The sequence below is a fragment of the Sporomusa sp. genome, from assembly GCF_035561255.1.
Classification (GTDB): domain Bacteria; phylum Bacillota; class Negativicutes; order Sporomusales; family Sporomusaceae; genus Sporomusa.
Window position 1 is genome coordinate 1 of record NZ_DATMXX010000342.1, and the last position, 42,602, is coordinate 42,602.

Here is a 42,602-nt window from a genome sequence, read left to right on the forward strand (position 1 = left end):
ATATAAAAACAGGAGGTGAAAATCCTATGATTCATCGCTTATTTGTCCGGTTGCTACTATGCGTAATGGGGAGTCTGATCTATCTTTCTTTAACAATGCCCGGGGCATTGGCTGAATCCAGAACGCTGCCCAAAGATACCAAACTTCATCCGCAGGGCTGGAGTGTTGGTGACTTCATCAAATTCAGGAAAAATACTACAGTCAGCTTAAATGAACTCGGAGAAGTTGTTTCCGGGACATTGGACAAGGATACATTGCTGCCGCCCCGCGGCGGGGACCGGGTGATTAATGATTATTACTCTACAACTGTCCACGCGGATATTAGCCCGTATTTTCACCGTTTTTACTACCGGCCGTTTATTGGCAGGGACTATAATGTGGTTATTCCCGGTTATGGGCACCTGTTATATAAAGGCGGCACTATTGTCACCTTTAGTGAACAGGGCGACATTATCTCCGGAACAATCGCCGACAAGGCGACTATTCGCTTAGTTGCCGGCAGATATGGGTTTGTGACATTTAAAAGCGATACCGTTCTGGTTTTTTATCCTTCTGGTGCGATTGTATCCGGTGTCTTGGATGAGGATACCTACCTGCGGCCGGTTGGCTGGCAAAAGCTGCTTACTGGAGATGATACAGCCGGGTTTATTAAATTTAGCAAAGACAAAACGGTTACCTTTAATGAAACCGGAGAAGTGGTTGCCGGAACAGTAAAAGATGCTACGACGCTGCTTAACGGACAGGAAGCCCGTCTGGTATTTCCCGCAGGCTCGCTGGTGGAGTTTAATGAACTAGGCGCAAATACAAGTCATGATAAATTTGAGCAAAGTATGCCATAGTTTTATTGTAACAAAGAATAATAGACAGCTCCAGGGGGCGAAACCCTGGAACTGTCTAATTATACAAGGAGGAGGATATGCTAAGTTATTCAACAGATTGAACTTTAAAGCCGTGAGTTTCAATGGCTCTGGCAAGTTCACGTTCGGTATATTTGTGGTGGTTAAAGGATAGGGATAAAACATTATCGCTAATATTGACATCGTTCACTGTTTCCATTGCTTCTAATGATTGTTTTACCTGACTGATGTCACCCATTTGGGCAAGTGTAAATTTCGCGTTGATTTGGCACATGGTATGCACCTCCTTTTTAAATTTTTGAGTAAAAAATAAAAACCACGAAAAAGCTGGTCATTCTTGACCAATCCCCTTCATGGTTGTGCTACCGACTGTCTAATTGTCTTAATAATCGATAATTCATAGCATTCATGCTATTTGAGATTAGTATAGACCATATTTGCTAAAATGACAATACTAAATTAAAAAGAAAGATAAATTTTTCACTATTTACAAAAAGCTGGCACCATTGTACAATAAGTGAGAGGAATAAGAGTTTGAAAACTCTATCAATACAATTATAGTAGGACCTTAAAATAATAATTAGGCATGAAGCCATTGTGGACGTGAAGTCTGCTGGTTTTCATGCCTTTTTTTATGGGGATTTTTATGGGAATTTAGGAAGGGTAGATGTCTGGCAGGGGTTATGTTTGAAATAACAAATTACAAGGGAGAGGTAAACATGTCGGAAACAACAAAACCGTTTCAAAAGTTTAAAAGGTATGCTGCATTACTCATTTCTTTAATACTTCTGGTGAGTTTGCTTGTTGGCTGTGGGGCGCAGACAAGCCAGGCTCCGGCCAAAGAAAAGGTATTGAATTTTTCCTGGGCGAAAGATATTGGCGCTTTAAACCCGCATATGTATAATCCTAATCAGATGTTTGCGCAAGCCTTAGTGTATGAGTCCTTAGTCCAATACAGTGATTCGGGGAAAATTGTTCCCTGGTTGGCTGAAAGCTGGACAATCTCTCCAGATGGTAAAGAGTATGTATTTAAACTGCGAAAAGACGTAAAGTTCTCTGATGGCACTGTCTTTAATGCGGCGGCTGTCAAGAAGAATTTTGATGCAGTACTGGCTAACAATAAACGTCATGACTGGCTGGCATTTATTCGACAAATCAAAGAAACACAGGTTATTAATGACAATACCTTCAAGCTTGTGCTTAAAGATGCGTATTATCCTGTGTTGCAGGAGTTAGCACTAATCCGCCCTATTCGCTTTCTGGCACCTTCGGCCTTTCCTGATAACGGCAATACGGGCGAGGGCATCAAAAAGCCGGTTGGTACAGGCCCCTGGGTGCTAAGTGAATATAAACAAGGCGAAGTGGCGGTATTTGTTCGCAATGAGCATTACTGGGGAACAAAGCCCAAGGTCGATAAATTAGTAGTAAAAATAATTCCTGACAGTGAATCTCGCGTTGTTGCGTTTGAAAAGAAGGAGCTTAATCTGCTCTATGGCAATGGCAGTATTAGTCTGGATGCTTTCAAACAACTGCAGGCTTCCGGCAAATATGAAACCAAGCTGTCTGAGCCGCTGGCAACCCGGGTCCTAGCCATCAATTCTAACAAAGGCGTGACTAAAGAGCTCAAAGTCCGGCAAGCCCTGCAGCATGCTTTTAACAAAGATGCCTTTGTTAAGGGTGTCCTCTTTGGCACTGAGCATAAGGCCGATACCCTGCTTGCCACAAACTTCCCCTACTGTAATCTAGGTTTAAAACCTTATGAATATAGTGAAGATAAAGCAAAAGCGCTGCTGGACGAAGCTGGCTGGAGAGTAGTCCAAGGCAAGGAATTCCGCGAAAAAGACGGACAACCACTTGAACTGGAATTCTGTTTTGAAAGCACGAATGCCATCCAAAAGTCTGTCGCCGAAGTGCTTCAGGGCGACCTTAAGAAGATTGGGGTAAAGGTTAAACTTACTGGCGAGGAACAGGGGGCGCTTGATCAACGGCAAAAAGACGGAAACTTTAATATTATTTATGGCGATACCTGGGGCGCGCCCTATGACCCGCATTCCCTGGTGGGATCGATGCGCGAGCCGGCTCATGCTGATTATCAGGCCCAACTAGGCCTTCCTATGAAGGCTGAGATTGATAAGCTGGCTACAGAAGTACTGGTTAGCACCGATGAAACCAAGCGGCAGGAGTTGTACAAACATATCTTCACAACGCTTCATGAACAGGCCGTATATTTACCGCTGTCTTACCTGGCCAATCTTGCTGTCTATCCTAAAAATGTGACTGGCGTTACCTTTATGGGAAGTCAGTATGAGATTCCTTTCGGAAACATCGATATCCAGTAAATTATTTAGAATTGAGGTAGGCAGCATGTTTGATTATATTGTCAAACGCCTGCTTAGCCTAATCCCGGTACTGGTGGGTATCTCAATTATTACGTTTCTCATATTACGCCTCACGCCGGGTGATCCGGCGGAGGCGTATTTGAGACTCTCCCAGATCCCGCCGACAGAGGCTGCAGTAGCAGCAGTCAGGGAGGAATTTGGCCTTGACCGCCCGCTTGTTGTCCAGTATGGGGAGTGGCTGGTAAAGGCACTCACGCTTGACTTTGGTAAATCATATGCCACACATAGACCTGTGTGGGACGAAATGATGTTCTTGCTGCCGGCGACCGCTCAATTAGCCGGTGTATCATTACTTTTTACACTTATCATTAGTATTCCGATGGGCATTTTTTCAGCACTGTACAAAGACGGCTGGTTTGATAATTTCTGCCGGTTAATTGCCTTTACCAGTGCGGCTATGCCCAATTTTTGGCTTGGTTTTATGTTGATGTATTTCTTTGCACTTAAACTTGACCTTGTGCCGACTTTGGGGCGGGGCTCGTGGGAGCATTTCATTCTTCCAGCGATAACGCTCTCATTTAGCTATATTGCCACCTATATCAGGCTCCTGAGAACAAGCATGCTGGAGAACCTGGATCAGCCGTTTGTTCTGTATGCCAGGGCCAGGGGGCTAAAAGAAAGCTGGATTATTGGCCGGCATGTACTAAAAAACGCCATGCTGCCTGTTGTGACCGCACTTGGGATGAGTATCGGGCATTTACTGTCCGGCTCAGTAATTGTGGAGAGTGTGTTTGCCTGGCCAGGGATTGGCCGGTTTTGCGTGTCCGCTATTTTGAACCGGGATTATCCGGTTGTACAGTGCTTTGTACTAATGATGGCTGTAGTTTTTGTAATAGCGAACCTGCTTGTTGATATTGCCTATGCCTGGCTTGACCCGCGGATTCGCCTGAAAGGGGAGTCATCATGAACACAATGGCAGCAGCGTTTTTTCAGAAACTTGAGATAAAACGCAGTCTAGTGGTGTTTGGCCTGCTGATTATAGTGTTTAATATCTTTTTGGCTATTTTTGCACCGTCTATAGCACCACATGATCCAAACGATGTGTCTTTAGAACGAAAATTGATGCTGCCTGATGCGGAGTATCCTCTAGGGACTGACCACCTTGGTCGCTGTATGTTATCCCGCCTTATTTACGGCGCCAGAGTTTCACTGGGGGCAGCCTTTGCTGTTATGTCAGTAACTCTTGCAATTAGCACTGTGGTAGGGGCCGTGTCAGGTTACGCCGGCGGCAGGGTTGATGCTATTATTATGCGGCTATGTGATATATTCTTGGCATTTCCCAGTCTTATCCTGGCATTAGCTTTAGTTGGGGTAATGGGGCCCGGTTTACCCAACGTAGTCCTGGCTATGGCTCTTTCCCAATGGGCCTGGTATGCCAGAATGATTCGGGGTATGGTACTCAGTCTGAAGGAAAGAAATTATGTTCTGGCTGCTAAAGTTGCCGGAACGTCACAATCCATGATTATTGCCAAGCATGTTTTACCGAATATTCTTCCCCAGATTGCGGTGCTTGCTACCCTTGATGTTGGCTGGGTTATCTTACATATTGCCGGGATGTCCTTTTTAGGCTTAGGGATTCAACCGCCCACACCGGAGTGGGGAGCTATGATTAATGACGGTCGCCAATTTTTGCGGGGATATCCCTCGCTGATGGCCTATCCGGGTTTTATGATTTTGAGTGTAGTAATGGCTTTTAATCTCCTGGGTGACGCCTTGCGGGATATGATTGACCCTATGGAAAAACGATAAGAAAGGCGGAACAGTGTATGACGAAGCAACCACTGCTTGCGGTAGAAGGCCTGGAGGTTATTATTAAACGCAAAGAAACGGTTATGCCTGTACTGCAACAACTTAGCTTTCAGATAGAACAGGGTGAAGTTTTTGGGTTGGTAGGCGAAAGCGGCTGTGGTAAAACACTGACCTGCCTGTCAATTTTAAATCTCTTGCCTGCAGGCATATCACAGACAGGTGGCCATATACGGCTTGCCGGGACAAGTCTTGATGGCCTGGCAACTGCAAAATGGCGGGAACTTCGCGGTGATAGAATTGCGCTAATCATGCAGAATCCGATGAGTGCCTTTGATGCCATTCGTACAATTGGTGATCACTTTATCGAGACTCTGCTCGCCCACGGTAAAACTGACACCCGGGCTGCCCAGGTGGCTGCGATAGAATATCTGGAAAGAGTGGGGCTGCCGGAGGCTAGATTATTGCTAAGGCAATACCCTTTTGAATTAAGCGGTGGTATGCTGCAGCGCGTTATTATTGCCATTGCTTTGGCGCAGCAACCGGATCTTATTATTGCTGATGAACCAACCACTGCTTTGGATGCTACCGCGCAGGTTCAGATTCTTGACCTTTTGGCTGAAGTCAGGCGTGAGTTTGGTACAAGTATTCTGCTAATCTCACATGACCTGGGGGTCATTGCCCGTTTGGCAGATTCAGTAGCTGTTATGTTTGGTGGGCAAATTGTTGAACAAGCATCTGTTAGCGAACTATTTGCCCAGCCTCTTCATCCTTATACCCAGTCACTGATGAATGCACGGAACCGTATTGGCTTACCGCGCCGAAAACGCCTGTCCCTGCTACCGGCAGCGGCGATTGAGGCGAGTTCTTCAGCCTCCGGCTGCGGTTTCTCCGGACGCTGTCCCCGGGTTAGTCCGGTTTGCCGTATAACATTTCCGAAGCAAGTGACGGCTAATGCCAGCGGGCACTGGGTGCGCTGTCTGGACATAAACGGTGCTCAAATGGGGGTTGTTTAATGGCAGTAACCCAACCACTGCTTGAATTACGGGGAGTCAGTAAGCACTTTCATGGTGGTGGCATCTTCAAGCAGGGAAGGAAGGTTCAGGCGAATAAGCAAATAACCCTTTCCCTGGCGGCAAGGGAGTGTCTTGGTCTTGTCGGAGAAAGTGGCTCTGGTAAGAGCACTTTGGGCCGTATTATTCTGGGAATTGAGAAGCCTGATTGTGGGGAAGTGCTCTTTCAAGGGGTTAATTTATATGGTAAGGATAAAACGGCCATCAGGGAAGTGCGCCGCGATCTGCAGGTAGTATTCCAAGACTGCTTTAGTTCGGTAAATCCGCGCAGAACTGCCGGGGCGAGTATTGCTGAACCGCTAAACAATTTTGCCCGCTTAAACCTCCGCGACGAGCTTCGGGTAGTGGGGGAGTTATTAGAGCTTGTCGGGCTTAAGGCGGAGGATGCTTCTAAGTACCCGCATCAATTCAGCGGCGGGCAGCTGCAGCGGGTATGTATTGCCAGAGCAATTTCATTGCGGCCGAAGCTGATTGTCCTTGATGAGGCAGTCAGCAGCCTGGATGTATTAGTACAGGCTCAGATCCTTGATTTATTGTCTGATTTGCGGGATGAGCTCAACATGTCATATATTTTCATTTCACATGACCTTGCGGCAGTAGCCCATTTGGCCGACCGGCTGGCCGTTATGTGTTTAGGTGAGGTTGTGGAGAGGCTGGACAATATAGATGATATCAACTGTCTTACCCACCCGGTGTCTAAGGCGCTTTTAGCTGCTGTGCTGCCTGCTCAACCGGTAGGGAGCTCAAGCTGACAACTCACCCGGGTTTGTTTAGGTGACGCAAGCTGAGAATCTTAAAAATAGGGAGAAGGTTGATTATGGAGATTAAGTATAATGATTGGTGCATCCGTAGGATTACCCCGGCTGATATCGGGCCGACACTTGATTTTATTATTCCTATGTTGTATGAAGTATACCCCAGTATAACCGGTGTAGCTGATCGCTGGGATTTGGCACATATGGAAGAAGCTTATATTTTACCGGAGAATGCAGCCTTATTTGCTGCTTTTGATGTCAACGGTACAGTGGCCGGAACTGTGGCCATCAGGCCATATGATGACCGGATTGCCGCCGTAGAGGGGTGTTATGATATCCGGGTTACAGCGGAGCTATCGCGATGTTATGTGAAAAGCTCGCTGCGCCGTAAGGGGATTGCCTGCCAGCTGGTGGCTGCTATCAGAGAATATTGCCGGGTACAGGGGTATCAGACTATTTGTCTTCACACCCACAAATTTCTGCCTGGCGGCTATCCGTTTTGGCTCAGTCAAGGCTTTCTGATCCGACAGGAAAATACAGATGAGCTTGAAACTGTATATATGGATAAGGATATTCGCGCTACAGTGAAACTGTAGCGTTTTTCCATTTATGGAAATTATTCTGCTGAGGAGCAGGATTTTTTGAATTGATAACGAATAAATGTATTTAGAATAAATTGAATATTTAGTCACTCCGACCTGATTATCTAATCAAAAATATGATAATCAGATCGATGGTTTTAGCCGGGAAACTGGTAGGCCTCCCGATAAGAAAGGAGTATGTGCTACCTATTATGAGGACAGGGTGCTCGCTTCTTTGGGCGGACTCTGTTTTTTGTTGCTATGGGTTTACTCGCTCACGCTAGTCAAAAGTAACCTGGAATCAAAATATCAAGAACAGGCAGGTGAGTATATGAGTTTTTATGTCGAAACCAGTACTAATTACATTTCTGACGCTTGGCAACAATTTACCACGGCTATTCCTAATACCGACAAAGCCTATGATTATTCCATTAGAACCGAAATTCTCGACTCATGGATGCGATGTCGCCATGTCCGGGTTAATCCTAATGATCTCTGTATTCATTCGCAGCTTGACAGTATCAGTCTGCGGGTGATGCTAAGGGAAAACCGGGAGCTTATTAACATTGCTAAACCATTTATGACCAATCTGTATGAGGTAGTCGAAGGGTCCGGTTTTGTTGTGGTGTTAACAGACAGGCGTGGGTATATTATGGAATTGTTTGGTGATGAGGATGCATTAACTAATCCGATGACAGTAAGTTTTTTTCGCGGTGCCAGCTGGAGTGAATCGCAAGTAGGTACAAATGCAATTGGGACCGCATTGGTTATAAAAAAACCTATTCAGGTATCAGGTTCTGAACATTACTGTTTTGAACATCACTCGTTGACCTGCTCTGCGGCCCCGATTCTTGATGCACATGGCGAGGTTCTGGGAATCCTGGATGTTTCCGGGGCGGCAACGGCTGCCCACCTTCATACCTTGGGCATGGTTGTGGCAGCAGCGGAGGCAATCATGGCTCAAATTAGTATTCAGAAAAAGAACAATGAATTAAGCGTAATTAATAATCGTCTTACCAATATCTTCAATACGATGTCAGATGGTGTGATATTAGTTGATAAATTTGGTGTAATTAGTGAACTAAATCCGGTAGCAAAACAGATTTTGGGCTCTGGTCTAAATAAAACTGAGGTGAAACCAGGAATTCAAGTAGAGAGTATTTTAGGGACTAAAAACGCGCTTATTGAAAAAATGCTAAAACGTAAAGAAGCGTGTGCTGAAGTGGAAATTATGCTGGATACCAGTCAGGGGCTGATTCATTGCCTGGCCTCAGGCGAAACGGTTACCGATGCGCAAGGGACAGTAACCGGCGGGGTTATTATTTTGCGTCCCATCAAACAGATTCAAAGCCTGGTAAACCGGTTCAGCGGGCATTACGGGACTTTGCAGTTTAGTGACATAATTGGCGGGAGTAAATCCCTGCTGGAAGCCGTCAGGGTAGCATCTCTTGCTGCTACCACTATGTCGAATGTATTGCTGCAAGGGGAAAGCGGTACCGGAAAAGAGATATTCGCCCAGGCCATTCACAACCGGAGTAACCGTCAAGCCGGGCCATTTATTGCAGTAAACTGTGGGGCAATACCTCGTGAGTTGATTGGGAGTGAGCTGTTCGGCTATGCGGAAGGTGCTTTCACTGGGGCCAAACGTGGTGGAAAACCGGGAAAATTCGAGCTTGCCTGTGGTGGCACCTTGTTTTTGGATGAGATCGGTGATATGCCACTTGAACAGCAAGTGGCCCTATTACGGGTTTTGCAAGAGCGCAGGGTAATCAGGATTGGCTGTGACAAGGTAATTCCTGTCGATGTCAGGGTAATTTGTGCCACCAATAAATGCTTAATGAAGGAAGTGGAGAAAGGAACTTTCCGCAAAGATTTATATTACCGGCTTGATGTTATATCCATTACAATACCGCCACTACGGGAGCGGTCAGATGATATAGTGGCCCTGTTTAACTATTTTTTAGACAAACAGGATAAGCACTGCCGGAGATTTGTCGTTAGTCCGGAGGTCACCGAGCGAATTGTACGATATGGTTGGCCTGGTAATGTTCGTGAGCTGCAGAATGTGGTAGAACGGATCGTCAGCCTGACAGAAGGCCAAACAGTAACTTTAGCCAATCTGCCACAGGAGATATGCAACTGCAAGACTGCTAACATCAGCACCAGCCTAGGCCGTGAGAGACTGCATTTTCCTGCGGCTAATATTGTTGAATCCTTTTGCCGGCGTGAGCAGCGCCGGCGGGTACTGGATGAAAATGAGAAACAAGAAATCCTTGAGTTACTGTATAATCACGGCGGTAATGTCAGTATGACAGCGCGCGATATGGGGGTTTCGCGGAATACGCTATACCGTAAAATGAAACAACATGCGATATATAAGGAACTGAAGTGTAAGGTGGAACAAGTGTCACTCTGAGGTGACACTTGTTGCGGCAAATGTAGCATGGCGCAACACTAAACAGGGAGGAATCAACAGTCAGGAGACGGTTGATTCCTTTTTTTATAGGGTTTTTATAGTTGGCATAAATCTTGCAATTATATCTGGTATAACGCTAAAGAGAATAATAGGCGTACTTGTTATGTAGTTGAGAAGGGAGGGTGGTTGATGAGAGTAGTTCCCGTCTATCAGGCGGAAGGTATGGTCCTCTGCCACGATGTTACTGAAATTGTTCCTGGCAAGTGTAAAGAAAGAGCGTTTAAGAAAGGACATATAATCCGGAAAGAGGATATTTCCAAGTTGCTTACGATTGGCAAAGAACATATTTACGTCTGGGAAGTAAATGAGCAAAAGCTTCATGAGAATGATGCAGCGGCACGGTTGGCCAAGGCGGTGGCTGGTCCGGGGCTGGTTTTGGCAGAGGCCGCCGAGGGAAAGGTTGAGATTAAAGCAGGGATAAGCGGCTTATTAAAGGTAAATACCGAGGCATTGGAAAGACTCAATGATATTGATCAGATGGCTGTGGCGACATTGCACTCAAACCAGATGGTGGATGTTGACCGCAAGGTTGCAGGCTGCAAGATTATTCCCTTAGTAATTCCGACCAATAAGCTTCAAAAAATTGAGCAGATATGTGCTGCTTATTATCCGGTGGTAGAGGTCAAACAACTGCACGCATGTAAGGTGGGGGTTGTAACTACCGGCAGCGAGGTGTACCATGGCCGGATAAAAGATTGTTTTGGGCCTGTACTGACAGATAAGTTTCAACACTTAGGCAGTTCTATTCTTGAGCAAATCTTTGTACCTGATGATATTTCCATGATTGCTGAAGCAATTCACAGCTTGCTGCTGGCTGGCGCCGACATGATTGTAACTACCGGCGGTATGTCGGTTGATCCTGATGATGTAACCCCTTCAGGTATCCGGGCAGCTGGTGGCCGGATCATTACCTATGGGGCACCTACCTTGCCGGGGGCGATGTTTATGCTGGCGTATTTTGGAACAGTACCGGTTCTCGGTTTGCCAGGTTGCGTAATGTATCACAGAAGTACAATTTTTGATTTGGTTGTGCCACGCCTGCTTGCCGGCGAGGAGCTATCGCGCAAAGATATCACCAGGCTGGGGCATGGTGGCTTGTGTCTGTCCTGCGAAGAATGCCGCTACCCTGAATGCGGTTTTGGTAAAGGAAGATAAACTGTCAAACTGATCGTGCGTATTTCGGGGACATAACAGTCCTCAGAGATATAAGGTAATGAATAAAGGAGAGAAGAAAACAGATGCAAAAAAAGGTATTGAATATCAATGGTTTACCCAGAACATTAATTGTTGACATTGAAGCAAGTTTGGCAAGTGTGCTGAGGGAACAACTATTGCTGACCGGGTGTAAAGTTGGCTGTAATCAAGGTCAATGCGGTACTTGCTCGATTATTATGGATGGCAGAGTAGTAAGGTCTTGTGTTGTCAAAATGAAAAGAGTGCCTGATGAGGCCAATATTACTACAATTGAGGGTTTGGCCACACCCAATAACCTTCATCCGTTACAGGTTGCCTGGATGGCATATGGGTGCGCTCAATGCGGTTTTTGCAGCCCTGGCTTTATTTTATCGGCAAAGGTTTTGCTTGATGAGAACCCTAATCCCACCAGAGAAGATGTCCGTAACTGGTTCCAAAAGAATCGTAATGCCTGCCGGTGCACAGGGTATAAGCCATTAGTGGATGCGGTGATGGCAGCTGCAAAGGTTGTTCGCGGGGAAATGCGTAAAGAAGAACTGCTGTATCAGCCTGTTGGCAATAAAATCTACGGCACTACCTACCATCGCCCGTCTGCCCTGCAGAAGGTTACCGGTACCTGGGATTTTGGTGCCGATGTTGCCTTGCAGATGCCGCCGGGAACTCTCCGGATGGCTTTAGTGCAAGCAGAGGTTTCTCATGCAAATATCAAAGGCATTGATACCGCTGAGGCTGAAAAGATGCCTGGTGTTTATAAGGTTATTACCCATAAAGATGTCAAAGGTAAAAACCGTATTACCGGACTTATTACTTTCCCGACTAACAAAGGTGATGGCTGGGATCGTCCAATTCTGTGTGATGAAAAAGTATTCCAATTTGGTGATGCGATAGCCATTGTTTGTGCTGATACCGAGGAACATGCCAGAGAAGCTGCCAAGAAAGTTATCGTTGACTTAGAAGTGCTGCCTGCATATATGAGCGCTCCGGCTGCTATGGCTCCTGATGCGATTGAAATTCATCCAGGCGTACCTAATATTTACTTTGAACAGGGTGTTGTTAAAGGCGAAGAAACCAAACCCATTATGGAAGATTCCGATGTAGTAACAGTTGAAGTCGATACATACTGCAGCCGCCAGCCACATATGGCGCTTGAGCCTGATTGCGGGTGCGCTTACTATGACGAGGAAGGTCGTCTGACCATTCATTCCAAGAGTATTGCCTTACATTTACACCATGCCATGATTTGCCCGGGGATTGGTATTGAACCGGATAAACTGCGGCTTGTCGCCAATCCAACCGGTGCCACTTTCGGGTACAAGTTCAGCCCGACTAACGAAGCCTTATTGGGTGTGGCCTGCATGGCTACCGGCAAACCGGTTTCTCTTAACTTCAACATGTACCAGATGATCACTTACACCGGTAAACGTTCGCCTGTATACATGAAATGCAAGATGGCTGCCGATAAATCAGGTAAGCTGCTTGCTCTGGAAACCGACTGGGCAATGGATCATGGACCGTACAGCGAGTTTGGTGACTTGGCAACGCTGCGTCAGGCCCAGTTTACCGGCGCCGGCTATAATATACCCAATATCCGGGGGAAAGGCCGCACTGTTTGTACCAACCACGCCTGGGGTTCTGCTTTCCGGGCATACGGCTCACCGCAAGCCTTCCTGGCTTCAGAGATTGCCATGGATGAATTGGCAGAAAAACTGGGGATGGATCCGCTGGAATTCCGGTTTAAAAATATCTATCGTCCTGGCGCTACTACGCCTACCCAACAAGTACCGGAAGCATTCTGCTTTGAAAATATGTTCAATACTCTCCGCCCATTGTGGAAGGAAGCCCAACAACGCTGCAAAGAATTATCTACCCCTGAGAAAAAACGTGGTGTAGGCCTGTCATTGGGTATTTATGGCTGCGGCCTTGACGGTCCGGATGGTTCTCAGGCCTGGATTGAGCTGACTCCTAACGGTGTTTCAGTCGGATCATCCTGGCAAGACCATGGTCAAGGTGCTGATCTTGCTGCCTTAACCCATGCTCACGAAACTCTCCGTCAGATGGGGATAACACCAGAGCAAATCAAACTGGTAATGAATGATATGGCGTTTACTCCGGCCAGCGGTCCGTCAGGCGGCAGCCGTCAAAACGTAATGACCGGGAATGCAATCCGGGTTGGCTGCGAAATGTTAGTTAATGCTATGCGCAAACCGGATGGAACCTATCGTACTTATGATGAAATGGTAGCCGGGAACATTCCACTTCGTTATGATGGCAAATGGGCTGCCTCAATGTGTACTGACTGCAACCCAGAGACTGCCAAGGGTAATCCATTTGCTGTATATATGTACGAGGTATTCATGCCGGAGGTTGAGGTTGATATTAAGACAGGCAAGGCCAAGGTTGTCAAATTTACCACAATCGCTGATATTGGTACAATAACCAATAAAGCAACTACCGACGGACAAATCTATGGTGGTCTGGCACAAGGTATCGGTCTTGCTTTGACAGAAGACTTTGATGATCTCAAGAAGCACACTAATCTGGTTGCGTGTGGTTTCCCCTTTGTCCAGGATATACCGGATGAAATGGACATTATCTACAATATTACACCGCGTGAACATGGGCCATATGGTGCTGCCGGCGTAGGTGAAGGTCCATTAACTGCACCACATCCTGCAATCCTGAATGCTGTTTATAATGCCTGCGGTGTACGCATTTACGCCGTACCTGCCTTACCGGAAAAAATAAAGGCAGGCCTTGAAGCGCTTAGTGCTAAACAGGAAGCCGCCGGCGGCAAATAAACAATAAGAAACTGCATAGGCCTAAAACGAACTGGAAAACCGGTCTGGCTTTCAGTTCGTTTTAGGTTTCCCTATACCAGGGAAAGGGTGGTTCAGTATGGATCAGAAAGTACTGCGTCAACGGGAAGCACAGTGTGTTCAAGAGAATCCACCTGGTTGCACGGCCGGGTGCCCGGTTCATGTTGATGTCCGGGGCGTGGTTAATGCGGTGCGTAACGGGGATTATACGGCAGGTTTTGCTTTGTTTCACAGAATAATTCCTTTTCCAGGGATTATTAGCAGGATTTGTGATCAACCCTGTCAGAAAGCCTGTAAGCGAAATGAGCTTGATGATCCTATTTTTATCCGGGCTTTGGAAAAAATGTGTGTTGACAACAATACCAATTCTATTAAAATCACCCTGCCGCTACCGAAACAACACAAAGTAGCGATTATCGGGGCAGGATTAAGTGGTCTGACAGCTGCCGTGGAACTTGCCCGTAAGGGCTATAAAGTGGTTGTTTTTGAAGCAACCGCATTATTGGGCGGCAGCATCCGGAGATTTCCGGGAAATAAACTACCCTTGGAAGTAATTGATGCCGATTTGGCCATCATGGAAAAATTAGCGCTGGAAATTAACGTCAATACACCGGTTATGGAGTTAGATAGCCTGTGCGCAGACTTTGATGCCATCTATCTGGGGATTGGTAAGCAGGAATCCTATTTACACCTAGGTCTCCAACTGGATGATAATGAAAGAATTAAGGTGGAGCCGGTATCGTTGGCAACAAGCCTTAGCAAGGTTTTTGCCGGCGGCAGCCTTCGCCGGGCAGGGGACGACTACTCACCCATTACCTCGATTGCTGATGGTAAAATAGCCGCAATCTCAATTGACCGGTTATTCCAAAATGCATCACTTACTGCCAACCGGGAAAAAGAAGGTTCGTTTAATACCACGCTTTATACCAATATTGATGGAATAAAACCCGAGCCATTGGTATGTGCCACTGCTGCTGACGGTGGCTACACAAAGGAGGAAGCCTGCGCAGAAGCCAAACGCTGTTTGTTGTGCCAGTGTCTTGAATGTGTAAAAGTCTGCGAATATTTAGCCCATTACCGGGCTTATCCCAAGCGGTATGTGCGTGAGATATATAATAATTTATCAATTGTTATGGGTATCCACCATGCCAATAAGATGATTAATTCCTGTAGCTTATGCGGTCTTTGTGAGCGCGTTTGTCCGGGTGAATTAAACATGGGTGAGGTTTGCCATCAGGCAAGGCAAATGATGGTAGACAAAGGGAAAATGCCACCGTCAGCCCATGACTTTGCCTTACAGGATATGCAGTTTAGCAATAGCGACAGGTGTACACTTGCCCGGCATCAGCCAGGTTTTACAGCAAGTGCGATTGTGTTCTATCCCGGTTGTCAGTTAGCCGCGTCATCACCACACTATGTGCAAAAGGTTTATAGTTTTTTATGTGAAAAAATAGCCGGCGGGGTCGGGCTTATGTTAGGGTGTTGCGGCGCTCCGGCCAATTGGGCCGGGCAAGAGAATACGTATCAGGATACTCTTCACGCTATCGGGCAAAACTGGCGAACCTTGGGAAGTCCCAAGATAATCACCGCCTGTCCAACCTGTTATAGCATGTTCAAACACAGTTTCCCTGATATGGATGTAGAAAGCCTGTGGACCGTGGTTGACCGCATTGGGCTGCCTGAAGGTACGGCAGTAGTCAGCCTTCCACAAAAACTGGCAATTCATGATAGCTGCACTACCCGGGATGAGGTTGAACTGCAAAATAGTGTGCGAAGCATTATCGGTAAACTTGGCCAGCAAATGGAAGAGCTGCCGCTTAATCGTGATACTACTGTTTGTTGCGGTTATGGGGGCTTGATGATTTATGCCAACAGAGAGGTTGCGCATAAAGTGATCAATAGACGAATTAAGGAAAGCGAGTCAGACTATCTGACTTACTGTGTGATGTGCCGCGATAATTTTGCCAGTCAGGGCAAGCGGGTTTTTCATTTACTTGATCTAATCTTCGGGCGCGACTTAAACCACCTTGCAGAGCAAGCAGGTCCTGGCTATTCGGCGCGTCAGGAAAACCGTGCCAGGCTGAAAACAACGCTATTGCGGGAGATATGGGGTGAGCGGGCTATGGAAGCGCAAGCTAAGTTTAAGGTTATAATTCCTGACAGTGTATTACATATAATGGAAGAAAGAATGATTCTTGCTGATGATGTAGCCCGGGTAATTGAGCATGCAGAAACCAGCGGCAATAAACTTAAGGACCCTGAGAGCGGGTACTATATCGCTTATTTTCAGCCGGCTAATGTGACTTACTGGGTCACATACCAGCCTCAGGATGATGGTTTTGTCGTGCACAATGCCTATTGCCACCGACTCATTATTACCGGTTAGTGGAGGAGACAGATGAGTAATTTCAAAGGTCAGCAACAAATAGATATTGTTTGTGTAAAATGTGGTATTCATCTGACATTGGGACAAGTGACGCTAACTTATCTTGAGAGCAGCTTTCCGGTCGAGCTATATAAATGTTCTGAGTGTGGCTTAGTGTACATACCTGAGGAGTTAGCCAATGGTAAGATTAAGCAAGTGGAAGCAGCTTTGGAGGACAAGTAATGATCCATCAGCATCCTGGCGGGTTGACATTAACAAAGCGGGTTGTTGATTACGCAGCCTTTTTACCAGGGGCTAAGGTCGTGGATGTTGGCTGCGGTACTGGAATTACGGTGGAATATTTATGTACTGTTTGCCGGTTGCAGGCAGTGGGGGTTGATTTAGCTGAGTCACGTTTGGAGCAGGGAAGGGTACGCATGTCCGGGTTACCACTAATTCAGGCAAGCGGCGAATCTTTGCCTTTTGATGATGCTTCAATGGACGGGGTTTTAGCTGAGTGTAGTTTGTCGGTTATGCAGGATAGCGACAGGGTTTTGCAAGAAATACACAGGATACTTGTTGGCGGGGGGAAACTGGCGATCACCGATCTGTATGTGCGCAATACGGCAGCAGATTGTTTAGCGGGTACTATTAGTTGCAAAGAATTGAGGCAGCGGCTGGAGGAAATCGGTTTTCACATCACGATATGGGAAGACCAGTCGGCCTATTTACGGGAATTTGTAGCTTGCTTTCTTATGGAATATGGTTCAATGGATGCGCTTTGGCAATGTACATCACAAGGAAAGAACACTAAACAAATGGGATATTTTTTACTGGTGGCCGAAAAACGCCAGACGAAAGGGTGAAAGTTATGGCTAACAATACATGTCCGCGCTGTGATACCAAAATAATTAATGTACCTTTGTATCAATGCTGCAGATGTTTTACAGTCTATTGCAGCAGCTGTCAGGAGACCCAGGACGGGCGGGTTTGTCCGCAATGTAAAATGGGCTCACGATTGATACTTTCTTCAGGCAAGTAATACATGTGTTTGGAGGTTGAGCTGATGAACGAACAAGAGCAGCAAGCTAACTCTGTAGACAAAATTGAAGCAGATTTTATTATTGTTGAGGTAACTGATAAAACCACTGGCAAAACGTTTAGACGTAACCTGCCGGTAAGGTATTTGGAGAATGATAACGGAATTGTCTTATATGGGGAGACCATGGATGCTGCCCCCTCGCAGATTAGCCTCTTATCTGAAGCCGCTCTCGCAAAACTCAGTGGTTTGCTTGGCCGGGGGCCGGACCAGCCACGGTGCAGTTAAGGAGGGAGACAATGACAGAAGTGTTTTTTAAAATGATGGAGCTGTCACAAGCAGGGTTTTACTGTAGTCAGATTCTGCTTATTATTGGGCTGGAGGCCCAAGGCAAGGACAATCCGGATGTAGTGAGGGCTATGTCGGGGTTGATAGGCGGGATGGGGTTTTGCGGCAAAGCCTGTGGGGCTTTGACTGGCGGGGCCTGCCTTATTGGACTTTACGCCGGTAAGGGAACCGTTGAAGAAATGGAAGACAGCCGTCTTAATGACATGGTCAGAGAACTTGTGGAATGGTTTGAACAAGAGACTCTGCCTCAGTATGGCAGCATTAACTGTCACGATATTCTAGAGGATAACCCTGCTAACAGGATGTCGCGCTGTCCGCAGCTTGTGCTGCAAACTCTTGACAAAGTCAGAGATATTCTGTCAGCTAACGGATACAGCTTATAGGGGAAGAAAGATCTGACCTTAGACGTTAAAGCGTAGGAGGTTGTGTATGAAACGGTTTTACCAGGGTTTAATCCGGTTGCTTGCGGCTGGTGAGAACATTGTTGTGGCTACTATCTTTAATAGTTCGGGTTCGGCGCCCCGTTCAGCCGGAGCCAAGATGATTATTCAGGCTGACGGCTCAATTACCGGTACGGTGGGAGGCGGACGCCTGGAAGCTGAAACGATAGAGTTGGCACACAAAGTCCATAAAAGTAAACAATCATTATTGCAAAAATTTGATCTGACAGGAACGGACGCTGCCGGTGTTGGCATGATCTGTGGCGGGGCTGGTGAAATTCTTGTGGATTACATAGACGCAGCAGATGAGAGCAACCGTCAGGTTTATGAGGCAATCATCACAGCCATTAAACAAGGGAAGAAGGCCTGGCTGATTACTGAACTGGCCCATGACCAGGTGGGAGGTCAATTGTGCCAGCTAAGGCAACAATGCCTTGTTCAGTATGATGGTACAATTACAGGCAGGTTTAAGTGTGAGCCTGAGTTTATGCTCAAGCTGTCATCCGGGCCAGCTAAGATTTCTATTCATGCCGATGCGAAAGAAGACCGGCGATTTATTGTCGAACCGATTAGATCTGCAGGCGTTGTGTATCTATTTGGTGCAGGGCATGTTTCACAGCAGATAGCCAGGCTGACAGATATGGCGGGTTTTAAGACAATAGTAATCGACGACCGTCCGGCCTTTGCCAATAAGGAGCGTTTTCCTCTGGCAGAAATTATTGTTATTGATAATTTCGCCCACCTGCCTGAACTGGCTATAAACTCTAATAGTTATCTTGTCATTGTGACCAGGGGACATCTTCATGACAAGATTGTGCTGGAACAGGCACTCCAGACTGAAGCGGCCTACATTGGAATGATCGGCAGCAAAAAGAAGCGTGATCTGTTGTTTTCGGTTTTACAGGCAAAGGGCTATAGTTCGGCAGATTTGATACGGGTATATTCGCCGATTGGTATCAATATCGAGGCTGAGACACCGGAAGAAATAGCGGTGAGTATTGTGGCTGAGCTGATTAAAGTCAGGGCGGAGCGGGAAAATGTGCACAAGTAAGATAGTTGGTCTGGTTGTGGCTGCAGGCTATTCGTCACGGATGGGGGATTTCAAACCGCTATTACCATTAGGTGACAAGACTGTTATTGAAACTGCTGTGGCCAGCTTGCGTCAGGGCGGGGTGCAGGACATCCGGGTAGTGGTCGGGTACCGGGCATCTGAACTGTATGCTGTGTTAGACCGGCTTGATGTACGTATTATTGAGAACCCTGACTACGCTAAGGGGATGTTTTCTTCTGTTGTTACAGGTCTAAGAACTTTTGCCGGTGATGCAGAGGCATTTCTACTGCTGCCTGGTGACACTCCGCTGATACGCAGATACAGCATTAAGAAGCTGGTTCAGGCGTACCGGAAACTGGCCCCAACCGTCGTTTACCCAGTTTTTAATGGGCAGATGGGGCATCCGCCACTGATTAGTGCCCGGTGTTTTGAACATATCCTGGAAGATAATGGCGCTGCCGGATTACGCGGTGTATTGGCGCAGTTTGGTTTAGATGCAGTAGAGGTTGAAGTGGCCGATCAGGGAGTGGTGCTTGACATAGATCTGCCTGAAGACTACAGCCTGCTGCTAGACTTTTACGCGCGGCGGGAAATACCTACTTATAGTGAATGTATAGCTATGTTGCATCAATATCAGGCTGATGGCAGAGTAATGCGGCATGGGCAGGCTGTTGCTGATGTAGCGCGCCACATAGCGGGATTACTCAACAAAGCGGGCCTTAATCTTAATCTGGATTTAGTGGTGGCCGGCGGGCTTGTACATGATCTGGCCAAGGGTAAACCTAATCATTCCAGGCGGGGCGGGCGCTTGATCAACTGCCTGGGATTTCCGGCATTGTCAGGTATCGTAGCTTCTCACATGGATATGGAGTTTTCAGCAGACTATGTACTTGATGAGGCCGCTGTGGTATTTCTTGCCGACAAGTTAGTTCAAGGTGATCGAGTAGTGCCTCTAATAGACCGGTTTAGACCAGCATTGACACGATTTTCCGGTAATCCGGAAATAGTCATTTCTGTTTTGCACAGGCTGCATACTGCCGAAGCGATCAGGGACCGGATCGGCAATCTGTTAGGAATCAATAGTTTTGATGAAATGGTAGCTAATTAGGGGGGAGAGGTCAATGAAGCCTGTTTACTTGAATAATGCTGCGACTTCATGGCCAAAGGCGCCACAGGTAGACGAAATAGTGGCTGCGTATATAGATAAACTGCCATTCCACGCCGGGAGGGCCGGTTTTAGTGGACCGGATGTTCCGGGAGAGTGCCGCAGTTTATTGGCGAGTTTACTCCAGGTAAATGAACCCAACCGCATTGTTTTTTGTCCCAATGCTACCCATGCCCTGAATATTGCGCTGCAAGGAATGCGGTGGCAGCCTGGGGCAGCAGTAGTGACTACTGCTGCTGAACATAACTCGGTCCTGCGTCCACTAAATTATTTGTCTAAGACCAGGGGAATCAATGTTCACTTTATCCCTGTGGATAAAATGGGGCGGATTAACCCTGAGGTGTGGGGAGCAGCTGTGCAGCGGATTAAACCGCAGCTGACTGTTTTTACTCATGCATCTAATGTTACCGGGGCGGTTAATGATGCGGCGCTGCTTGGGAGGCTGGCCAAGCAGGCTGGCGCAGTTACCCTGCTGGATGCATCACAAAGTCTGGGGGTTGTGCCTGTGTTGCCTGAAGTCTGGGGGATTGATATGGTAGCCTTTACCGGGCATAAATATCTGTTAGGTCCTGCAGGTACCGGCGGACTATATATATCCCCTGCACTAGATCTCGAGCCTGTATGGGTGGGGGGGACCGGGATTCAAAGTGACCTTGAGGAGATGCCGCAGGTTATGCCTGTCCGGTTTGAGGCAGGTACACCCAATGACCCGGCATTTGCCGGTTTAGCAGCAGCTGTGACCTGGGGAACTATTTGTAATCTTGACACTGACAGCCTGCTGGTCATGACTGAGCGTTTGGCTACAGGACTGGCTGCGGCGGGAGCTAATGTAATTTCTGTAGAGCCTCCAAGGACTCCGGTTATTTCCTTTACACTGCCGCAGTGGGAGGTAGAGGATGTTGGTGATGTGCTCTATAAGAGTTTTGGCATAGTCTGCCGCACCGGGCTTCATTGCGCCCCGCGGATTCACTCTTGCCTGGGCACTGCGCCTGCGGGAACGGTTCGTTTTAGTTTATCACGCTTTACTACCGAGCAAGAAATTGATTATTGCCTGCAAGCCATAGGCACGATGCTGCATGAAACAGTTTGAATGGAAGAAGGCTGAGAATTGTTTTGGCGGGGCCAATATTTTTGAATACCGTCTGGCGATTAGAGCCGATGAGGGGTTTATCGCAGGCCTGAGTGCAACGGGATCGGTCAAATATCACCGGAGTTTTCCACGTCCTTTCTTTCAGGCAAGTCTTGGTGACGGAACCACGGTAAAAGGGGTGATTGCTGATTCGGTGATTAAAGTTAGTTTTCCACAGGGTGATTGGGAGGGCAGTAAAGAGCAGTTTGAGATATTTTTAACAGAACTGATAAACCAGCATGCTGGAAGGGAGAGATAGTTTTTATAATGAATAGCATCGATGGACAAAAAGAAATTGTGCTTTCTGAAACGCAGAGTGTCTGTCCCGAATGTTTACAGCGTATTCCTGCTAAACGGGTGGCACAGGGTGACCGAGTGTTTTTGCAGAAATGTTGTCCTGAGCATGGTGAGTATCGTGTATGCGTATGGCAGGGGGAACCTGACTATCATAACTGGAATAACTCTCAAACTAATGCCTTACCAGTGACAGACTTAACACCGGGCAGCAGCGGCTGTCCGTTTGACTGTGGTTTATGCCCGGAGCACCGCCAACAAACTTGTTGTGTACTGCTGGAAGTCACCAGCAAGTGTAATCTGAGTTGCCCTGTCTGTTTTGCAGCCTCCTCACCAGATGGTAGAGCCGAACCTGATCTGGCTGTCATTGAGGGGTGGTACCGGATGCTCATGAATAACGGGGGTCCGTATAATATCCAGTTGTCAGGCGGTGAGCCGACTGTTCGCGATGACTTGCCGGAGATTATTGCCCTGGGGAAAAAACTGGGATTTGATTTTTTTCAGGTCAATACCAATGGTCTGCGGTTAGCCACTGATGACAGGTATGTCGCTAAGTTGAAAGCAGCAGGTCTAAATTGTGTGTTTCTACAGTTTGATGGAATGAGTGACCGCGTTTACACCCAATTGCGCGGCAGGCCGCTGCTTACTATTAAAAAGCAAGTGATCGAGGTCTGTGCTGCCCATGGTATTGGGGTTGTGCTTGTGCCTACTTTAGTACCGGGTGTAAATGACGGACAGATAGGTGATATCCTGCAATTTGCCATCAGTAAGATGCCGGTAGTAAGGGGCGTCCATTTTCAACCGGTCAGCTACTTTGGCCGATGTCCGGAAGATCCTCAGGATGCGGATCGTATGACTATTCCCCTGATTATCAGGGAGATTGAGAAACAGTCCGGTGGTCAGATGAAAATTGGGCATTTCTGGCCTCCGGGAGGGGAACACGCTTATTGTTCCTTTCATGGGAATTTTGTGTTGATGCCGGATGGAAATTTGAAACCTTTATCCCAGGAAAAAAATAATACCGGCTGCTGTCAAACACGTGCAACTCACGGCTCCAAACAGGCCAGGCAGTTCGTTGCCAGGCAATGGTCGGCTGCTCGAAGAACCGAAATCAGCAACAAGGAACAACGAAAATCTGAGAAGGGTGCCGGTGATCTAACTAGCCTGGATGAATTCCTGGAACGTGTAAATACCTATACGCTTGCTGTGTCCGGCATGGCCTTTCAGGATGCCTGGACCTTGGATTTAGACCGGTTAAAGCAGTGCTTTATACATGTTGTTGGACCAGATAACCGGTTGATCCCCTTTTGTGCCTATAACCTGACCGACCGGCAAGGACGGGCTTTATACCGGGGAAAACCATGACTGTTGGAATCCCGGTAACACCGTTAGATGCCTGGATAACAGAAAAGACAGTTGCTGGCGGCTTTATGACAAGGGAGGCACTCAGCCTCTATCAACTGGGCCGGCTTAATGAAACTTTAATCCGTGCGCGTGGTCGCAGTCCCTTTTACCAATGTCATTGGGCAGATGTGGCACCCGATAGTCTTAAACGACTGGAGCAGCTTGCCGGTTATCCCTTCACAACACCGGCTGATGTAAGCGAGCGAGGCTTGCAAATGGTATGTGTTTCCCAGGGGCAAATCAGCCGGGTGGTGACACTTACCACGTCAGGTACTACCGGCAGTCCCAAACGTATTTATTTCACTGCCGCTGATCAGGAGTTGACAACAGACTTTTTCCGGTGTGGTATGTCAACCTTCACCGAGCCGGGAGACCGGGTCTTGATCATGTTGCCTGGTGAGCGTCCTGGCAGTGTTGGTGATCTTTTGGGCAAAGGCTTATTGCGCAGTGGGGTGTTTCCTATTGCATATGGCCTTGTAACGAATTTAGCGGCTGCTGTTGCCAGAATGTGTCAGGAGCAGGCAACCTGCCTTGTAGGTGTACCTGTTCAAATTCTGGCGATGGCCCGGTATTGGGAACACTGGGAAAAAAGTACCTGGGCACCAGGCTGTATATTGTTAAGTACAGACTATGTTCCACTCGCGATTGTACGGGAATTGAAACAGATTTGGAATTGCGAAGTCTATGAGCACTATGGAATGACCGAGATGGGGCTTGGGGGTGGGCTTGAATGCGCGGCGCATAATGGCTATCACCTGCGGGAAGCAGACCTGTATATCGAAATCATTGACCCGGTTTCGGCACAGCCACTGCCTGACGGCGAATATGGGGAGGTTGTTGTTACTACTTTAACACGACTGGGAATGCCCCTTATCCGCTACCGGACAGGTGATATCTCGCGATTTATCCCTGGTCAATGTCTGTGCGGCAGTGTGCTGCGGCGGCTGGAACGCGTACAAAGCAGGACAACCGGCAGGGTACACATTGGGATAGACGCGTGGCTGACAATTGCTGAGCTTGACGAGGTACTTTTCCCGGTACCTGGCATTATTAATTTCAGCAGTATGATTAGCTATGATGACTCTCCGGTCAGACTGCTGGTAACTGCTTCTGTATTGGGACGAATTCCTGAAGAATCGGTCATTCTTGACGCTTTACGACAAATATCAAGTATTCGGGGAGCCGAATCGACTGGTCAATTAACGTTAACGGCAGAGGTAGTAAGTGCTGATGAGGGTTTGATCATTGAGGCTGGTAAAAGAGTAATTAATATCTCCGGTAGCAATGAGTCTAAGGTCGGAAGTGGTGAGAGGATATGAAAGGCCGGACTATATATATAATTCGCCATGGGAAAATCATAAGCGATGAGCATGTCCGCCGGTATATTGGTCATATTGATATACCTTTATCAGATGAAGGTGTTATTCAGGCACAAGTGATAGGTCAGGCATTAAGCAAAAAAAACATTACCAGTATCTTTTGCAGTGATCTGTTACGGTCAGTGGCTACTGCCAGGATTATTTCCCTGAGTACAAATGTAAAGCCCTTAGTCAGGACCGATATACGGGAGATTTCTATGGGCGAGTGGGAAGGGAAATCTTTTCAGGAAATTGCGGAAAATTATCCGGAAGAGTATGCTAAACGCGGGAAGAATATAGCTGATTATCGTGTCCCTGGCGGGGAAAGTTTTAGTGAAGGCCAGGCTAGAGTGGTTTCCGCATTTGCTGATATGCTTGCAGTCACTACCGGCGATATTATGATAGTGGGTCATGCCGGGATTAACCGTCTGCTGCTCTGCTCTGTCCTGGGGATGCCAGTTTCGAATATTTTCCACATTGGACAGGACTATGGTTGTATAAATATGCTGGCACAGAGCGGGGATCACTATTGTGTCGAGGTATTGAATGCTTCTGTAGATTATCAACATAGAATACTATAAATCATATAAAGGCATTCTATTATGGTAAGTTATTCAGAAACTGGAGGTACCAACTCGCTTGTCTAATGGAAATATATTAGCTAATTTATTCTCCAGAATAGTTGACACTAATGTTATCCGCGATGCAGCTGTCCTAAGGATGGTTGCGATAACCTTTTGTTTTCATACCCTCTTGGTATTGGCTGCGCTGCTATTAATTGACATACTACCCAGCCGGGAAGTAGCCGGATTTCTTAATCCAGGTGCAGTGGGAACTCCACCTTTAGTAGAGAAATTTATTAGATGGGATGCTCACTGGTATACTTATATTGCTGAGCATGGTTATGATATTCAAAGTATAGTTTTTTTCCCTGTAACCATTTTGCTGATCAAGGCATTGGCTGGCAGTGGTTTAGGTTATGTTTTAGCCGGTTTTGTAGTGTGCAATCTATTTACACTTATCAGTTATTATGTAATGGCTAAGACGTTTTTATTGGATTTTTCTGAACAGGAAACGCAGCGGGCGCTTTTGGCCTATGCAACACTACCAACATCTTTTTTCTTAAACAGTGTTTATACTGAACCGGTATTTATAGTTTTTTCAGTTGCCTGTATTTATTGTGTTCGGACTAAAAACTGGTGGTGTGCAGGAATATTTGCCGCACTGGCGACGCTGACCCGGAATCTGGGGATATTGCTGACCGTTGTCTTATTATACGAGTTTGCCAAGCGTTATTTCGTAGAACGTAAACTAAAAGTATCAGTTCTAACTGCGTTTTTTCCCATAATGGCGTTAGGTGTTTTCTGTGCGTATAACAATAGTATGTTTGGTGATCCTTTTGCTTTTATTAATTCCCAGGAAGCTTGGGGGAGACGATTTGGTCTCCCGTGGGATAATTTTTGGAACAACGTTAGCCTGATCAACACAGGTGTTCCAATTGTCGAAACCGGTATTTATTTAGATACTTTACTTACTAGTATGGGCTTCATTGCTTTATTCTGCGTATCGACTGTACCCCGGTACAGGATTCCCTGGCCTTATGTACTGACTGGCTGGTTATGGTTTTTGGTACCTTTATTTTCTACCTCGCCCGTTTATCCGCTATATAGCATGGCCCGGTTTATTCTTATTGTATTTCCGCTTTATCTGTTTTTGGCAAAACTGCCAACAGTATTATTTCGTTGCTTGATCTGCATAAATGCTGTAGGGTTAATCCTAAGTACGGCACTATTTATTAACTGGTGCTGGCTTGGCTGATATATTGACAGTACTTGTTTCTTCATGTTAAAATTGTTTAGAATTTAATAGAGCTCTTATCTAGAGTGGTCGAGGGACTGGCCCGATGACACCCGGCAACCGGCAGCTTTCTGCAGTGGTGCTAATTCCAGCAGGAGTAATTCCTGACAGATAAGAGGAAAGTGTGTAAAAAATTCACCCCTTTCCTCGGAAAGGGGTTTTTTCATGTTTCATACACTTAAACAGGTTCCTCACAGCATTGCTTTTCCCGCAAGTAATACAGTAGAGAGTGGTGCTGCCAAGGAAGATCAGGCTATTAGTATTACTTATGACAAGTCTGTTACGCTTGTTCGAATTAATTGCCCAAGGCAGGATGGTCATGACTGGGTTATAGAAGCTTTTACTGCACTGGAAAAGTGCGGAATGGCTTTTGATATGGTATCAATTCAGCCAGGTGAGGTTAGTTTCACCGTAAAAAGCCGGTTAGTGGATTCAGTTTACCGTTCTCTTGAAAAACTTGAGGTTTATCCTGACAGCGTTACCGACTGTGTAAAGCTATCGGTGCGAGGGCGCAGCGGACAGCCGTTGCTGAGTTCAATGATAACTATGGCAGAAACATTGGCGCAATGTAATATCCCTTTATTGCGATTAGTTGAGTCTTATGGATTAATTGAAGTCTTAATTGCGACTGGGTATATAAGTGAAGTTAGAAAGGCATTAGCAAAGAATTTTAATTGTTGAGGGCAAGGAGAGAAGGATTAGATATGTCAGATCACTACCAAGAGCATGTAGTACAGTATGAACAGAGCAACCCTGTGAAGGGAAAAGATATTAATGAGATCATTATCATCATTCGTGATGGCCAAGTCATTACTTTTCTTCAAAAGAACAAAAATGCTGTATTTGAAGGCAGGCATGGTGATGGAATATAGATAATAGCTCGGCAATTGCTGGCAGACCACGGTTTTGCTGACCGGGAATACCAAATTTATTTGGAATACCGGTGTCAGTGGGGTATGATGTAGAGAATGCAGCAGGAAGAAATATACTTTTATAGAATATGTAACCATATCATGATATGAGGAGGTTACACACAATGGCAAAAAAAATCCTTTTACTTACCGGGGACTGCGCTGAAGATTATGAGGTTAAAGTACCACAGCAAGCACTCATGATGCTTGGCTATCAGGTTGACGTAGCCGTACCCAATAAGAGTGCTGGTGATATGGTACAGCTTGTTGTTCATGATTTTACCGGTTTAGACACTTATGTTGAACTAACAGGCCATCGTATTGCTGTTGATATCGCAGCAAAGGATGCCAAGGCAGAAGACTATGTCGGTCTGGTCGTTCCTGGCGGCCGTGCTCCTGAATATATCCGGATGTATGATGAGGCTGTTAAACTGGTGCAGGATTTCTTTGCTGCCGGTAAACCGGTAGCTGCCATTTGCCATGGTACGCAGCTTTTGGCTCCGGCCAAAGTTCTTGAAGGCAAAACAGTAACCTCCTATCCAGCCTGTGCGGCTGAGTGCCAACTGGCTGGCGCCGAATGGAAAAATGAACCGGTTGTTATCAGCGGTAATTTAGTAACAGCCCAAGCCTGGCCAAATCATCCGGCTTGGTTAAGAGCCTTTGTTGAGCTCTTGGGCGCAAAAATCAGTATTTAAGACAATCTTTAGAATCAATCAAGCCTGACTTATCATGGTCAGGCTTTTTATTTATTATTAGTTAAACTATGCCATAAGCCGTAGGCGTAAATCTGTTATAATTAACACAACCTATGCCTGTTGCTGCTGGTGCTGGTTTGATATAATAGAAGCATTAACAAAAAGGAGTGTTGTTTTATGTGTAAACTGCAGTCTGTCGCCGGCCTTTATTTAGTAGTACGGTCGCGGAATTCCCGCTGAAAGTTTAATTAATAGCGGGTTTTCTTCTGCGACCATTGAAAAATATTGGTCGGGGAGGATCTCAGCGAACTCCATAACCAGATGAAACATCATTCAAAACGCTAGACACAAAGACTGGCCGGTGCCATTGCCCACTGGGTTTTGGCAAAAGCCAGTCTTATCTTAGTGCCAATTGTTAATTATCCAGGCCATTACGGCAATACTAGTAATCCACCGCTAGGTGCTTACTTTCGTTTATTCTAATGCTATGTGTAAGGTGGGGTAATATAACAAGCAGCTGTTTTTCCAGCATTACTAATAGAAGGGGTGTATTCATGTTTGTTCATAATCTTATTCTTCAGGGAGCAAAAGATAATAGAGCATTTGCCGGCAAAGACAGTGTGTCATATAGGCAGCTTCAGGAACAAGTAGAGAAATACCGCAATTATTTTTATGAATCAGGTATCCGGATGGGAGAAAATGTAGGTTTGTTTTCCCGCAATTCGCCGGAATTTGTATATTGCTACATGGCTATTGTCAGTCTTGGGGCTGTTGTTGTGCCGCTGAATTTTCAACTGGCAGCCCGGGAAATTGCCTTTATTGTTAAAGATGCCGAAATGAAGCGGCTGATTACTATGGAGCGCTTAGCGATTGACACTGAACTTAGTCAGCAGGGCTGCCCGCAACCTGTTATGCAACTTGTTATTGCGGACTTCCAACCAGGGTTGGACCGTTCACCGGCAGCTCCACTGCTTGACAGCACTCTTGGCACAAACAGTCCTTGTGCTATTATATATACCTCCGGTACAACAGGTAGTCCCAAGGGGGCTGTCCTGACCCATAATAATCTTGTAGCCAATGCCAAGGCCTTCAGGGAGATGCTGCCGGTAGCCGCTACCGACAATGTATTGTGTGTGTTGCCGATGTATCATTGCTTTGCCTGGACATGCGCTGTTCTTAACTCTCTGCTGTGTGGTGCTGCAATTACAATACTGGAAGCTTTCGCGCCTAAAGAGACCCTTGCTGCCATCAAGGACTACCAGGTAACGGTTGTCTATGGTGTGCCACCGATGTACAATCTCCTTACCCGTATTGGGGAACCGGGTGATTTTGCCGGTATCAAATATTTGATATCAGGTGGTGCTTCGCTGCCGGAAAAGGTAGCCAGGCAGTTTGCTGAAAAATACGGAATACAGATTCTTGAAGGTTATGGCCTTTCAGAGGCTTCACCGGTAGTAGCTCTTAACCCGGTGCAAAAGCCCAAATATTGTTCCATTGGCAAGTCACTCCCGGGCTTGGAGGTCAAAGTGGTTGGTTCTGACGGTCAGGCACTACTGCCAGGTGTGGTTGGTGAGATTATTGTGCGGGGACCAAGTGTAATGCAGGGATATTTTAATCTACCGGCAGAGAATGCATATGCGCTTAGGGACGGCTGGCTTTATACCGGCGATCTGGCCTGTCAGGATGATGAGGGGTATTTCTTTGTTGTTGACCGGTTAAAGGATCTAATCATATCAAACGGCGAAAACATTTATCCGCGCGAGATTGAGGAACTGCTATACTCTTTCCCGGGCATTATAGAGGCAAGCGTGATTGGTGTTGCCGATGAACTGCGTGGTCAGGTAGCCCGCGCCTATGTTGTAATTGCACCAGGGGATACCCTGGATAAAAAGGCAGTGAGGGAATACCTTCAGGCTAACATTGCCGCCTATAAAATACCACGGGACTTTGTCGTTGTCGATGCATTGCCGAAGACCCAGACAGGTAAGATTTTAAAACGTATTCTCCGTGAAAAAATGAAATAAGCTGGCAATAAGCCAAATATCAGTTCCTTTACTTACCGATTTGGCTTTTTATTGCACAAAATGAGGAAGTAAACAACTAAACCTTGAAACAAGCAACGTTTCGATTTATAGTATGATTTGTAAATAGTATTTAGGGCCTGTAGGCAACCTCTTAGTCCCGGGAAGGCGGATTAGCGTGATTAGATTGTTGACAGGCGGCGATATCTGCGAGGTCAAGGCGTATCTGGAACGAAATTATTTAGAAACAGTGTTTCTTAATGGAAATATTATACGCTGTGGAATTGACAATAACAGAATAAACCGCCGCTGTGGGGATTACTATGGCTATTTTGAAGCCGGCATACTAAAGGGCATATTGACCTTTTTTAACTTAGGCAGTGTTATCCCGCATTTTGAGGTGCCAGGCGCCGTTAATGGCTTTGTGGAAATAATGCGTCAGCGCCGGTTTGAGGTGCTGGCTGGAATGAAACAGGTTGTAGAACCTCTCAATCTGGCTCTTAGTCAGTATAAAAAGATTTTAAATTATGAGGATAGTAATTTTCTGATTAACCGGGCGGTTAGGTGGTCGGCTATCCCCCCCTCAGTCCGGATTGCTGATGCGGGAGAGGTTGAGCGGTCAGCCGCACTGGGGTTTGTTGTCGAAGCCTACCGGCAGGGATTTATGCGCCGGTTTAACAGTGAACTGGCTGCTAAGCTCATTGATGACCGGGGGCCTGGGGAAGATCTGGTTTTCTTGCTTGAGGGCGGTGTCCCTAAAGCCCAGGCTATTATTCAGGTGACTACCAATCGGATTAGCCAAATTGGCGGCGTGTATACCAGTGAAAGCAGCCGGGGAAAAGGCTACTGTAAAATCCTCATTGCTGAATTATGCCGCCGTATTCAGGGCTATTGTAAACTACCGGTGCTTATGGTGCGGAAAGATAATGTGCCTGCTGGTAAGGCCTATCAAGCTAGCGGCTTTACTCATTATGACGACTACTTAATTATAAAATACAGCGTTTGAACTGGAGGATTGATTATGCGGTTAGCTGTTGGTGTCACTGGTGCAAGCGGAGCCATCTATGGCTACACTTTAATAAAAGTGCTTTCTAACCTTGGGGTTGAGGTGCATGCCATTTATACTGATATGGGCCGTAAGGTGCTTGAATATGAGTGCGGGCTCACTATGGCGGATATCAGCGCCCATGCTACGGTTTATGAAAACTCAGACCTGTTTGCCGCATTGGCCAGCGGATCGTTCAAAACAGGCGGTATGGTCGTTGTGCCCTGTTCAATGCATACATTAGGTGCTCTGGCAACGGCCAGTGGACGAGACTTACTGACAAGAGCGGCAGATGTTACACTTAAAGAAGGACGGAGACTTGTGGTCGTGCCGCGTGAGACGCCGATGACCACCATTCATTTGTCAAATATGCTTACCTTAGCCCAGGCTGGTGCAGTGGTTATGCCGGCAGCGCCCGGATTTTCTCATAAGCCGGAAACTGTGGATGAGCTAATAAACTGTATGGTTGGCAAAATACTGGATATCTTCAACCTGGAACATGTATTATATACGCATTAGGGCGAAACTGGCAGGCGTAGTTTGTCAGCGGATTATCTGTGGTGAATTCACCAGGGTAGGAGTGCAAATAATGTAAAAAAAGAGGAATTGAGGGAAATTTGCCGAAGAATATGACAAGCTAAATACTGAATCAGAGGTGGTTCTATGCGGCTATATTGTAAGTTTTGTGCCGTATGCCTAATATTTTTTATGCTTGTTTTGGCAAATTCTCCTGTATTTGCTGCGGCGAAGACGCCGGTTAAGCAAGAGTCGATACCAAGCAATATTGTTAAGACTGCAGAAAAATATTTAAAAACACCCTACCGGTTTGGTGGTGAATCCCCTGCCGGATTTGACTGCTCGGGATTTGTCAAATATGTGTATGACCGGCATGGTAAGAAATTACCGCGTACAACCGATGTTCAGTATAAAACAGGCAAGAAGGTTGCGCGAGCCGGACTTAAGACCGGAGATTTGGTGTTTTTCACCACCTATGCGTCAGGTGCGTCTCATGTAGGCATTTATACCGGCAATGGCAAATTCATCCACGCCTCTTCCAGTCGTGGCGTAATGATCAGCCGGCTTGATGAAGCCTACTGGAAGCCGCGCTATCTTGGCGCCAGAAGGCTAATTAATTAGCATTGGAGGAGTACCTATGATTTTTGGACACATTTCAACCCTGGAAAAAGATGCACCACTACTTCCCCAGGCCCTTGTCAAAGGGCTTGAGTATCTTGCGAAAACCAACGTGGCTGAGCTGCCTGCCGGTAAGCATGAGATTGAAGGAAAAGATATTTATGTAGCAATCAATGAATATGAAACCCAGCCACGGGAAGCACGCAGGGCCGAAGCCCATGTTGATTACCTTGATATTCAGTACCTCATTGCAGGTGAGGAGCTGATAGCCTACAGCTTGCTGACAGAGGATAATGAGGTTTTGTCTGATGAGCTTGCAGCCAAAGACGCTATTTTCTACAAGACTGTCCAACAGGAAACAGACCTGGTTTTAACTGAAGGCATGTACGCAATATTCTTTCCTTGGGATGTGCATCGCCCTAACTGTACTTTACATCAGACCTGCAAGGTTAAAAAGGCAGTTGTTAAGATTAAGATGTCGCTGTTGAAATAACAGGGAGACGCGAGTTTCCGAACGATAATTCTAAAATGATTCTTAAAGTTCGATTTTTTTATTGACATATTTTGTCCACTGCTGGTACAATACAAGTAAATAAATAATGCTCGTATATATTTGAGGATATGGCTCAAAAGTCTCTACCAGGCGACCGTAAATCGCCGGACTACGAGTGAAAGTGCGCCTAGGGTTCCGCATAGCGTTTTATAGGCTGTGGGCTGTGACCAAGTGGCGCAGGTGTTACTTAGTAACACTACACCGATGGGATAAAAACCCTGGCGGGGAAGTTTCGCTCTATAGTATCATGCGAAAATTCCCTGTTAGGGTTTTTTGGCGTTTTCGGATAAGCCGTAGTGTTTAAGGTAACACTCTAACTATACTACCAAAGGGGAGAAAAAGGGAAATGTTGGAAAAATTATTTAAGCTCAGTTCCCGCAAAACTGATGTCAAAACTGAGGTAATCGCGGGGATTACAACCTTTATGACCATGGCCTACATACTGTTTGTAAACCCTAGTATTCTGGGTTCTGCCGGTATGGACAAGAATGCGGTGCTCCTGGCGACAGCAATTGGCGCCGGGTTAGTATCAATCATGATGGGCGTATTTGTTAATTACCCGATTGCTTTGGCTCCCGGTATGGGGCTGAATGCTTTTTATGCTTTTACAGTTGTTATTGGTATGGGGGTTTCCTGGCAGGTTGCGCTAGGTGCCGTATTTATTTCTGGTCTTATTTTTATTTTACTTACTGTTACTCAAGTACGCCAGTTGCTTGTTGAGGGCATGCCCAATACTCTGAAGCATGCAATTACAGTAGGGATTGGTCTCTTTATTACCATCATTGGTCTAAAACTATCTGGCATTATGAGCATTCGATTATCTCTTATCCCACCGACTCTGGAGAAAATTGTCACTGCTAAAGGCAATGGAACCCCTCTTAGCTTTGAAACTATCATTGAGATGGGAAAACTTGCCCATCCGGAAGTATTGCTGGCTGTTTTTGGTTTTATATTTATTGGTGTTTTGATGGCCCGTCAGGTAAAAGGTTCGATGTTGATTGGTATTTTTACTACCACCGTTGTGGGGATTATCATGGGCGTTGTTAAAATTCCTGCCGGCTTTAGCCCTGTGGCCATGCCGGATTTTAGCAATAATGCCTTTTTGGCACTGGATATCATGGGTGCTTTGAATATGGGGCTGATGGCTATTGTTTTTACTTTCACCTTTGTAGAACTGTTTGATACCATGGGTACCCTGGTAGGTACAGCTTCCAAAGCCGGTCTCATGGACAAGAAAGGTAAGTTCCCTGGTATTGGCAAAGCGATGCTGGTAGATGCCACCGGTGTCAGTTTGGGGGCTATGCTGGGGACCAGTACGATTACTGCTTATGTTGAAAGCGCCGCTGGTGTAGGTGCCGGTGGCCGTACTGGCCTGACTGCTGTTGTCTGTGGTGTGCTTTTTCTTTTAGCATTGTTTTTCGCCCCGCTTGCAGGACTAATCCCTGATGCGGCTACTGCCCCTGCGCTGATTATTGTCGGTGCGTTAATGATCGAGTCTGTCCGGCACATTGACTTTAGTGACCTTACCGAGGGGTTACCTGCGTTCTTAACTATTGTAATGATGCCATTTACCTATAGTATTGCTAATGGTATTTCAGCCGGTCTGGTGATGTACCCATTGCTAAAACTGGTTACCGGCCGTGGCCGCGAAGTACACTGGATCGTCTATATTCTGGCTGTGCTTGTCGTATTCCGGTTCATATTCCTGGCTGAATGACGGGGAAAGTAAACCCAGATATTTATAAGAAATATCTGGGTTTACTTACAGGATTATCTATTGGCACTTACTTATTGTTCAGCCTGTACTATATTATGCCTGTCATATTATTGGATATTATATTATTGTGATAGCAAGCGGGAGGATGAGGATATGAAAGTAGCAATTATCATGGGAAGTGATTCTGACTGGCCGGTTCTTGAGCCTGCTGTTACTCAATTGAACGAGTTTGGTATTGATACAGAAGTATTAGTAGCATCGGCCCACCGTACGCCTGATAAGGTACACAAATTTGTGGCCGGGGCAAAAGACCGTGGTGTACAGGTCATCATTGCCGCGGCAGGAGCAGCCGCACACCTGCCGGGGGTTATTGCCAGCTTTACAACCCTGCCGGTGATTGGCATCCCTGTTAATGCCACCCCGCTCGGCGGTATGGATGCTCTTTTGAGTATCGTCCAAATGCCAGCCGGCATTCCGGTAGCCACTATGGCCATTAATGGTGCCAAAAATGCGGCGCTATTTGCCGCCCAGATATTGGCGGTGCACAATACCGAACTTGCGGATAAATTGACTGCTCATCGCCAGAATATGGCAGATGAAGTAGAAAAAAAAGATGCCCGTTTGGCTGAAAAACTCGCTGCTCAGAGATAAGCTATATATTTTGCATAAAGTAGTTTAAAAAATCTACTGGGACATTTAAAGGAGGCAGAAATTTATGAATCAGAAACCTATGTATGAAGGAAAAGCAAAGCAAGTATTTGCCACTGAAAATCCGGATGAATTGCTGGTGTACTTTAAGGATGATGCTACAGCATTCAATGGTGAGAAACGTGGCACTATTGGTAATAAAGGGGTATTTAACAATAAGATCTCAACTTTTTTCTTTAATCTTTTAGGCGAGAAAGGCATTCCCCATCATTTTGTCAGGATGCTTAATGATCGTGAAATGTTGGTCAAAAAACTGGATATCCTGCCAGTAGAGGTTGTTGTCCGCAATGTTGCCGCCGGTAGCCTGGCTAAGCGCATCGGCTGGGAAGAAGGCCGCAAGCTGCCCACTACGATCATTGAGCTTTATTACAAGGACGATGCACTGGGCGATCCGCTGATAAATAACTATCACATCAAAGCACTTGGTCTTGCTACGCCTGAACAGGTTGAAACTATGGAAAAATATGCCCTGAGAATTAATGAAATTCTCGCCGCTTTCTTAAAAGACAAGCAAGTGGAACTGATCGATTTTAAACTTGAATTTGGTGTTCATAAGGGCGAGGTGCTGCTAGGTGATGAGATTTCGCCTGATACCTGCCGGTTCTGGGATAGCGAGACCGGGCAGAAACTGGACAAAGACCGTTTTCGCCGTGACTTGGGCAATGTTGAGGAAGCGTACAAGGAAGTGCTGAAAAGACTGACAGGTGAGAATTCCTAATGCTTTACGATATGCAAAGTGATAAATGGCGGGAAGAATGCGGCGTATTTGGTATCTTTGCCAGTCAGGAGAATGTTGCACTTAATACTTACTGGGGTCTGTATGCTCTGCAGCACCGGGGCCAGGAAAGTGCGGGCATAGCTGTCACTGACGGCGTTGTTATGGATGTACAACGGGGCATGGGGCTGGTGAATGAGGTATTCCGTCATAATTTGCCTGATATGCCGGCGCGTATTGCCATTGGTCATGTTCGATATTCGACAACCGGTTCAAGCCTCTTGCGCAACACGCAGCCACTGTTAGTCAATTATTCCGGAGGCCAAATCAGTTTAGCTCATAACGGCAATCTGACCAACGCTCATGAAATACGTGAAGAGCTGGAGCATAAAGGCAGCGTATTCCAAACCTCAATCGATAGTGAGGTCTTAGTGAATCTGATTGCCCGCTCCACCAAGCCCGCAGTAGAGGAAAAAATCATTGACAGCCTGACTAATGTTCAGGGCGCTTATTGCCTTGTTATCATGACCGAAACCAAGTTGATCGGCGTGCGCGATCCACATGGCTTTCGTCCGCTGTGCCTTGGGCGCTTGGGAGAAGGTTGGGTATTGGCATCCGAGTCATGCGCACTTGATACTGTGGGTGCAGAGTTTGTCCGTGATATTGAGCCGGGTGAGATGGTAATCATTGATGACAGTGGTGTGGCATCCCGGCGCTTTGCAGAATCTGACCGCCGGGCCGGCTGTGTTTTTGAATATATCTACTTTGCCCGCCCTGACAGCATTATAGACGGCCAGAGTGTATATCAAGCCAGATTTAGCATGGGGCGTACGCTGGCGCGTGAGAGCCGGTTTAAAGCCGATATTGTTATCTCGGTACCTGACTCGGGGACTACTGCCGCTTTGGGCTACAGTCATGAATCAGGCATCCCTTTTGCCGAAGGCCTGATGAAGAATCGTTACATCGGGCGTACCTTTATCCAACCAGAACAAAAAAAACGCGACATGGGAGTTCGGATCAAACTGAACGCTGTGGCCTCGGTGGTTAAAGGCAAGTCGATTATCATGGTTGATGACTCCATTGTGCGTGGTACTACGAGCGGGAAAATTGTCCGTATGCTAAAGGATGCCGGTGCTACAGCTGTCCACATGTGTGTAAGCTCTCCGCCTATCGGATTCCCCTGTTATTACGGCATTGATACCTCAGCCCGTAAGGAACTTATTGCTTCTTACAAAAAGGTGGAGGAGATCAGGCAGTTTATTGGTGCTGACTCACTCCATTACCTGACACTGGAAGGACTGCATGCGTCAATTGACAATATCCAGCAAAAAACGCTGTGCAACGCCTGTTTTAACTGTGATTATCCGGCGCAAACACCCTGTGACGGTGATTGTGCGAATAATAAATTTCTGTTTGAGCCTAAAAGCGAGTAAATGAATAGAGCAGGAGGTCAAAACATGACCGACAACCAAAAAACTAATGTTGAACTTACCTACCGTGATGCAGGGGTAGATATTGATGCTGGCAATAAAGCTGTTGAATTAATGAAGCGCCATGTACGTTCTACCTACCGCCCTGAGGTTTTGGGTGATATCGGTGGTTTTGGCGGGTTGTTTGCACTTAATGCCGGTAAGTACCGCCAGCCTGTGCTTGTAAGTGGTACCGACGGGGTGGGCACAAAGCTTAAAATAGCTTTTATGGCCGACAAGCATGACACCATTGGTCAGGATGGGGTGGCTATGTGTGTCAATGATATCCTGGTGCAGGGGGCTGAACCGCTCTTCTTCCTGGATTATCTGGCTGTTGGCAAGCTTGAACCGGAAAAGGTTGCTGCTATTGTCAGCGGTGTGGCGATGGCCTGTCGTGAGTCAGGGTGCGCTCTTATTGGCGGTGAGACGGCCGAGATGGCTGGTTTTTACCCGGATGGCGAGTATGATATCGCTGGTTTTGCGGTAGGTGTTGTTGACCGGGATAAAATTATAACAGGCGAAAAGATAGCACCTGGCGATGTTCTTATTGGCCTGCCCTCCAGCGGCATCCATTCCAACGGCTACTCGCTTGTGCGTAAGATCTGTTTTGATGTTAAGCAGCTTAGTGTTGATGCTTACATCCCGGAGCTTGGACGTACGCTGGGACAAGAGTTATTGGAACCGACCCGCCTGTATCCTAAAACCTGTATGCCGCTTATTGAAAAGTTTGATATTCATGGTATGGTCCACATTACCGGCGGTGGATTTTATGATAATATTCCCCGCGTATTGCCTGAAGGCTGCGGTGTGGAGATTGATTCCGGTGCCTGGCCCGGGCCGGTTATTTTTAGTCTGTTGCAGGAATGGGGCGGTGTTGCAAAAGCTGAGATGTTCCGGACATTTAACATGGGCATCGGTATGATTTTAATTGTACCGGCTGAACAAGTGCCAACTGTCCAGGCTGATCTTGCTGCAAGGGATGAACAATCATATATTATCGGCAAGGTTGTCGCCGGCGAGTGTCAGGTCGAACTCAAGTAGGAGGCTGAGATATGAATAAAACGGTAATCGGTGTATTGGCATCAGGTCGAGGCAGCAATCTGCAGGCGATCATTGATGCTATCCAGGCAGGCAGGCTTGATACCAAAATTGGCGTGGTTATCAGTGATAATCCGGAGGCTAATGTGCTCAAACGTATGGCCGGAGCGGATATTCAGGCGCTGTGTATTGACCGGAATCTGTTTGCCAGCCGCCAGCTATTTGAGGCGGCTGTTGCCGAGGAACTTACCATTCATCATGTTGAACTGGTCGTGTTAGCCGGTTTTATGCGTATCTTGAGCCAGTCTTTTATTGACCGGTTTGCCGGAAGAATCATCAATATTCACCCCTCGCTGCTCCCGGCCTTTCCGGGTGAAGATGCCCAGCAGCAAGCCCTGGAATATGGGGTGAAGGTTACGGGCTGTACTGTCCACTTTGTTGATGCAGGAATGGATACCGGTCCGATCATTCTGCAGGAAGCTGTACCGGTTATGGAAGACGATACAGCGGAGACCTTATCTGAACGTATTCTGCACGCCGAACATATTTTGTATCCCCGCGCTCTTGCTTTATATTGTGAAGGGCGACTGAATTTCGAAGGTCGGCGTGTACGTATAATTGACAAAGAGTAGAGGGATAGCGAGGGATACTGATGAAGATTAAACGTGCGCTCTTAAGCGTGTCGGATAAAACCGGCATCGTTGAGTTTGCTAATGCATTACATAACCTTGGTGTTGAGCTTGTTTCAACAGGCGGCACTATGAAAGCCATTAAAGATGCAGGCATACCTGTTACCTATGTCAGCGAAGTTACTGGTTTTCCTGAGATCATGGACGGTAGGGTTAAAACACTTAACCCCTATATTCATGGCGGCATATTGGCTATTCGCGATAATCCCAGTCACCAGGCGGCAATGGATGAACATAAGATCACAGGCATTGACTTGGTAGCTGTCAACCTGTATCCCTTCCGTCAGACTGTCGCGAAACCGGGCGTGACTTTAGATGACGCTGTAGAAAACATTGACATTGGTGGTCCGGCTATGATTCGGGCCGCGGCTAAGAATTTTCACTACGTAACAGTTGTTGTCAATCCGGCGCGGTACGGGGAAATCATTGCCCAACTGACCACCGGCAGTGAGGTAAATTTTAAAAGCCGCATGGCACTGGCACAAGAGGCCTTCAGCCACACGGCTGGTTATGATGCTTACATTTCCCGCTATTTAAGCGGGCAGCTTGAACAGGGGCTTTTCCCGGAAACACTGCATCTGGTGTATGAAAAGGCTCAAGACCTGCGCTATGGGGAAAACCCGCATCAGGCGGCGGCATTTTATTGTGAACAGTATTACTCCGGGCCGGGTGTGGCTAATGCCAGGCAGCTTAATGGCAAAGAGTTGTCGTTTAATAATATTGTCGACGTGGAAGCCGCTTATGCACTTGCTGCTGAGTTTGAGCAACCGGCTGCTGCTATTATCAAACATACCAACCCTTGCGGCACCGGGATTGGTGAGACTTTGGCCGAAGCCTATAATAAAGCCTATCAGGCTGACCCGTTATCCGCTTATGGCGGTATTATCGGCGTAAACCGGGAAGTAGATGCAGATACTGCACAGCTTATCAGTGAGCTTTTCGCCGAAGCAGTGATTGCGCCGGCATTTAGCCAGCAGGCTCTTGATATTCTGACAAAAAAGAAGAATGTTCGTCTGTTGGCGGCGGGTCTATCCCAGCCTGACAGCACCCGTCTTGATGTTAAGTCGGTGGCTGGCGGGGTACTGTTACAACAATCGGATATGACTACCGCTATGAAAGATGCGATGAAGGTGGTCACTAAACGCCAGCCGACAGCGGCAGATTGGGAACAGCTGCTATTTGCCTGGAAGGTTGTAAAACATGTTAAGTCTAACGCGATTGTTATTGCCAACAACAATAAAACACTGGGCGTGGGGGCAGGCCAGATGAATCGTGTAGGTGCTGCCGGCATTGCACTGGCTCAGGCCGGCGAGCAGGCCAGAGGGGCAGTTTTAGCATCAGATGCTTTTTTCCCGTTTGCCGATACGGTGCAAGCAGCGGTTGAGGCCGGTATTACTGCTATTATCCAGCCTGGCGGTTCGGTCCATGACGAGGATTCAATTAAAGTAGCTGATGAACATGGGATTATCATGATATTTACCGGTATGAGACATTTTAAACATTAGTAAAAAGGGTCAGGCACCGCCTGACCCTTTTTTGATGGTGTCCCCGCAACCCCGGTAACCCCCGGCCTTTGCCGGAAAAAGCGCTCCGCAGGAGAAAAGCCGGGCGGTATTCCGTTAAGAAATCCGTACTGTTTGAGTGTGAACTGATACCCCGATAATGGACACTATTAAAAAGTCCGTATCGGGGTTTTTGTATGTTCATAGGACGAATAAATGTCTATAATGAAATTATTAATTACCGGAGGCGGAATTTTAGTGAGTAATATTTTCTATAGCGAATCTGATCAACACATCCTTCTGAGAAACCCCAATGTAGAGAAAGTAACTGACCGCTATATCTCATATCATCCCGATTTTAAAATTAGAGCGGTCAAAGAATACTTATCCGGAAAGAAGCCTAGACAAATTTTTATCGACAATGGCTTCAATCTTCAACTAATAGGAGATGATAAGCCATTTGTCTGCATCAAAAGGTGGCGTATCGTTTTCAAACAGCGTGGCGAGGAAGGTCTGAGGGAAGAGGGACGAAATACAAAAGGTACCCGTTTAGCACTCAGAGAATCGTCCATTGAAGATAAGCTAAAGAAGGCTGAGGCCAAAATTAAATTTCTTGAAGCAGAAAATGAACTGTTAAAAAAGATACGGGAGAAAGAAAGAGGGCGTTAAATGCTGTAGAAAAGTTCCAAATCATATACCGAGTCATACGAAAATATCCGAAGTATCGGATGGTTAGTTACTTATGTGAGATAGCGCAAGTTAGCCGTAGCGGATTCTATGCCTGGCTGAAGGCAGCCCCTAATCGCTACCAAAGAGAAGAGAATGACAGAGAAGATTATAAAGTGATTGAAAAAATATTTAGCGCTAGTAAAAGAAAGGGTGGCTGGCGCACGATAAAGATGAATCTAGAAAAAGAGTGCGCAATTGTCATGAATCACAAGAAGATTTTGCGTATTATGCAAAGGTTCCATTTGGTTACGGTGGTGAGACGTAAGAACCCCTATCGAAAAATGGCAAAGGCAACTCAATCGCATAAAACGGTGTGTAATCTGCTAGAGCGCAAGTTTGATCACCACGAGCCACAAAAGGTCCTGTTAACTGATATTACCTATCTATATTATGCCGAGGGGCGTAAGGCTTACCTATCGGTTATTAAAGACGGATCGACAAGAGAGATTTTGGCTTACCATCTATCGACTTCTCTAGAAATGGATCTCGTGATGAAAACGCTGGACCGATTACAGGAAAGCTTGGGAGGAAACATCCACCCTGAGGCGATTATACATTCTGATCAGGGATTTCATGTGCGACAAGAAGTCGCGTGATATATTGCCGAAAGGCTACCCCATCCATTCGGGGTAACCCTATCGTGACTAGCGTAGATGGTAACGTCCGGGTTAGAAAGCTCACGAGACAATGCGGAAGTCCGAGTAGCCTAAAACTGGGACAACTGCTAGGGTAAGAAAGCTATGGAGAACGTAAAGTGAATCACCGTAGGAATCGTTACTCTGGAGGAAGCGAAATAGGCTGAAACGCTTCGACCAAAATGGTAAGGAGTCAAGCAAAGGCTAACTGTCAAACCAATGCGAATGGATGAAGAACTCCCGGTTTAAAGGTGACTCCTAAGGCTTTCACAACTATGTATCATGCGGAACTTGGTAAACCCTACATGCTCCTCATGCAAATGAGGTATCAAACCGCAAGGGGATGAAACAGCATAGGGGGCAGAAGAAAAGGATAAAAAGCGAACGCGACTTTTGTAATGAAAGAAGATAGGGGTTCAAACTTTGCCCTAACTCGAAAGGGTGCTGACTTATCCTGTGGTATTTCTTGGCAAGGAAGGATGGTAAACCTATGAACTTTAGTAACTCAACGACGGATAACACCGAGAGGCTAAAGGACACAAGAAAACTAACCCACCAATGGGAAACTATTGACTGGGTATTAGCTGAAAACTATGTTAATAGGCTACAAACCCGAATCGCCAAGGCAACAGTGGCAGGTAACAAGAACAAAGCCAAAAGGCTACAATACTTATTAGCCCATTCGTTTTATGCC

The 42,602-nt window shown here is 46.6% G+C and carries 42 protein-coding genes and 2 riboswitches; of the genes, 41 read left to right on the top strand and 1 reads right to left on the bottom strand.

The features are described from left to right. The first annotated feature begins 26 nt into the window (after window positions 1–26). Window positions 27–839 (top strand): hypothetical protein, encoded by an 813-nt coding sequence (locus tag VN379_RS19200; protein ID WP_325536795.1) that lies wholly within the window; start codon window positions 27–29, stop codon window positions 837–839. A gap of 85 nt (window positions 840–924) precedes the next feature. Here the strand turns inward: VN379_RS19200 and VN379_RS19205 are convergent, their stop codons facing one another. Then, window positions 925–1,131: a hypothetical protein gene (locus VN379_RS19205; RefSeq protein ID WP_325536797.1), complete on the bottom strand. Its 207-nt coding sequence runs from the start codon at window positions 1,129–1,131 to the stop codon at window positions 925–927. Window positions 1,132–1,576: 445 nt separating this feature from the next. Between VN379_RS19205 and nikA the strand changes: the two genes are divergently transcribed. The 40 genes from nikA to VN379_RS19405 all read left to right on the top strand — a co-directional run. Then, a complete protein-coding gene (nikA, locus tag VN379_RS19210) occupies window positions 1,577–3,196 on the top strand; it encodes a nickel ABC transporter substrate-binding protein (protein ID WP_325536799.1) in 1,620 nt (539 codons plus the stop codon). 25 nt (window positions 3,197–3,221) lie between these two features. Then, the gene (nikB, locus tag VN379_RS19215) at window positions 3,222–4,163 is read left to right on the top strand and encodes a nickel ABC transporter permease subunit NikB (RefSeq protein WP_325536801.1); all 942 of its coding nucleotides are present in this window, start codon (window positions 3,222–3,224) and stop codon (window positions 4,161–4,163) included. Further along, window positions 4,160–5,005: a nickel ABC transporter permease subunit NikC gene (gene nikC / locus VN379_RS19220; protein ID WP_325536803.1), complete on the top strand. Its 846-nt coding sequence runs from the start codon at window positions 4,160–4,162 to the stop codon at window positions 5,003–5,005. The genes nikB and nikC overlap by 4 nt, the downstream gene beginning before the upstream one ends. Window positions 5,006–5,022: 17 nt before the next feature. Continuing rightward, complete coding sequence (locus VN379_RS19225; protein ID WP_325536805.1) at window positions 5,023–6,018, top strand: ABC transporter ATP-binding protein; 996 nt, start codon at window positions 5,023–5,025, stop codon at window positions 6,016–6,018. After that, window positions 6,018–6,827 carry a dipeptide/oligopeptide/nickel ABC transporter ATP-binding protein gene (locus tag VN379_RS19230; RefSeq protein WP_325536807.1) on the top strand — a complete coding sequence of 270 codons (810 nt, stop codon included), beginning with the start codon at window positions 6,018–6,020 and terminating at the stop codon, window positions 6,825–6,827. Before VN379_RS19225 ends, VN379_RS19230 begins: the two co-directional genes overlap by 1 nt. Window positions 6,828–6,892: 65 nt before the next feature. Beyond that, window positions 6,893–7,426, top strand: a complete 534-nt coding sequence (locus tag VN379_RS19235) for a GNAT family N-acetyltransferase (protein WP_325536809.1) — start codon at window positions 6,893–6,895, stop codon at window positions 7,424–7,426. A 316-nt stretch (window positions 7,427–7,742) separates the two neighbouring features. After that, window positions 7,743–9,827 (top strand): sigma-54-dependent Fis family transcriptional regulator, encoded by a 2,085-nt coding sequence (locus VN379_RS19240; RefSeq protein ID WP_325536810.1) that lies wholly within the window; start codon window positions 7,743–7,745, stop codon window positions 9,825–9,827. A 189-nt stretch (window positions 9,828–10,016) separates the two neighbouring features. Further along, window positions 10,017–11,042 (top strand): molybdopterin-binding protein, encoded by a 1,026-nt coding sequence (locus VN379_RS19245; RefSeq protein ID WP_325536812.1) that lies wholly within the window; start codon window positions 10,017–10,019, stop codon window positions 11,040–11,042. 83 nt (window positions 11,043–11,125) lie between these two features. Then, window positions 11,126–13,879, top strand: coding sequence for a molybdopterin-dependent aldehyde oxidoreductase (locus tag VN379_RS19250; protein ID WP_325536814.1), 2,754 nt, complete (start codon window positions 11,126–11,128; stop codon window positions 13,877–13,879). 97 nt (window positions 13,880–13,976) lie between these two features. Beyond that, on the top strand, window positions 13,977–16,283 hold the full coding sequence (locus VN379_RS19255; RefSeq protein ID WP_325536816.1) for a pyridine nucleotide-disulfide oxidoreductase/dicluster-binding protein: 2,307 nt from the start codon (window positions 13,977–13,979) through the stop codon (window positions 16,281–16,283). A 12-nt stretch (window positions 16,284–16,295) separates the two neighbouring features. Next, entirely contained in the window at window positions 16,296–16,505 is a 210-nt protein-coding gene (locus VN379_RS19260; protein WP_325536818.1) for a DVU_1557 family redox protein, read from the top strand. Continuing rightward, on the top strand, window positions 16,505–17,128 hold the full coding sequence (trsM, locus tag VN379_RS19265; RefSeq protein ID WP_325536820.1) for a DVU_1556 family methyltransferase: 624 nt from the start codon (window positions 16,505–16,507) through the stop codon (window positions 17,126–17,128). Before VN379_RS19260 ends, trsM begins: the two co-directional genes overlap by 1 nt. A gap of 200 nt (window positions 17,129–17,328) precedes the next feature. Further along, window positions 17,329–17,589 (top strand): hypothetical protein, encoded by a 261-nt coding sequence (locus VN379_RS19270; RefSeq protein ID WP_325536822.1) that lies wholly within the window; start codon window positions 17,329–17,331, stop codon window positions 17,587–17,589. An 11-nt stretch (window positions 17,590–17,600) separates the two neighbouring features. Beyond that, on the top strand, window positions 17,601–18,032 hold the full coding sequence (locus VN379_RS19275; RefSeq protein ID WP_325536824.1) for a DVU_1555 family C-GCAxxG-C-C protein: 432 nt from the start codon (window positions 17,601–17,603) through the stop codon (window positions 18,030–18,032). Window positions 18,033–18,078: 46 nt separating this feature from the next. Continuing rightward, window positions 18,079–19,140 (top strand): XdhC family aldehyde oxidoreductase maturation factor, encoded by a 1,062-nt coding sequence (locus VN379_RS19280; protein ID WP_325536826.1) that lies wholly within the window; start codon window positions 18,079–18,081, stop codon window positions 19,138–19,140. Next, on the top strand, window positions 19,127–20,248 hold the full coding sequence (locus tag VN379_RS19285) for a DVU_1551 family NTP transferase (protein WP_325536828.1): 1,122 nt from the start codon (window positions 19,127–19,129) through the stop codon (window positions 20,246–20,248). Before VN379_RS19280 ends, VN379_RS19285 begins: the two co-directional genes overlap by 14 nt. Before the next feature lie 13 nt (window positions 20,249–20,261). Then, complete coding sequence (locus VN379_RS19290) at window positions 20,262–21,395, top strand: aminotransferase class V-fold PLP-dependent enzyme (RefSeq protein WP_325536830.1); 1,134 nt, start codon at window positions 20,262–20,264, stop codon at window positions 21,393–21,395. Beyond that, window positions 21,382–21,693, top strand: coding sequence for a hypothetical protein (locus VN379_RS19295; protein ID WP_325536832.1), 312 nt, complete (start codon window positions 21,382–21,384; stop codon window positions 21,691–21,693). The genes VN379_RS19290 and VN379_RS19295 overlap by 14 nt, the downstream gene beginning before the upstream one ends. 8 nt (window positions 21,694–21,701) lie before the next feature. Further along, on the top strand, window positions 21,702–23,093 hold the full coding sequence (trsS, locus tag VN379_RS19300) for a radical SAM (seleno)protein TrsS (protein WP_325536834.1): 1,392 nt from the start codon (window positions 21,702–21,704) through the stop codon (window positions 23,091–23,093). Beyond that, a complete protein-coding gene (locus tag VN379_RS19305; RefSeq protein ID WP_325536838.1) occupies window positions 23,090–24,451 on the top strand; it encodes a DVU_1553 family AMP-dependent CoA ligase in 1,362 nt (453 codons plus the stop codon). The genes trsS and VN379_RS19305 overlap by 4 nt, the downstream gene beginning before the upstream one ends. Continuing rightward, on the top strand, window positions 24,448–25,071 hold the full coding sequence (locus VN379_RS19310; protein ID WP_325536840.1) for a histidine phosphatase family protein: 624 nt from the start codon (window positions 24,448–24,450) through the stop codon (window positions 25,069–25,071). Before VN379_RS19305 ends, VN379_RS19310 begins: the two co-directional genes overlap by 4 nt. 58 nt (window positions 25,072–25,129) lie before the next feature. Next, the gene (locus VN379_RS19315) at window positions 25,130–26,308 is read left to right on the top strand and encodes a mannosyltransferase family protein (RefSeq protein WP_325536842.1); all 1,179 of its coding nucleotides are present in this window, start codon (window positions 25,130–25,132) and stop codon (window positions 26,306–26,308) included. Window positions 26,309–26,361: 53 nt separating this feature from the next. Next, window positions 26,362–26,465: riboswitch (SAM riboswitch) on the top strand. Between the two features lie 47 nt (window positions 26,466–26,512). After that, window positions 26,513–27,028 (top strand): hypothetical protein, encoded by a 516-nt coding sequence (locus VN379_RS19320; protein WP_325536844.1) that lies wholly within the window; start codon window positions 26,513–26,515, stop codon window positions 27,026–27,028. Between the two features lie 23 nt (window positions 27,029–27,051). Then, on the top strand, window positions 27,052–27,219 hold the full coding sequence (locus VN379_RS19325; protein ID WP_325536846.1) for a hypothetical protein: 168 nt from the start codon (window positions 27,052–27,054) through the stop codon (window positions 27,217–27,219). A gap of 164 nt (window positions 27,220–27,383) precedes the next feature. After that, window positions 27,384–27,953: a DJ-1/PfpI family protein gene (locus tag VN379_RS19330; RefSeq protein WP_325536848.1), complete on the top strand. Its 570-nt coding sequence runs from the start codon at window positions 27,384–27,386 to the stop codon at window positions 27,951–27,953. A 554-nt stretch (window positions 27,954–28,507) separates the two neighbouring features. Next, window positions 28,508–29,977: a class I adenylate-forming enzyme family protein gene (locus VN379_RS19335; RefSeq protein WP_325536850.1), complete on the top strand. Its 1,470-nt coding sequence runs from the start codon at window positions 28,508–28,510 to the stop codon at window positions 29,975–29,977. A 175-nt stretch (window positions 29,978–30,152) separates the two neighbouring features. After that, on the top strand, window positions 30,153–30,980 hold the full coding sequence (locus VN379_RS19340) for a GNAT family N-acetyltransferase (protein WP_325536852.1): 828 nt from the start codon (window positions 30,153–30,155) through the stop codon (window positions 30,978–30,980). A gap of 12 nt (window positions 30,981–30,992) precedes the next feature. Further along, complete coding sequence (locus VN379_RS19345) at window positions 30,993–31,538, top strand: UbiX family flavin prenyltransferase (RefSeq protein ID WP_325536876.1); 546 nt, start codon at window positions 30,993–30,995, stop codon at window positions 31,536–31,538. A gap of 144 nt (window positions 31,539–31,682) precedes the next feature. Continuing rightward, a complete protein-coding gene (locus VN379_RS19350) occupies window positions 31,683–32,156 on the top strand; it encodes a C40 family peptidase (RefSeq protein WP_325536854.1) in 474 nt (157 codons plus the stop codon). A 16-nt stretch (window positions 32,157–32,172) separates the two neighbouring features. Further along, a complete protein-coding gene (locus VN379_RS19355) occupies window positions 32,173–32,646 on the top strand; it encodes a YhcH/YjgK/YiaL family protein (RefSeq protein WP_325536856.1) in 474 nt (157 codons plus the stop codon). Window positions 32,647–32,736: 90 nt separating this feature from the next. Further along, window positions 32,737–32,838: riboswitch (purine riboswitch) on the top strand. 214 nt (window positions 32,839–33,052) lie between these two features. Further along, window positions 33,053–34,423 carry an NCS2 family permease gene (locus VN379_RS19360; RefSeq protein WP_325536858.1) on the top strand — a complete coding sequence of 457 codons (1,371 nt, stop codon included), beginning with the start codon at window positions 33,053–33,055 and terminating at the stop codon, window positions 34,421–34,423. 153 nt (window positions 34,424–34,576) lie between these two features. Next, window positions 34,577–35,074, top strand: a complete 498-nt coding sequence (gene purE / locus VN379_RS19365) for a 5-(carboxyamino)imidazole ribonucleotide mutase (RefSeq protein ID WP_325536860.1) — start codon at window positions 34,577–34,579, stop codon at window positions 35,072–35,074. A gap of 64 nt (window positions 35,075–35,138) precedes the next feature. Further along, window positions 35,139–35,849, top strand: coding sequence for a phosphoribosylaminoimidazolesuccinocarboxamide synthase (gene purC / locus VN379_RS19370; protein WP_325536862.1), 711 nt, complete (start codon window positions 35,139–35,141; stop codon window positions 35,847–35,849). Then, complete coding sequence (gene purF, locus VN379_RS19375; protein ID WP_325536864.1) at window positions 35,849–37,279, top strand: amidophosphoribosyltransferase; 1,431 nt, start codon at window positions 35,849–35,851, stop codon at window positions 37,277–37,279. Before purC ends, purF begins: the two co-directional genes overlap by 1 nt. 24 nt (window positions 37,280–37,303) lie before the next feature. Next, window positions 37,304–38,356: a phosphoribosylformylglycinamidine cyclo-ligase gene (purM, locus tag VN379_RS19380; RefSeq protein ID WP_325536866.1), complete on the top strand. Its 1,053-nt coding sequence runs from the start codon at window positions 37,304–37,306 to the stop codon at window positions 38,354–38,356. Window positions 38,357–38,367: 11 nt separating this feature from the next. Beyond that, the gene (gene purN / locus VN379_RS19385) at window positions 38,368–38,985 is read left to right on the top strand and encodes a phosphoribosylglycinamide formyltransferase (protein ID WP_325536868.1); all 618 of its coding nucleotides are present in this window, start codon (window positions 38,368–38,370) and stop codon (window positions 38,983–38,985) included. Between the two features lie 20 nt (window positions 38,986–39,005). Next, window positions 39,006–40,547 carry a bifunctional phosphoribosylaminoimidazolecarboxamide formyltransferase/IMP cyclohydrolase gene (gene purH, locus VN379_RS19390; RefSeq protein WP_325536870.1) on the top strand — a complete coding sequence of 514 codons (1,542 nt, stop codon included), beginning with the start codon at window positions 39,006–39,008 and terminating at the stop codon, window positions 40,545–40,547. Between the two features lie 213 nt (window positions 40,548–40,760). Then, complete coding sequence (locus VN379_RS19395) at window positions 40,761–41,213, top strand: hypothetical protein (protein WP_325536872.1); 453 nt, start codon at window positions 40,761–40,763, stop codon at window positions 41,211–41,213. Between the two features lie 35 nt (window positions 41,214–41,248). Next, on the top strand, window positions 41,249–41,869 hold the full coding sequence (locus VN379_RS19400) for a DDE-type integrase/transposase/recombinase (RefSeq protein WP_325536878.1): 621 nt from the start codon (window positions 41,249–41,251) through the stop codon (window positions 41,867–41,869). Window positions 41,870–42,398: 529 nt separating this feature from the next. Then, window positions 42,399–42,602 (top strand): reverse transcriptase N-terminal domain-containing protein (locus tag VN379_RS19405; RefSeq protein ID WP_325536874.1); only part of this gene is annotated, 204 nt, incomplete at its 3' end.

What these genes read in the sequence shown, in the direction of transcription:
- trsS (WP_325536834.1), top strand. Translation starts at nt 21,702, where the DNA reads ATGAATAGCATCGATGGACAAAAAGAAATTGTGCTTTCTGAAACGCAG.
- VN379_RS19355 (WP_325536856.1), top strand. Translation starts at nt 32,173, where the DNA reads ATGATTTTTGGACACATTTCAACCCTGGAAAAAGATGCACCACTACTT.
- VN379_RS19250 (WP_325536814.1), top strand. Translation starts at nt 11,126, where the DNA reads ATGCAAAAAAAGGTATTGAATATCAATGGTTTACCCAGAACATTAATT.
- VN379_RS19335 (WP_325536850.1), top strand. Translation starts at nt 28,508, where the DNA reads ATGTTTGTTCATAATCTTATTCTTCAGGGAGCAAAAGATAATAGAGCA.
- VN379_RS19270 (WP_325536822.1), top strand. Translation starts at nt 17,329, where the DNA reads ATGAACGAACAAGAGCAGCAAGCTAACTCTGTAGACAAAATTGAAGCA.
- nikA (WP_325536799.1), top strand. Translation starts at nt 1,577, where the DNA reads ATGTCGGAAACAACAAAACCGTTTCAAAAGTTTAAAAGGTATGCTGCA.
- VN379_RS19310 (WP_325536840.1), top strand. Translation starts at nt 24,448, where the DNA reads ATGAAAGGCCGGACTATATATATAATTCGCCATGGGAAAATCATAAGC.
- VN379_RS19395 (WP_325536872.1), top strand. Translation starts at nt 40,761, where the DNA reads ATGTCTATAATGAAATTATTAATTACCGGAGGCGGAATTTTAGTGAGT.
- VN379_RS19320 (WP_325536844.1), top strand. Translation starts at nt 26,513, where the DNA reads ATGTTTCATACACTTAAACAGGTTCCTCACAGCATTGCTTTTCCCGCA.
- VN379_RS19350 (WP_325536854.1), top strand. Translation starts at nt 31,683, where the DNA reads ATGCGGCTATATTGTAAGTTTTGTGCCGTATGCCTAATATTTTTTATG.
- VN379_RS19285 (WP_325536828.1), top strand. Translation starts at nt 19,127, where the DNA reads ATGTGCACAAGTAAGATAGTTGGTCTGGTTGTGGCTGCAGGCTATTCG.
- VN379_RS19255 (WP_325536816.1), top strand. Translation starts at nt 13,977, where the DNA reads ATGGATCAGAAAGTACTGCGTCAACGGGAAGCACAGTGTGTTCAAGAG.
- purC (WP_325536862.1), top strand. Translation starts at nt 35,139, where the DNA reads ATGAATCAGAAACCTATGTATGAAGGAAAAGCAAAGCAAGTATTTGCC.
- VN379_RS19235 (WP_325536809.1), top strand. Translation starts at nt 6,893, where the DNA reads ATGGAGATTAAGTATAATGATTGGTGCATCCGTAGGATTACCCCGGCT.
- purF (WP_325536864.1), top strand. Translation starts at nt 35,849, where the DNA reads ATGCTTTACGATATGCAAAGTGATAAATGGCGGGAAGAATGCGGCGTA.
- VN379_RS19230 (WP_325536807.1), top strand. Translation starts at nt 6,018, where the DNA reads ATGGCAGTAACCCAACCACTGCTTGAATTACGGGGAGTCAGTAAGCAC.
- VN379_RS19360 (WP_325536858.1), top strand. Translation starts at nt 33,053, where the DNA reads ATGTTGGAAAAATTATTTAAGCTCAGTTCCCGCAAAACTGATGTCAAA.
- VN379_RS19240 (WP_325536810.1), top strand. Translation starts at nt 7,743, where the DNA reads ATGAGTTTTTATGTCGAAACCAGTACTAATTACATTTCTGACGCTTGG.
- VN379_RS19305 (WP_325536838.1), top strand. Translation starts at nt 23,090, where the DNA reads ATGACTGTTGGAATCCCGGTAACACCGTTAGATGCCTGGATAACAGAA.
- nikC (WP_325536803.1), top strand. Translation starts at nt 4,160, where the DNA reads ATGAACACAATGGCAGCAGCGTTTTTTCAGAAACTTGAGATAAAACGC.
- VN379_RS19245 (WP_325536812.1), top strand. Translation starts at nt 10,017, where the DNA reads ATGAGAGTAGTTCCCGTCTATCAGGCGGAAGGTATGGTCCTCTGCCAC.
- VN379_RS19295 (WP_325536832.1), top strand. Translation starts at nt 21,382, where the DNA reads ATGAAACAGTTTGAATGGAAGAAGGCTGAGAATTGTTTTGGCGGGGCC.
- VN379_RS19225 (WP_325536805.1), top strand. Translation starts at nt 5,023, where the DNA reads ATGACGAAGCAACCACTGCTTGCGGTAGAAGGCCTGGAGGTTATTATT.
- VN379_RS19205 (WP_325536797.1), bottom strand. Translation starts at nt 1,131, where the DNA reads ATGTGCCAAATCAACGCGAAATTTACACTTGCCCAAATGGGTGACATC.
- nikB (WP_325536801.1), top strand. Translation starts at nt 3,222, where the DNA reads ATGTTTGATTATATTGTCAAACGCCTGCTTAGCCTAATCCCGGTACTG.
- trsM (WP_325536820.1), top strand. Translation starts at nt 16,505, where the DNA reads ATGATCCATCAGCATCCTGGCGGGTTGACATTAACAAAGCGGGTTGTT.
- purM (WP_325536866.1), top strand. Translation starts at nt 37,304, where the DNA reads ATGACCGACAACCAAAAAACTAATGTTGAACTTACCTACCGTGATGCA.
- VN379_RS19275 (WP_325536824.1), top strand. Translation starts at nt 17,601, where the DNA reads ATGACAGAAGTGTTTTTTAAAATGATGGAGCTGTCACAAGCAGGGTTT.
- VN379_RS19330 (WP_325536848.1), top strand. Translation starts at nt 27,384, where the DNA reads ATGGCAAAAAAAATCCTTTTACTTACCGGGGACTGCGCTGAAGATTAT.
- VN379_RS19200 (WP_325536795.1), top strand. Translation starts at nt 27, where the DNA reads ATGATTCATCGCTTATTTGTCCGGTTGCTACTATGCGTAATGGGGAGT.
- purE (WP_325536860.1), top strand. Translation starts at nt 34,577, where the DNA reads ATGAAAGTAGCAATTATCATGGGAAGTGATTCTGACTGGCCGGTTCTT.
- purH (WP_325536870.1), top strand. Translation starts at nt 39,006, where the DNA reads ATGAAGATTAAACGTGCGCTCTTAAGCGTGTCGGATAAAACCGGCATC.
- VN379_RS19325 (WP_325536846.1), top strand. Translation starts at nt 27,052, where the DNA reads ATGTCAGATCACTACCAAGAGCATGTAGTACAGTATGAACAGAGCAAC.
- purN (WP_325536868.1), top strand. Translation starts at nt 38,368, where the DNA reads ATGAATAAAACGGTAATCGGTGTATTGGCATCAGGTCGAGGCAGCAAT.
- VN379_RS19260 (WP_325536818.1), top strand. Translation starts at nt 16,296, where the DNA reads ATGAGTAATTTCAAAGGTCAGCAACAAATAGATATTGTTTGTGTAAAA.
- VN379_RS19280 (WP_325536826.1), top strand. Translation starts at nt 18,079, where the DNA reads ATGAAACGGTTTTACCAGGGTTTAATCCGGTTGCTTGCGGCTGGTGAG.
- VN379_RS19290 (WP_325536830.1), top strand. Translation starts at nt 20,262, where the DNA reads ATGAAGCCTGTTTACTTGAATAATGCTGCGACTTCATGGCCAAAGGCG.